Genomic DNA, 55,122 nt, shown 5'->3' on the forward strand with positions numbered 1-55,122 from the left:
AAGAAAAGGAACAAACACTCGATCTGACATGGATACATATACTAAACTACCATCTAAAACATTCTTAATTTTGTATACAATTGAAAGCGCTAGGGCATACTGAAGCTATAAGTGGAGGTGTCACAATGAGCAAAAAAGAGCGAGAAGCGATTTGTTTGATTTGTGAAGAGAAAAAAACAAAGGGAATTTATTTATATCATCAGTTTTTGTGCCGAGAATGTGAGCGAAAGTTAATTTCTACATCGACCTCGGATCCCAGCTATGCCGATTATGTTAGAAAGCTTAAAAATCTTCATACGCCGCCTTTGTATTCATAGACCATTAGATGGTCTTTTTTTATGAGCCATGAAGGATTGGGCCTGTTTTTTGGAACTTAGTTTGGACATCATCCGTAATTAATAATAAGATAAACAGAGAGCCTGATTATTCATAGGAGTCGATGAACATGAAATCAATTTTTTATACATTTATATGGGCCATCCTCTCTACTTTTTTTTCGCTTGTGATTTTAACCGTCAGTATTGGGGTTTTCCATCATCATGTTGGATTATCGATACTGTATGCGATGATAGGGTGGGGCGTGATGTTTGCAGGGAGCAGATGGGTTGCTTTCCAGTTGTTTTTAAAGAAACACGGACTGTCTCGTAGTGATTATGTATATATCAAACAGCATTTAAAAGAAGCAGGACAAAAGCTTGTACGTTTAAAGAAAGCTTTATTTGCTGTGAAAAACGTACAAACGATCAAACATAATTATGAAATTCTCAGACTTGCACGACGAATCTATACGATTACAAAAAAAGAGCCGAACCGGTTTTATGATGCACAGCGTTTTTATTTCGAAAGCTTGGATTCTGTTGTTGAACTAACTGAAAAATATGCACTATTGTATAATCAGCCTGATCGCAGTCATGAGCTGGAAATGACACTTAGCCAAACTCGAGTGACGCTGACAGAGCTGCAAAAGCAATTGACGAATGATTTGCAGCAAGTATTAGGAAGAGACATAGAAGCTCTTCATATTGAGCTTGAAGTGGCAGATAAAATGATAAAGAAATAATGAAAGGAGTCAAACGCAATGAAACCAGAAGATCACATCCGATCATCAACTGCTTCCACTACAGATCTTCAGTTTCGGGTGTTTGATACCTTATCTGATGAGGAGAAACAAGAAGCCATACAGCGTGCCGAGCAGATCCCTGACAATCCGCAAAAGCTGCTTTTCTATGGTACACGTGTTCAGGAACGATTATTGGAACAATCACAACAAATGATGAAATATGTTGAGAAAAAAGATATCGATCAAATAGGAGACGTGCTTGAGGCCTTTTTGCACCAGCTGCATATAGTAGAACCTGAGGATTTATTGCCAAAGAAGCAGGGCTTTTTTTTGAAGTTGTTTCAGCGGGAGAAGCGTTCTACTCAGGAAATCATATCGCGTTTTCAACATGCAAAATCACAGATCGAGAGATTATCAGCAAGACTTCGTTATGCAAAAGGCGGATTAATCTCGGATCATATGTTATTAGAGCGTTTATTTGAAGAAAATCAAACTTATTTCCAAGAGATGACGATGCAGGTTGCAGCAGTTGAAGCGAAAATGACAACTTTAGAAAAGCAGATCATATCAGAAACGCAGCATATTGGTAATCGGACTATAGAGGAGCAATTGATGAGTCAGGAATTCAATGCAGAAGAGTATATGGAGAGGTTGAAGGAACGGAAATATGATTTGCTGTTAAGCCGGCAAATTGCGTTGCAATGTAATGCCCAAATTCGAATGATCCAGCATACGAATCATACATTGGCCAATCACATTCAATCAACTGTTTCTGCATCCATTCCTCTATGGATCAACCAAATGTCGATTGCGTTAACGCATATTCAGCAGCGTGCCAATTCAGCTCTTCAGAATCGTATCCAAAAAACATACGAAAAGGTATCAAAGCAACAGGGAGAACTTCTTGAAGAAGCAGCTTTTGCACCTATAGATACGTTGAAAAAGGTTCAACGCCAATTAGCAGAAACCTTACAGGAAACGTTACAGGTGAAAGAGCATGGAAGCCAAGAGCGTGCTCAATTGAAAAACAGCATGTTTGAGGCAGAACAGCAGCTGACAAATCACCAGCCAATAAAGGAATGAGAATCCATCTTTCGGTTCCCTTGTATGAACGTTATAATAGACATAAGATATCGAAAGTGAAAAGGATCGATTTGTTTGAAAACACCTTTATATACAGCATTAGTACAACATGCGGAAAAGAAACCTTATTCTTTCCACGTTCCAGGACATCACAATGGAGATGTCTTTTTTGATGAGGCACGGACTTATTATGACTCAATTCTTCAGCTGGATGTAACAGAGCTTGAAGGATTAGATGATCTTCATCATCCAACTGGTGTGATTCAAGAGGCTGAACATTTATTGGCAAAGCTATATGGATCAGATCAAAGCTTTTTCCTTGTGAATGGGACAACTGTCGGAAATTTAGCGATGGTGATGACAGCCTGTCGTGCGGGAGATGAGATTTTTGTCCAGCGAAATTGTCATAAGTCTGTTTACCATGCGATTGAGCTTGCAGGAGCAATGCCTATTATGGTAGAAGCTGAGATAGATCAACATCTACATGTTCCAACACATGTGACAGATGAAACAGTCAAAAAAGCCATAGCCAAACATCCTAATTGCCGGGCGATCGTTTTGACTTATCCGAACTACTATGGTCATGCAGCTGATTTATCAAAACTGATTCACATGTGCCACGAAGCAGGCATGATCGTTTTGGTTGATGAGGCACATGGTGCACATTTTGTATTAGGCGGCGCTTTTCCTCCATCTGCTCTTTCCTATGGAGCTGACGTGGTGGTACAATCAGCACATAAAACCCTTCCAGCCATGACGATGGGTTCCTACCTTCATCTTCAGGGGGGACGAATGGATGCAAAACGTTTGAAAACATTCCTCACGATGCTTCAAAGCAGTTCTCCATCCTATCCAATTATGGCCTCATTAGATGTGGCAAGGGCCTATGTCGAGGAGATCAAGAAAAAAGAGATCCTGGATGGAATGATGAAAGGGCTGGCAGAGCTGAAAAATGAGTTCAACCGTATACCTCAGCTTGAAGTAGTCCAGTCTGAATTGCTTTTTAACGATCCATTAAAATGTGTGATTCGATCAACAAAAGGGCTGACGGGTTATGAACTAAAACGAGTGCTTGAATCAGTGGAGGTTCACCCAGAGCTTGCGGACGAACATCAGGTTTTACTTGTCTTTGGTTTAGAACAGAAGAAGGATATTCCTTTTAACCGAATAGAGCAGGCCCTTAATCAAAGCAATGCATTTCTCAAAGGAAAAGATCATATCCAAAGAGAGGCACTGGCTATTGAAAACAATGAGCATAGAGAGGATATAGAAGCCGTCCCATTTGAACATGCAGCAGGCCGGATTAGTGCAGAATCGGTTATTCCTTATCCACCGGGTATTCCTTTGATCGTTAAGGGAGAATGTATTGAAAGCGATCAAATCGCGGCTTTAAGCCGTTTGCTTGGACATCAGGTTCATGTTCAAGCGAGTCAGGTGATTCATCAGAGAAAATTATATGTTTATATAGAAGAGGAGACACTATGAGCGGTATGTTTATTACGTTTGAAGGGCCAGAGGGTGCCGGAAAAACGACAGTGATTCGAAAAGTGTATGAAGAAATGGAACGCCAAGGATATGAAGTGATGGCGACACGTGAGCCTGGCGGCATTGACATTGCAGAACAGATTCGTGAAGTCATTTTAAATGAAAAAAACACAAAAATGGACGCGAAAACAGAAGCTTTGCTATATGCAGCCGCAAGAAGGCAGCATTTGGCTGAGAAGGTAGAACCGGCATTAAAGCGCGGGCAGACAGTTTTATGTGATCGTTTTGTTGATAGCTCCCTTGCTTATCAAGGCTATGCGAGAGGGCTTGGGATTGAAGCAGTAAAATCAATTAACGATTTTGCTATTAATGGCACGATGCCGCAAATGACCATTTATTTTTCTATTACACCTGAGGAAGGGCTAAAGCGAATTGATGCCAACCAGGGAAGAGAAAAGAATAGATTAGACATGGAGACGCTGAATTTCCACCAGCTGGTCAGAGAAGGCTATGAACTGCTTATTGCACAATCACCAGAACGATTCCGTGTAGTGGATGCGTCTCAGCCGATGCAGGCTGTCTATGAAGAAGTCCTCCAATTAATTCAGGACACATTAAAGCAAAATCAAATATGACCTAATTCCCAATCGTTGTTATAATATAGAGGAAGACATCGGCATGTCATCTGTGCCTAAAATAAAGGAGGCCAATCAAATGAAATTAATTGTTGCCGTTGTACAGGACCAAGATAGCAGCAAGTTGTTGAAAATATTGACTGAACATCATTTCGGCGTGACAAAATTAGCTTCAACTGGTGGGTTTTTAAAGTCTGGGAATACGACTTTTATTATTGGTTGTGATGATGTCCGAGTGGATAAAGCATTACAGCTTATAAAAGAAAATTGCCGTAAACGTGATCAAATGATCGCGCCTGTATCCCCAATGGGTGGAAATGCAGATTCATACGTACCATACCCTGTTGAGGTTGAAGTTGGCGGAGCTACTGTTTTTATTCTGCCAGTTGAACAATTTCATCAATTTTAAGGATGGGTTGCTGTGAAAATTAATCAAGATATGCGACTGCGTCTAGAAAAGCGTGAACTTCAAGCATTGAAAGGAAACCAAACATCTGCTTCCTTTAAAGCTTCGATGGAGACGCAAAGCGGCAAACTGCGCTTAGAACAGCTGACGGTCATGCTCAGTGATATCGAAGTGTTCGGTAAAAAGCTAGCGAAGTCACGAAACCTAAAGGATTTGGCTAGGTTTAAAGGACTGGTGAAGCGTTTTGTGAAAGAGACAGTCGATAATGGATTAAATATAGAAACATCAAGGAGCTTTGACATTTATGGCAACACACGTACACTTGCTTTAGTCAAAGCCTTAGATGAGAAGCTGATTGAATTAACCGAGGAAATGATGGACCAAGAGAAACCATCTATTGATTTGCTTGAACGTATTGGAGAAATAAAAGGTTTATTGATTAACCTTTACACATAGAGAGTGATAACATGGCAATTAGCTGGGATGACATGAATGATTTGCAGCCGCGCGTCATGCGGCTGATTTTTAATAGTATTGAAAAAGACCGACTTGCGCATGCCTACTTATTTGAAGGGAAAAAAGGAACCGGTAAGCTGGATGCAGCGATGCTGTTGGCTAAGAGCTTTTTTTGTTTGGAATCAGGAGTGAAACCATGTGAATCCTGTCAAAACTGCAAAAGGATTGCATCAGGAAACCATCCCGATTTACATCTTGTGCAGCCCGATGGCCAATCAATTAAGAAGGCGCAAGTGCAGGCACTGCAGGAGGAATTTACAAAAGCGGGTGTAGAATCTCACCGGAAAATGTATATTATTCTTCATGCGGACAAAATGACGGTCAATGCCGCGAACAGTTTATTGAAGTTCCTAGAGGAGCCCAATCGGGAAACGATGGCGGTTTTAATCACTGAGCAATCGCATAAAATGCTGGATACGATTATTTCTAGATGTCAGATGCTCAGCTTTCAGCCGCTGCAGCCACAATCCTTGGAGCAGCAGCTTTTACAAGAAGGCGTATCTCAGCATCTCGCAAGGCTTTTGTCGAATTTAACCAATAATTTAGCAGAAGCACTCGAATTAAGTCGAAATGATCAGTTTGCAGAGTCTAGAGCGAAAGTGATAAAATTGTATGAAGTCTTACACCAGCGAAAAGAACATGCATTTTTTTATATACAGGATCAATGGATGCCTTTTTTCAAAGAGAAAGACCTTCAAGAAACAGGTCTGGATATGCTTTTATTTATATATCGTGATGTATTGTCGATTCAAATAGGAAATGAAGATAAAGTCATTTATCAAGACTTATTCCAGACAATGAAGCAGCATGCGCTGCATTCCACACAGCAGATGGTGACCAGCCAGATCCTTGCTGTATTAGAAGCGAAAAAGAGACTTCAATCCAACGTGAATGCCCAAGGGCTGATGGAGCAATTGGTGTTGATGTTGCAGGAGGGATAAGCTTGTACAACGTAATTGGTGTTCGCTTTAAAAAAGCGGGCAAAATCTATTATTTCGATCCTAATGGATTTCATATAGAAAATGATAGTTGTGTCATTGTAGAAACAGTCAGAGGGGTTGAGTACGGACAAGTGGTCATCGCCAACAAAAAAGTAGATGAACACGATGTGGTTCTCCCTCTGCGTAAAGTCATTCGTGTAGCAGACGAACGAGACCGGCTCATCGTTGAGGAAAACAAAGAAGCAGCGATGACAGCCTTTGATACATGTCTTCAGAAGGTAAGTGAACATGGGCTGGAAATGAAACTGGTCGATGTTGAGTTTACATTTGACCGCAACAAGGTCATCTTCTACTTCACAGCAGATGGCAGAGTTGATTTCCGTGAGCTAGTGAAGGATCTTGCATCAATCTTCAAAACGAGAATTGAACTTCGCCAGATTGGTGTAAGAGACGAGGCAAAAATGCTTGGAGGCATTGGTCCTTGCGGGCGAATGCTCTGCTGTTCGACATTCTTAGGAGATTTTGAACCAGTGTCGATTAAGATGGCAAAGGATCAAAATCTATCGTTAAATCCTACAAAAATTTCAGGACTATGCGGCCGTTTGATGTGCTGCTTGAAATATGAGAATGATGAGTATGAAACAGCGAAGGAACAATTACCGGATATCGGCGAAACGATTCAGACGTCTAATGGCTCTGCAAAGGTAGTAGGGCTCAATATTTTAGAACGAATTTTGCAAGTTGAATTAACCGGGCAAGAAAAAGTGATAGAATATACATGGGAAGAATTATTACAAGAAGGCGTTGTATCTGCACAAACAACTGAGTAACGAGGTGTGCCACCTTGGATAAAAAGGAACTATTTGATACGGTAATTAATTTAGAAGAACAAATCGGTTCTCTTTATCGCCAGTTAGGTGATTTGAAAAATCATATCGGTGAAGTGATTGAAGAAAATCATCAGCTGCAGATGGAGAATCAGCACTTGCGTGAACGTCTGGATCAGTCAGATCAAGATAAATCGTCTGAGGCAGAGAATGATTCTGCCCAGAAGGCAAGTCATTCTGATATAGGAGAAGGTCATGATAACCTGGCCCGATTATATCAGGAGGGCTTCCATATTTGTAATGTACATTATGGGAGCATTCGTAAAGAGGGAGACTGTTTGTTCTGTCTGTCATTTTTAAATAAAAAATGAGAAAAGGCTTCCGCTGAATCGGAAGCCTTTTTCACAGGAAAAGAAAGGATACATCATGGTTTCGTTAAGAGAAGATGAACGTTTAGATTACCTGCTCGCCGAAGATATGAAGATTATTCAAAGTAAAACTGTGTTTGCCTTTTCATTGGACGCAGTGTTATTAGCTAAATTTGCTTATGTGCCAATCCAAAAAGGGGAAATCATTGACCTTTGTACCGGAAATGGCATTGTGCCATTGCTGCTTTCGACTCGATCTAAGGCCTCGATTACGGGTGTTGAAATTCAAGAACGGTTGTTTGATATGGCCAAAAGAAGTGTGGAGTATAATCAACTTGCGCACCAGATCGAATTGATTCATGGTGACTTGAATGATATGCCGGAACGCTACGGCAACCATAAAGTTGATGTGATTACATGTAACCCGCCATATTTTAAAACACCTTCTAAGGATGAAATCAATGAAAATGAATACTTGGCGATTGCCCGGCATGAAATTCATTGTACATTAGAAGATGTCATTCGTGTTTCTTCCACGCTGCTAAAGCAAGGGGGGAAACTGGCGATGGTTCATCGACCAGGACGGCTGCTTGAGATTGTGGAATTAATGAAGAAATACCGAATTGAGCCGAAACGAATTCAATTTGTTTATCCCAAACAAGGGAAAGAAGCCAATACCATCTTGGTAGAGGGCATAAAAGATGGAAAACCAGATCTGAAAATTCTCCCGCCTCTTTTTGTTTATGGGGAAGATCAGGAGTATACAGATGAAATCAGGACGATACTGTATGGAGAAGCATAATCATTACTTCTATGTATTAAAATGTGTAGATGGCAGCCTGTATGCAGGTTATACAAATGATTTACAAAAAAGATTGATGACCCACAATAGTGGAAAAGGAGCAAAGTATACAAGAGCGAGACGGCCGGTTGAGCTTTTTTATCATGAATGTTTTGCAACCAAAAGAGAAGCCATGCAGCAAGAATATCGTTTCAAAACGTGGACACGGAAAAAGAAAGACATGTATATAGAAGAAATGCGAATGGAAAAGGAGGCGGCACATGAAAAAGACACAGAAAAGCTTTGATGGTCAATCTGACATGGGCATTCTTTATCTCGTCCCAACCCCGATTGGAAATCTAGAAGATATGACGTTCCGAGCGATACAAACGTTAAAAGATGTAGACTATATTGCCGCAGAAGATACAAGGCAAACGAAAAAGCTTTGTCATGTATACGAAATTGATACACCCTTAACGAGTTATCATGAGCATAACAAAGACAGCAGCGGCCACAAGTTAATCGAATGGCTAAAAGAAGGGAAAAGTATCGCGCTCGTGAGTGATGCTGGATTACCGACGATTTCAGATCCAGGGGCTGAAGTGGTACGAGATTTTACTAGCATCGGAGGCTATGTCATTCCGTTACCTGGCGCAAATGCTGCACTAACGGCACTCATTGCATCAGGAATCGCGCCTCAGCCATTTTTCTTTTATGGTTTTCTCGACCGTCAAAAAAAAGAAAAGAAAAAGCAGCTTGAAGCCTTGAAGAAACGCCAAGAAACGATCATTTTCTATGAAGCGCCCCATCGGTTAAAAGAAACGCTGACTTTGATGAAGGAAGTGTGGGGAAATCGGAACATCGCCATTACGAGAGAACTAACGAAAAAATTCGAAGAGTTTATTCGTGGGGATTTAGAATCCGTGCTGACATGGGCAGCGGAGAATCAAATTCGAGGTGAGTTCTGTCTTGTAGTGCAAGGAAATGATCAAGCTGAAGAAGAGCTGAATGAAGAAGCATGGTGGACGTCCTTATCTGAAAAAGAACATGTGATTCATTACATAGAGGAAGGATTAACGTCGAAGGAAGCCATTAAACGTACAGCTGTCGAACGTGGTGTGCCAAAGCGCACGATATACGATGCCTATCATATTGAACAATAAAGAAAGGTTCTTGCAAACGGTGCAAGAACCTTTTTTATATGAAACTTATTTTTGTGATTGAAGTTGGTTTTGGATTTCGTTAATGATTTGCTCTGCACCTTCACGGCTAAGAACTAATTTACCATTAGCAAGTTTAAGGTTATCGTCTGATACTTCACCTGTTACTTGGCAAGTCATGTTTGGTTTATATTTTTTTAGGATAATTTTTTCATCATCAACATAAATTTCCAAAGCGTCTTTTTCAGCGATTCCTAGCGTACGGCGAAGTTCGATTGGAATCACCACGCGTCCTAATTCGTCAACTTTACGTACAATACCTGTAGATTTCATCTTCATTCTCCTCCCAAAAAGTTCTTATTACTAAAATAATATTATCTTCGTCATTATTCGACAAATTCCTTACATTCCTAGCATAACAAGGTTTCCATAAATCGTCAATCATTTTGTTTACTATTGTTTGTAAAATATGACTCTTAAAGTCAAAAGACCTTGAAACTACTGATGTATAAGGATTTTGTAGGCTTTTTCTATGAAAATATAAGAAATGACGAGTTCAGATTAACAAGACTTTTGCCCTAATTTAGCCAATTGTAAATCTGGAAATAGATTTCATACGACAATATTCGACAAAATGTCGACGGGTTTGTCGTTTTTTTCGAAAAACTCATCTTTTTCGATCATTTCATCTCGTTCTATGTATATATGCTTGATCTTAAAGGCTAAGATGGTATCATAGAGAAAGCACAAGTGCAAAATTAAATGAATTGATCTGACACATTTTCATGTAATGATGATAACCGCTCTCGTCCATTGGGCGGGAGTTTTTGACATTTACACACACGCAGGAGGTTCCGACATGCCAGAAAAGAAAAAAACGTTTTATCTGACAACACCTATTTACTATCCGAGCGGAAAATTACATATTGGACATGCTTATACGACAGTAGCAGGAGATGCTATGGCTCGTTATAAACGTCTTCAAGGCTATGATGTGATGTATTTAACGGGTACAGATGAGCACGGACAAAAAATTCAGCAAAAAGCTGAAGAACAAAATATCACACCAATCGAGTATTTAGATCCAGTCGTTGAAGACATTAAATCATTATGGAAGAAACTCGACATTTCGAATGATGACTTCATCCGTACAACAGAAAAAAGACATACGAAAATCATCGAGCAGGTATTCCAAAAACTTCTTGATCAAGGCGATATTTATTTAGATCAATATGAGGGCTGGTACAGTATTCCTGATGAGACATTCTATACGGAAACACAGCTTGTTGATGTTGAGCGTAATGAGAAAGGGGAAGTCATTGGCGGGAAAAGTCCTGACAGCGGACACCCTGTTGAATTAATTAAAGAGGAATCATATTTCTTCCGTATGAGTAAGTATGCGGATCGTTTGCTCGATTATTACGAAAAGAATCCATCGTTTATTCAGCCTGAATCAAGAAAGAATGAAATGATTAATAACTTCATTAAACCAGGTTTAGAGGATTTAGCCGTATCAAGAACAACCTTTGATTGGGGAATTAAAGTTCCTAACAATCCAAAACACGTCATTTATGTATGGATTGATGCGTTATTCAACTATTTAACTGCGATTGGCTATGGAACAGATCAAGATGAGAAATATAAAAAATATTGGCCTGCCAACGTACATCTCGTAGGAAAAGAAATTGTACGCTTCCATACGATTTATTGGCCGATTATGTTGATGGCATTAGATCTGCCTCTACCGAAGCAAATTTTCGCACACGGCTGGCTGCTCATGAAAGATGGCAAAATGTCTAAATCAAAAGGGAATGTGGTAGATCCGGTCACATTAATTGATCGCTATGGCCTCGATGCCCTCCGTTATTATCTGCTTCGCGAAGTACCATTTGGTGCGGATGGTGTGTTTACACCAGAAGGATTCGTGGAACGTGTAAACTATGACCTTGCCAATGATTTAGGTAACTTGCTTAATCGTACAGTTGCGATGGTCCAAAAATATTTTGACGGCACTTTAAGCAGCTATAAGGGCCCTGTTAATGAGTTTGATGAAGAGCTGAAAGCAGTCGCTGAGCAAACCGTCAAAGCCTATGAAGAGGCGATGGAAAACCTTGAATTCTCTGTGGCTCTTTCAAATGTTTGGACATTAATCAGCAGAACCAATAAATATATTGATCAAACAGCTCCATGGGTGCTGGCAAAGGATGAAACAAAACGAAAAGAATTGCATTCTGTTATGTATCATTTAGCAGAATCACTTCGAATCACAGCAGTCCTCTTAACGCCGTTCCTAACGAAAACACCTGAGAAAATCTTCTTCCAGCTTGGAATTGAAGAAGAGAAGCTCAAAAGCTGGGATAGTATCCTATCATTTGGTGCAATTCAACATGCGACGGTACAAAAAGGCGAGCCTTTGTTCCCGCGTTTAGAGGTTGAAGAAGAAGTAGCCTACATTAAAGAAAAAATGCAGGGAAGTACACCTAAGGTAGAAGAAGAGAAAGTGGAAATCGAAGAAACGGAATTACCTGAGCTGGAAGCTGAAATTGCATTTGATGATTTCTCGAAAGTCGATCTTCGAGTCGCACAGGTTTTGGAAGCAGCCCCAGTGAAAAAAGCGGATCGTCTTTTAAAGCTTCAGCTTGATTTTGGATTTGAAAAAAGACAAATCGTCTCAGGGATTGCCAAACACTATCAACCAGAAGAATTAGTAGGGAAAAAGCTCGTTTGCGTAGCGAATCTTACACCAGTTAAACTCAGAGGGGAAATTTCCCAGGGAATGATTTTAACTGGGGAAACAGGCGGGAAATTGCAGGTTCTTGAAGTAGATCAATCTCTAGCAAATGGAACAAAAATTTTATAAATCAACAAAGGTGTTCCACGTGTAACATTTCGTCGAACACCTTTTGTTTTTTAGGAGAATTGTCGAAAGGAGCAATCAACAATGTTATTTGATACACATGCCCACTTGAATGCAGAACAATATAAGGAAGACTTAGAGCAGGTGATCGAAAGAGCGAAAAGCGAAAAAGTTGAGAAAATCGTGGTGGTGGGGTTTGACCGTCCGACAATTACGAGAGCGATGGAATTAATTGAAGAGTATGATTTCATATATGCAGCTATTGGCTGGCATCCAGTCGATGCTATTGATATGACAGATGAGGATTTGGCTTGGATTAAAGATTTATCTCAACACGAAAAAGTGGTTGCGATTGGAGAAATGGGTCTGGATTACTATTGGGACAAGTCACCAAAAGATGTACAAAAGGAAGTCTTTAGACGCCAAATTGCTCTTGCGAAGGAAGTGAATCTTCCAATCGTTATTCATAACCGTGACGCAACGGAAGATGTCGTGACGATTTTAAAGGAAGAGGGAGCAGCTGAGGTCGGAGGTATTATGCACTGCTTTACGGGCAGCTTAGAAACTGCAAAAGCGTGTATGGATATGAATTTTTACATCTCATTCGGTGGACCCGTGACATTTAAAAATGCCAAAAAGCCAAAGGAAGTTGTAAAAGAGATACCAAGTGACCGGCTTTTGATTGAAACAGACTGCCCATACTTAACGCCAGTGCCATTTAGGGGGAAACGTAACGAGCCAAGTTATGTCAAATATATCGCAGAACAGATTGCGGAGCTGAGAGAAATCAGCTTTGAAGAGCTTGCCGAATTGACAACAAAAAATGCAAAAAAAGTTTTCCGTATAAACTGACAGTATATGATGTCAATCCTTGTTTAAGCTTGTCCAATTGTGAAACATAACGAAAAAGTTCTACACGTTTGCGCCTCCTCATAGGATAAGTTGTCGATAAGTCTTTCTTCCCTTCTTTCCATAAATCTCCCATAATAGGTTTACAATCGAGCATTTTTGTACAGTGGGTGGAAGGGTTGACAGGTTTTGAGATACTCTATATAATCTCTCCGAGGAGAAGGAGGCGTTTTTCATCGTACAAAAAATGAAAAATCTGTTTTCTGTTAAGCTAGGAAAAGGCAAGGTTTTATTACTAGTTGTTTGCTTGCTTTTAGCTGGAACTGGGACGGCTTACGGTGCGCATGAGCTCACTAAGCAGTCTATTACCATTTCAATCAATGGTAAAGAGAAGACAATTCGTACACATGAAGAGACAGTAGCACAGCTGCTTTCAGACCTTGGCATAAGGACCAAGGCGGAGGATCATATCTCTCCAAGTCTAAATACAAAGATTCAAGACAATATGAACATTGTGTATGATGCGGCTATACCGGTTCATCTGACCCTAGATGGGAAAGAGAAAACGATATGGACAACAGATCAGACGGTTGGAGCATTATTGAAGAATGAGAAGATAGATATCGGGAAGCACGATCAAGTCACTCCAGGAAAGAATGACAAGTTAACAAAGGATATGAAGCTTGTGGTTCAGCAGGCCTTCCAGGTCAGCTTAAATGATGGAGGAAAAGATAAAAAAGTGTGGACCACTTCGACTACGGTCGCTGACTTTTTAAAGCAACAAGAGCTGAAGCTCAAGAAGCACGATAAGATCAAGCCTGCGTTACATAGTAACCTTTCTAAAAAGAGCGCAGATATAAAGATCACTCGGGTGGAAAAAGTCACCGATGTAGTGGAAGAGAAAATTGCTTTTGATACCAAACATAAAAAGGACCATTCTCTTGAAAAAGGGAAAGAGAAGGTACTTAAAAAAGGTGAAGAAGGTAAATTGAAGAAGCACTATGCCATTGTGAAAGAAAACGGCAAAGTGGTGTCTAAAGAATTGATTAAAGAAGTGACCGAAAAAGATAGTAAGGACCGTTTAGTGGCTATTGGTACACAAGTGACCAAAAAGGAGCCTACAGCGTCCCCTGTGGTTTCACGAAGCAATGAGTCTTCAGGAAAAGAATTTTATGTGGCGTCAACAGCCTATACAGCGAGCTGTGCTGGATGTACGGGTAGAACGTCTACAGGTTTTGATTTAAAAGCGAATCCGGGTGCAAAGGTCATAGCAGTTGATCCGAGTGTCATTCCGCTGGGCTCAAAAGTGTATGTGGAAGGCTATGGTTATGCCGTTGCATCAGACACTGGATCTGCTATAAAAGGGAATAAAATTGATGTGTTCGTCCCAAGTAAGTCGGCAGCTTATCAATGGGGAAATAAACGAGTGAAAATTAGAGTGCTCAAATAAACACATCAAATCATTTATATGAACAGAGGGCTTTGCGCACCCTCTGTTTTTTTGGTTATAATAGAAGCACTGTTTTCTAATTAATTAGACGCAAAAACAGCATGAAAGGTTTCGTTTTTTTAACCAAAAAATGTAGATTGTTTTTGCAAGCGGAGGAATACATGAAAATCAAAGAAATCATTGTGGTGGAGGGTCGTGATGACACTGCCAGAGTGAAGATGGCGGTTGATGCAGATACAATCGAAACAAACGGATCTGCCATTGGCGATACAGTCATACAACAAGTGCGTCTTGCTCAGGAGACGAGAGGGGTCATTATTTTAACAGATCCTGATTTTCCTGGTGAGAAGATCCGTAAAACCATCGCAGAGGCGGTTCCTGGCTGTAAGCACGCTTTTTTGCCAAAGCATCTTGCGAAGGCGAAGCGGGATAAAGGAATTGGTGTCGAGCATGCTTCCCTGGACAGTATTCGGGAATGTCTTGCCCATGTCCATGAAGAAATGGAAGAATCGGAAAGTGACATTACATTAGACGACTTATTTGACGCAGGCCTTATCGGAGGCGAAGCATCGAAACGCCGCCGCGAACGACTAGGAGTGCTTTTAAATATAGGATATACCAATGCGAAGCAGCTGCAAAAGCGCCTTCACATGTTCCAAATAACCAAACATGATTTTATTGCGGCCTTAAAGACCGTCATGCAGGAGGAAGCCGATGAATAAAGATATTGCGACACCCGTCAGAACGAAGGAAATACTGAAGAAGTACGGTTTCTCTTTTAAAAAGAGCTTAGGGCAGAACTTCTTAATTGATACAAATATTTTAGATCGCATTGTCGATCACGCAGAGGTTACAGATGAGACCGGCGTCATTGAAATTGGGCCTGGTATCGGCGCATTGACAGAGCAGCTCGCTAAACGTGCAAAGAAAGTCACCGCTTTTGAAATCGATCAGCGTTTATTGCCTATTTTAAACGATACGCTTTCTCCATATGATAATGTCACGATTATTCATCAAGATGTATTAAAGGCGGATGTGAGAAAGGTCATCGAAGAAAATTTTGCTGACTGTAAAGAAGTGATGGTCGTAGCCAACCTTCCGTATTACGTGACAACACCGATTATTATGAAATTGCTTGAAGAAAACCTTCCATTGAAAGGGATCGTGGTCATGCTGCAAAAAGAAGTAGCAGATCGTATGGCAGCTGTCCCTTCATCAAAGGAATACAATTCGTTGTCTATCGCAGTTCAATTTTATACGGAAGCAAAAACGGTGATGGTTGTGCCTAAAACGGTTTTTGTTCCACAGCCAAATGTTGATTCGGCTGTGATTAAGCTGACTGTTCGTGAAACGCCTGCTGTCTCAGTAGAAAATGATGCGTTTTTCTTTCAATTGATCCGAGCGAGCTTTGGCCAGCGCCGGAAAACATTGATGAATAATTTGATGAACAATTTTCCTGATGGAAAAAAACATAAAGCGATCATCGAGGAAGCTCTTCAAACAGCAGATATTGATGGAAAGCGCCGCGGAGAATCATTATCCATTGAGGAATTTGCCAGATTGTCGAATGTTTTACAAAAAGCCCTATCGTAAGGGCTTTTTTCTTTTGTTCTTCACCACTTCAACTGTTCAGGCATAGGCTAGAAAGAACAGCACATATGAAAGATGAATATGTTTAGGGCAAGACGATACCAACAGGATATGAGCCTGATTGTGGAGTGAAAAGCATGCAATTTCAAATAGGAGATATGGTGACGAGGGCATCCTATCAAATGGATATTATGTTTCGAATCATTCGAATTGATGAGACAGATCAGCACGAAGCCACTGCCATATTGCATGGGAATGAAGTGAGGCTGATTGCTGATGCTAAGATGTCGGATCTCGTCTTGATTCAAAAAGAGGAGCAGCTGACAAGGGAGAAGGACGACGAACGGAAGATTAATGAATCGCTCGACTTACTAAGACAGGATTATCAGCTGCTGCGTGAAAAACAAGAGTATTATACTTCTGGACAATATCAGCATCAGGAGCAGTATTTTCACATGCCTGGAAAGGTCCTTCATTTAGATGGAGATGCTTCATACTTAAAGAAATGCTTAGATGTATATGAACGAATTGGTGTGCCTGTATACGGAGTGCATTGTCATGAGAAGAAAATGCCAAGCGTGATCGACTCGTTACTTGATCAATATCGGCCTGATATTTTGGTCATTACAGGGCATGATGCGTATTCCAAGCAAAAGGGTGGCGTAAATGATATTGGTGCTTATCGCCATTCTCGTCATTTCGTTGAAACGGTTCAAAAAGCAAGAAAGAAAACTCCTCATTTAGATCAGCTTGTGATCTTTGCGGGCGCCTGTCAATCTCATTTCGAATCATTGATCCAAGCAGGTGCCAATTTTGCAAGCTCACCTTCACGAGTGAACATCCATGCGCTCGACCCCGTCTATATCGTTGCGAAGATCAGCTTCACTCCATTTGTAGATCGAATCAATGTGTGGGATGTGCTTCGTAATACATTAACAAGAGAAAAAGGTCTCGGAGGCATCGAGACGAAGGGTGTTTTAAGGGTAGGTATGCCATATAAAAAAGACCATGAATCGACATAACCCGACTGATTTCAGTCTGGTTTTTTTTATGTGTAAAAAGAAATTTCAAATGGATACATAATTCACCGGAATTTGAGAAAAATAGGGAGGAGAAAAGGTAGAAGTTTGTCAAAATTATTTTGTTGACAATGGCTCGTGTTGGTTGATATAATTTAATTTTTATTTGACAAAAATGGGCCGTTGTTGTATAATTATCTCAGTGAGGTGGATGCAATGGCGAAGACTTTGTCCGACATCAAAAGATCGCTTGATGGTAACTTAGGTAAACGTTTGACGTTAAAGGCTAACGGAGGCCGCCGTAAAACAATTGAGCGTTCGGGCATTTTAGCTGAAACGTACCCTTCTGTATTTGTGATTCAATTAGATCAAGATGAGAATTCGTTTGAAAGAGTTTCTTACAGTTATGCAGATATACTGACTGAGACGGTCGAATTAACGTTCGATGATGCCGCTAGCTCAGTCGCCTATTAATGGGCAGTGAACTTTTTGTTTACTGCTTTTTGTTTTGCCTTTTTTTCTGAATGGGAGTCTGTCCATTTTTTGAAAGGGGTAAAAGAAAGGATTCGATACAAAATAAGAAAGCCACAAAAGCAGTGGCACTGATTCGAATTCTCGACTAAAGGGGCTGTTTCGTTTGGGTAGACGCCGAGGCATTATGTCAGATGAGTTTAAATACGAGCTGGCGAAGGATCTTGGATTTTATGATACCGTCAAAAATGGAGGCTGGGGAGAAATTCGTGCACGTGACGCAGGTAATATGGTTAAACGTGCCATCGAATTAGCTCAGCAGCACATGGCTCAGGATGAGAATCAACGATAGAAAAATGGTCAGGGATACCTCGGGTGTCTCTGGCTTTTTTTGTTGAAAAAGTCAGTGTGCTGGGCGTAAAAGCCAATATTCATCAGATCCATCAAATGTGATACAATATTGATACTTATGTTTAGATGGAGAAGTAGGTGAAATGTTTGCGTATTTTAGAAAAAGCACCGGCAAAAATTAATCTCTCACTTGATGTTCATGGAAAAAGACCGGATGGATATCACGAAGTGGAGATGGTGATGACAACAATAGACCTTGCAGATCGACTTGAGCTGACGGAGCTGGACAAAGATGAAATCCGTGTATCATCTCATAATCGATTTGTGCCAGATGATCAACGTAACTTGGCTTATCAGGCGGCTAAATTACTCAAAACAAGGTTCGGTATTCAAAAAGGAGTATCGATTGTCATCACAAAAGCAATTCCTGTGGCAGCAGGTTTAGCTGGAGGCAGCAGTGATGCTGCAGCAGCGCTTCGCGGTTTAAACCGTTTGTGGAAGTTGAATCTCACGTTAGATGAACTAGCTGAGCTTGGAGCGGAGATCGGCTCAGATGTGTCTTTTTGTGTACACGGAGGCACAGCACTAGCGACAGGACGTGGAGAAAAACTGAAGCATATCGCGACACCGCCGCATTGCTGGGTGATTTTAGCGAAGCCGGTGATTGGGGTATCTACAGCTGAAGTTTATAGACAATATGACGCAAGCAAAGTAGAACACCCAAATGTACAGCGTATGATTGAAGCCATTGAAGCGAAAGATTATAAAGAGATGTGCGGCTCACTCGGTAACGTTCTGGAGTCTGTGACATTAAAGATGTATCCGGAAGTAGATATGATCAAAAGACAGATGAAGCGTTTCGGTGCTGATGCTGTATTAATGAGTGGAAGCGGCCCAACTGTATTTGGCCTGATTCAATATGAATCGAAGGTACAAAGAATATATAACGGACTGAGAGGATTTTGTGATCAAGTATACGCTGTCCGCATGATCGGCGAACAAAATGCCCTTGATTAAATCCGTATATTAAGTTATATTATTCATAAATTATTCGGGTTCTGGGGGTAAGTTCATGAAGTTTCGTCGAAGCGGCAGATTGGTGGACTTAACAAATTATTTGTTAGCCCACCCGCACGTACTAGTACCTTTAACTTTTTTTGCAGAACGTTATCAATCTGCAAAGTCCTCCATTAGTGAAGACTTAACGATTATCAAACAGACCTTCGAACAGCAGGGAATCGGCACATTGCTTACTGTACCTGGCGCTGCTGGCGGAGTGAAATATATTCCAAAAATTCACCTAAAAGAAGCAGATGACGTAGTAAACGATATCGGAGAGGCATTATCAACTCCTGAACGTGTACTTCCTGGCGGTTATTTATATTTAACCGATGTTTTAGGCAATCCATCGATTCTTGCGAAAATCGGTAAGCTGTTTGCGACCATCTTTGCGGACCGTGCGATTGATGTCGTCATGACCGTTGCGACAAAGGGTATTCCAATTGCCTATTCTGTTGCGGGTTATTTAAATGTGCCTGTTGTGATCGTTAGAAAAGATAATAAGGTAACCGAAGGATCAACTGTCAGTATTAATTATGCGTCAGGTTCTTCTAACCGAATTCAAACCATGTCCCTTGCAAAGCGCAGCTTAGATAAAGGCTCCAATGTGTTGATCATTGATGATTTTATGAAAGCGGGCGGAACCATTAACGGCATGATGAATTTGCTTGAGGAATTTAATGCAAATGTTGCAGGGATCGGTGTTCTTTTAGAAGATGAAGGCGTAGATGAACGTCTTGTCGATGAATATGTCTCGTTGTTAAAGCTTTCAACTATTGATATGAAACAAAAAATCATTGAGATCAATGAAGGCAATTTCCACGAGTTTTTTCATTCGAAAGCGTAAGCTTTGATCAAACATGTATTTGAATGGGAGAGATTGATATGACAAAAGTTGTTCAAACCAAACATGCACCAGCAGCCATTGGACCTTACTCTCAAGGAATTATTGTCAATAACATGTTTTATAGCTCAGGGCAGATTCCATTAACCCCAGCTGGAGATTTTGTTAATGGAGATATTAAAGAACAAACACATCAAGTATTCCGTAATCTTGAGGCTGTTCTTGAAGCAGCAGGTGCTTCCTTTGAAACAGTCGTGAAAGCTACTGTTTTCATCAAAGATATGGAACAATTCGCTGAAGTGAATGAAGTGTACGGTGAGTATTTCCATACACATAAGCCAGCTCGTTCATGCGTGGAAGTGGCAAGACTTCCAAAAGATGCGCTTGTAGAAATAGAAGTAGTTGCACTAGTAAAATAAACAGGCACTCTCGATGAAAGCCGTTTGGTTTCATCATATGCAGGGAAAGACATCATCATGATGTCTTTTTTCATGCTAAGGATGTAAGCGCCGTCACGAATATGACAAATAATGTATAAATATCCCGATATTTCAAAAAAAGTTTAAAAAAAGAGCAGGAGAATCACCACGATCGTTGAATACCTAAGTAATGCTTTTATATTGGGAAAAGGTGGTGAACTACTGTGGAAGTTACTGACGTAAGATTACGCCGCGTGAATACCGATGGTCGCATGAGGGCGATTGCATCCATCACGCTGGACCACGAATTTGTTGTTCATGATATTCGTGTGATTGATGGAAACAATGGGTTGTTTGTTGCAATGCCTAGCAAACGCACGCCTGATGGAGAGTTTCGCGATATTGCACATCCAATTAATTCAAGCACTCGGGGTAAAATCCAAGATGCTGTATTAAATGAATATCATCGCTTAGGCGAAGAGGAAGAGACAATTGAATATGAAGAAGCTGGAGCTTCTTAATCATACTTAAACCTAAAAAGACGGCTTTAAGAGAAAATGAATGTTTTCTTTTAAATGCTGTCTTTTTTGCGTTCTTTCTCTTGTTTCTTAAGTCTTTCATCTGTTAGAAAATTATTGTACTTCCTTTTGTATCCTTGAAATCAGTCTTTATTTAGGATATATTTTTCTATGGATAATAGGGATATTGGAGGCCAATCAATGGATAAGCGGTTCGCAGTGATTTTAGCAGCGGGAAAAGGAACGAGAATGAAGTCGAAGCTATATAAAGTACTTCATCCAGTTTGCGGAAAGCCAATGGTCGAGCATGTGGCAGATGAAGCGTTAAAGCTTTCTTTAGCCAAGCTAGTGACGATTGTCGGTCATGGAGCAGAGGACGTCAAAGAGCAGCTTGGAAACAGAAGTGAGTATGCACTTCAAGAAGAACAGCTGGGAACAGCCCATGCCGTCAAACAAGCAAAGTCGTTCCTCGCGCAGGAAAAGGGAACAACCATTGTCATTTGTGGTGATACGCCATTATTGACAGCGGAAACAATGGAAGCCATGTTAAGCGAGCATCAAAAACATCAAGCGAAAGTCACTATTTTAACAGCACATGCGGATGATCCGACAGGCTATGGCCGAATTATTCGTGACGAAACAGGTGCTGTCGTAAAAATTGTGGAGCATAAAGATGCGAACGATGCAGAACGTCAAGTGAATGAAATTAATACAGGGACTTATTGCTTTTCAAATGAAGATCTCTTCCGTGTGATTGAGCAAGTGTCGAATGAAAATGCACAGGGTGAATACTACTTGCCAGACGTCATTGAAATTTTAAAAAATGAAGGGCAAACAGTTGCAGCTTATCAAACACCGCATTTTGAAGAAACACTTGGAGTTAATGACCGTATCGCTCTATCACAAGCAGAGCAATTCATGAAGCGACGTATTAATCATCAGCATATGAAGAATGGTGTGACCTTGATTGATCCTGAGAACACGTATATTTCGCCAGATGCTGTCATCGGTGAAGATACAGTTATTTATCCTGGGACGGTCATCAAAGGGAATGTAAAAATCGGTGCAGACGCCACTATCGGGCCAAACACTGAAATTGTTGACAGCATCATCGGAGATCGAACAGTCATTAAGCAATCTGTCGTCTGCGATAGTGAAGTTGGAGTTGATGTGACAATTGGACCGTTTGCTCATATTCGCCCGTTGTCGAAAATTGGCGATGAAGTGAAAATCGGGAATTTTGTCGAAATCAAGAAAACAGTTTTCGGAGACCGCAGCAAAGCATCTCATTTAAGCTACATTGGAGACGCAGAGGTCGGAACTGATGTAAATCTTGGCTGTGGTTCCATTACAGTCAACTATGATGGGAAAAACAAATTCTTAACGAAGATTGAAGACGGCGCCTTTATTGGCTGTAATTCAAATCTCGTTGCACCAGTCACTGTCGGAAAAGGGGCATATGTTGCAGCCGGTTCAACGGTTACAGAAGATGTACCGCAGGATGCATTGTCTATTGCTAGAGCAAGACAAGTCAATAAAGAAGATTATGTGAAAAATATTCATAAAAAATAATCCAAATACCCGGAGGTTTACCATGTCTAATCGTTATGCTGATGCGAATTTAAAGATTTTCTCTTTGAATTCAAACCCTGAACTTGCCAAAGAAATTGCCGATCGTATCGGAGTTGATGTAGGAAAGAGCTCTGTTAAACGCTTTAGTGACGGTGAAGTCCAAATCAATATTGAAGAAAGTATCCGCGGCTGTGATTGTTATGTTATTCAATCAACAAGTGCGCCAGTCAATGAGCATATTATGGAACTGCTCATTATGGTGGATGCGCTAAAACGCGCTTCTGCGAAAACTGTCAATATTGTGATCCCTTATTATGGATATGCACGTCAAGACCGTAAGGCAAAACCTCGTGAGCCTATCACTGCGAAGCTTTTTGCAAACTTGCTTGAAACAGCAGGTGCTACACGTGTGATTGCACTTGATCTTCATGCGCCGCAAATCCAAGGTTTCTTTGATATTCCAATCGATAACTTAATGGCTGTGCCAATCTTAACAAACTATTTCGAACAGAAGAACTTGAATGATATCGTTGTTGTGTCTCCTGACCACGGTGGTGTGACACGCGCGCGTAAAATGGCAGACCGTCTGAAAGCGCCAATCGCAATTATCGACAAACGCCGTCCGAAGCCAAACGTTGCTGAAGTCATGAACATTATTGGTAACATTGAAGGCAAAACGGCTATTCTGATCGATGATATCATTGATACAGCTGGTACCATTACACTTGCAGCAAATGCACTTGTGGAAAATGGAGCGGCTGAAGTCTATGCTTGCTGTACGCACCCAGTATTGTCTGGACCAGCAGTAGAACGCATCACAAACTCTAAAATTAAAGAATTAGTTGTGACAAACAGTATTCAATTAACTGATGACAAGAAAGTTGGAAAATTCATTCCGCTTTCAGTTGGGCCTTTGCTTGCAGAAGCCATCATCCGTGTACATGAAGAAGAATCTGTGAGCTACCTTTTCAGCTAATTTTATTATGGAAAAAGGCCCTAGGCATCAGCTTAGGGTCTTTTTGCTTTCATCAATCACGGGCAAACATGTTTAAAATGATTCGGTTATGGGTAATTATGAGAGTAGTGACAAAAAAGAAATAGGATGGTGCTGAATATGGCAACTTTAAAAGCAAATAAAAGAACTGATTTCAAACGTTCCACACTGCAAAAAATCCGTCATTCAGGACACGTTCCTGGTGTCATATACGGAAAAAATACAGACAGCCTGGCTGTTTCATTAGACAGCATCGATTTATTAAAAACCTTACGTGATGAAGGGAAGAATACAATCATTACCTTAGACGTGGGTGGTGAAACGAAATCTGTGATGGTGACAGAGTTACAAACAGACCCGCTGAAAAACGAACTTGTCCATGCTGATTTCCAAGTCGTTGACTTACAGCGTGAAATTGACGCGGATGTACCAGTGCAGCTGATTGGCGAGTCTAAAGGGGTAAAAGATGGCGGTGTGCTTCAGCAGCCACTATTTGAACTATCTGTTACAGCGAAACCAAAAGATATCCCGCAGAATATTGAAGCTGATATTACAAACTTAGAAGTCAATGATGTCTTAACAGTTGCTGATCTGCCTGTTCAGTCATCTTATCAAATCAATAACGATCCAGAAGAAGTCGTTGCATCCATTCTGCCGCCTCAGCAATCAGAGGTTCCTGAGCCAGATAGCGAAGAGGAGCCGCAAGAGCCTGAGGCTATTAAAGAAAAGGATGACGATGGAGAATAACTGGTCATTTAGAGACGTAACCCTCCCGCGGTTGCGTCTTTTGTGCTAGAATGAAAAGAATTCATACGTTTTACATGAGGCAATCTGATTGGCTCATTTTTTAGGCGTGTGCTGTGTGACAAAGGAGGTTATTGGTTTCATGATTGCATTCGTTGGATTAGGTAATCCAGGAAAAGAATATGAAAAAACAAGACATAATGTCGGGTTTATGACAATAGATGAACTATCGAAAAAATGGGACATTCCTTTAAATCAATCAAAATTCCATGGACAATTTGGAACTGGGTTTGTTTCGGGGCATAAGGTTCTACTTGTAAAGCCGCTTACATATATGAACTTATCAGGAGAATGTGTGCGTCCGCTGATGGACTATTACGATATTCCCCTTGAACATTTGAAAGTGATCTATGATGATCTTGATTTGCCAACTGGCCGAATTCGCTTACGTACAAAAGGAAGTGCAGGCGGGCATAATGGAATCAAATCATTAATTCAGCATTTAGGTTCACCTGAATTTGACCGATTCCGTATCGGCATTGGACGTCCTCAAAACGGCATGAAGGTCGTTGACTACGTACTAGGACGTTTCTCAGAAGAGGAACAGCCTGACATCGCATCAGCCATTCAATCATCTGTCGAGGCCTGTGAAGCAGCTTTAAAAAAGCCATTTTTAGAAGTGATGAATGATTTTAACAAGAAGGTATAAGAATGATAAGCAAAGCACATACTGATCATAAAATCTCAGCATGGGAGGATCACGTATGGCTTTGCATTATTACTGCCGCCACTGTGGTGTTAAGGTTGGCAGTCTAGATGAATCCGCTGTCCAAAGTGAAGCACTTGGATTTCATCACTTAACAAATGAGGAAAGAAACGATATGATTTCTTATAGGGAAAATGGTGATTTACATGTACAAACCATTTGTGAGGATTGCCAAGAGGCGCTCGAAAGAAATCCTGATTACCATCAGTATCATACTTTTATTCAATAAAAAAGCTTTGGTGTAGATATTAGACCAAAGCGTTTTTCTGTTTTAAACAAACAGGGAGGAGGAGCCAAATGAAAAACATACAATCATTTATCAAACAAAGTGATGATTTTCAGTCCATTTTTAATGGACTAAAGGAAGGGTTAAAAGAACAGCTGCTTGCCGGACTATCAGGCTCCGTCAGATCTTTATTTACAGCCGCGATATCAGACGAACTGAAGCGGCCAATGTTTATTGTGACTCACAATTTATATCAGGCACAGAAGGTAACAGATGATCTAGCAAGTGTGATGCCGGATCGCTCGGTTCTTCTTTATCCTGTCAATGAACTTATCGCTTCAGAAATTGCAGTGGCAAGCCCTGAGCTGAGAGCACAGCGTTTAGATGTCCTGAACCGGCTTGCGAATGGAGAAAACCCAATTATCGTTACTCCCGCTGCTGCGGTGCGCAGGATGCTTCCGCCAGTTGAGCTCTGGAAGGAGAGTCAGATCCATTTAAAGATCGGTGAAGAAATTGATTTGGAGGCGTTTTCAAAACAGCTCGTACAAATTGGTTATGACCGGACGTCAATGGTTGCAGCGCCCGGAGATTTTAGTGTGCGCGGAGGAATCATCGACATCTATGCGTTAACGGAAGATCATCCAATCCGTATTGAACTGTTTGATACAGAAATAGACTCGATTCGAACGTTTCATTCAGATACACAGCGTTCATTAGAAACCCTTCAAAAAATCAAAATAGGTCCTGCAAAAGAGCTGATTGTGAGAGGTCCTGAACGAGTGAGAGCCATTGAACAGCTTGATCAAGGGCTGGCGAAGAGCTTAAAGAAATTCAACTCAGATCAGCAAAAAGAGCTGCTTCATCAAAATATTTCTGCTGACCGCGAGAAGCTGCTAGAAGGCATCGTGACACAGGAAATGACGAAGTACCTAGCCTATTTCTATGAAAAGCCTGCTAGTTTGCTAGATTATACATCGCAGGATACGATTATTATTTTAGATGAAATCAGCAGAATTCAGGAGATGGAAGAACAGCTTGAACAGGAAGAAGCCGATTGGACAATTAGTCTGCTTGAAGAAGGGAATATTCTTCATGATTTATCTCTTTCTTTCCCGTTCCAAGAACTGATCAATCAGCAATCAAGGTCCATTCTGTACTACTCCTTGTTCCTGAGACATGTCCAGCAGACAAATCCGCAAAATATCGTCAATGTATCTAGTAAGCAAATGCAGAATTTCCACGGGCAGATGAATGTGCTGGCGAGTGAAATTGAACGCTATAAAAAACAGCAATACACGGTTGTCTTCTTAGGTGCGGATGAAGAGCGGACAGAAAAGCTATCGTCTGTTCTGCATGATTATGACATTGAAGCTGCTCTTGCTAAACCGGACGCTGAACTTGTGAGCGGACAGGTGTATATTTTACAAGGTGAGCTGCAAACAGGCTTTGAACTTCCGTTATCAAAAATTGCTGTGATCACAGAAGGTGAACTCTTCAAGAAACGTGTGAAAAAGCAGGCACGTAAGCAAAAGCTGACCAATGCAGAGCGAATCAAGAGCTATTCAGAGCTTCAAGTCGGCGATTATGTGGTGCACATTAACCACGGGATCGGTAAATATTTAGGAATTGAAACGCTTGAAATCGGCGGCATTCATAAAGATTATTTAAATATTCATTATCAAGGAAGCGACAAGCTTTATGTACCGGTTGAACAAATTGATCAGGTGCAGAAATATGTAGGATCAGAAGGTAAAGAACCAAAGCTGTACAAACTTGGCGGCAGCGATTGGAAACGTGTAAAGAAAAAAGTTGAAACATCCGTACAGGACATCGCAGATGATCTGATTAAGCTGTACGCAGAACGCGAGGCTAGCAAAGGATATGCCTTCTCGCCTGACCATGAGATGCAGCGCCAGTTTGAATCTGCATTCCCTTACCAGGAAACAGATGATCAAATCCGTTCGATTCACGAAATTAAGCAGGATATGGAGCGGGAACGCCCAATGGACCGTCTGCTTTGTGGAGATGTGGGCTACGGAAAAACAGAGGTGGCTATTCGTGCGGCCTTCAAAGCGATTGCTGACGGGAAGCAGGTAGCCCTGCTAGTTCCGACAACTATCTTAGCGCAGCAGCATTTTGATACAATCATGGACCGATTCCAAGACTACCCTGTCAAAATCGCGCAGCTGAGCCGTTTCCGTACAAGAAAAGAAACAACTGAAACGTTAAAAGGGCTGAAAAACGGGACGATTGATATGGTTATCGGCACACACCGTCTTCTTTCAAAAGACATCGTCTACAAGGATTTAGGGCTGTTGATCATTGATGAGGAACAGCGTTTTGGTGTGACGCATAAAGAGAAAATTAAGCAGATGAAAGCCAATATCGATGTACTGACATTAACGGCTACGCCAATTCCGCGTACGCTTCATATGTCCATGCTTGGCGTGCGGGATTTATCTGTTATTGAAACACCGCCTGAAAACCGATTCCCTGTTCAAACCTATGTGGTTGAGTACAACGGCGCTTTAGTCAGAGAAGCAATTGAGCGAGAATTAGCACGCGGCGGTCAAGTGTACTTCCTTTACAACCGTGTTGAGGATATTGAACGAAAAGCAGACGAAATCTCCATGTTAGTCCCAGACGCAAAAGTTAGTTATGCGCACGGGAAAATGAGTGAGAACGAGCTGGAATCAGTGATGATCAATTTCCTTGAAGGTGAATCAGATGTATTGGTCAGTACCACCATCATTGAAACGGGAGTCGATATTCCAAATGTGAACACGCTCATCGTCCACGATGCAGATAAAATGGGGCTTTCTCAGCTGTACCAGCTAAGAGGACGAGTAGGACGCTCGAATCGTGTCGCATATGCTTATTTCACATATCGAAAAGATAAAGTTCTTTCTGAAGTTGCAGAGAAAAGACTTCAAGCCATTAAAGAATTCACAGAGCTTGGATCTGGGTTTAAAATTGCGATGCGTGATTTAACGATTCGAGGAGCAGGGAACTTACTTGGGGCTCAGCAGCATGGCTTCATTGATTCGGTTGGATTCGACCTCTATTCTCAAATGCTGAAAGAAGCCATTGAGGAAAGAAGAGGCGATACAACGGCTCAAGATAAATTCGAGCCAGAAATTGATCTGCAAATTGATGCGTACATCCCAGACACTTATATTTCGGATGGCAAGCAGAAGATTGAGATGTATAAACAGTTCAGAGCAATTGGATCGATTGAAGAGCGAAAAGAGCTTCAGGATGAAATGATCGACCGATTTGGTGAATATCCGCAAGAAGTGGCAGACTTGTTTACGATTGCGACAATGAAGGTGTACGCTGTCCAGGAACGTGTCGAGCTGATCAAGATGGAGAAAGGCATTGTCAGAATGACCCTTGATGAGCAAGCAAGCAGTGAAATCGACGGTCAAAAATTATTTGAGCTCGGCAGTAAATATGGACGTGAAATTGGGTTGGGAATGGAAGGCAGCAAGCTGATTATTTCTGTCCAAACGAAAGGCAAGAAAACGGAGGAATGGCTTGAGGTTGTTCTTAATATGCTTCGAGGCCTTCAAGATGTGAAAAAAGAAACCATTCCATCTTCATAAAATTTTGTTTGTCTCTCGTGTATATTACGTTTGATGTGACGGATACTAAACTCAGGGTCAAGTGGTGAATGTTGCATAAAGTGGACGCTTTTGTTCCATTCACCCAACACATCATCAAACGAAAGAGAGGCAGCAGTGAATGAAAGCAACTGGAATTGTACGCCGTATCGATGATCTAGGTAGAGTGGTTATTCCGAAGGAGATTCGCAGAACATTGCGCATCCGGGAAGGAGATCCGCTTGAGATTTTCGTCGACCGCGATGGAGAAGTGATTTTGAAGAAGTATTCGCCGATTAGTGAGCTAGGAGACTTTGCGAAGGAATATGCTGATGCATTATTCGACAGTTTGGGTCATTCCATCCTGATCTGTGATCGAGATACGTATATTGCTGTATCCGGCAGTTCGAAAAAAGAGTACTTAAACAAATCCATCAGTGATTTACTTGAACGAACAATGGATCAGCGTAATTCTGTGTTAGAAGAAAGCAAAAAAGAAATTCAACTTGTCGATGGTATTGATGATGACGTATCTGCTTATACCATTGCACCTATTGTTGCAAACGGAGATCCGATTGGCGCCGTCGTCTTATTTTCTAAAGAGCGTTCAATGGGAGAAGTGGAGCATAAAGCGGCAGAAACGGCAGCTGGCTTCTTAGCCCGTCAAATGGAACATTAGGTCTAATAACTCTATATCATTTTGATAAAACGAAAAAATGCCGATGAAATCATTTGATTTTGTCGGTTTTTTATATGGGATGAAACAAATTGGGACATGTGCCGTCTACTCCTTAGAAAGAAACGGCTTTTCATTCACGTATGATATAATGAGTTCGTTTAACTGTAGATCTATTTTAAAGGAGTCATCCATGAAAAATGCTGTGAATCAGCCGCATTGGCTTTTCCAGGGTGCGGTGATTTTGACCATCGCAGGCCTGTTATCAAAGGTACTAAGTGCCGTTTACCGTGTCCCGTTTCAAAACATCGTAGGGGACACAGGGTTTTATATTTATCAGCAGGTATATCCTTTCCTTGGTATTGCCATCATGCTTGGTACAACAGGTTTTCCTGTCATGGTGTCCAAGCTTCTGAGTGAGCATGGGGAAGAGAATCGACAGATCATTACAAGGGTATCCTTGGTATATATCACTTTACTGAGCTTGGTCTTATTTCTTTGTCTTTACATAGGAGCAGGCACAATGGCGAGCCTTATGGCAGATAGTCAATTAATTCTGCTCATCCAGATGAGTGCTTTTGTGTTTCTATTTCTGCCGCTCACTGTGATGCTGAGGGGAGTTTTTCAGAGTGACGGTCTGATGCTTCCGACGGCTGTTTCTCAATTGGTTGAGCAGTTCATCAGGGTAGGCGTCCTGCTTGTTTTATCCTTTTATTTCGTGAGACACGGCTATTCGCTTTATGAAACAGGGGCGGGTGCGGTGTTCTCTTCTATCGCGGGAAGTGCGGCGTCGCTCATTTTGCTTCTTTTCCTTTGGTTGACCTATCGAAAACCGTCTGCTGCAAGTATGTCAGGCAAACAGGCGACACTTCGAAAAAAAGATATTTTGAAGAGTTTGGTGCTGTATACATTGACGATTTGTGTCAGCGGTTTGCTTATTTTATGGATGCAAATGATTGATGCTTTTCATCTGTATGCGTTGCTGCGCAGTGAGGGTCTCAGTGAAGCGGCGGCAAAGGCGGCAAAAGGTGTGTATGACCGAGGTCAGCCGTTCTTGCAGCTAGGGACGGTGTTTGCCATCAGCATCGGAACCTCTCTTGTGCCATTTTTATCGGCAGCCATGAGGAATGGGGAGCATGAAACGATACGGCAAAAAGTGCGGTCATCCGTTAAAACCACGTCGGTATTAGGAATTGGGTCAGCTGTTGGGCTGATTTGTATTTTATCACCAGTAAATACAATGCTTTTTCGTAATGATTTAGGCACAGATGCCCTGCAAATATTCTGTATATCGATTGCGTTTACGTCGATTGCCATTACGCAGGCGGCTTTACTGCAAGGGCTCGGACATACTGTGTATCCCGCTGTTGTAGTGATCATCAGCGTGCTGGTGAAATGGATTCTAACGATTGCGCTTGTTCCGTTATTTGGCATCCACGGTGCCGCATGGTCAACTGTATGTGGTTTTCTCACAGCAGCCGTGCTCAATGCCTTTTATTTGAAGCATAAAGGATGGATTTCATTGAGAGAGCTATTCCCAGTGAAAATTCTTTTATCAGCCGCCTTCATGGCTGTGGTCTTAATGGGATATCAGGCTTTGTTTTCCTGGGTAATCCCTTTTGAAAAACGTCCATTTTCCGTTTTAGAGAGCCTGACATCAGTTTTTATTGGTGGTTTCGCCTTTTTATATAGTATTCTTAAGCTAGAAGTATTCACGGAAGAGGAATGGAGACTCATTCCATTAGGAAAAAAGATTTTATATTTTAAACAGATGAGAGGGAATCAAAATGGCAGGTAAGATTACCGTCGTCGGTCTCGGGGCAGGCGACATGGATCAGCTGACACTCGGTGTATATAAGCAGCTGAAGCAGGCGAAAGAAGTATATATGAGAACGCAGGATCATCCGCTTACCGCAGAGTTAATGCAGGAGGTCCCATCTCTCACCTTTTTTGATGAAATTTATGAAAAGCACGATCAGTTTGATCAGGTGTATCAGGAAATTACCGAAATATTATTTGCAGAGGCAGCGGAAAAAGACATTGTGTACGCAGTACCTGGTCATCCATTTGTGGCAGAAAAGACCGTACAGCTGCTTGTCGCCGGGCAGAAAGAGCGCGGGATCGAAGTGTCTGTCGCTGGTGGACAAAGCTTTTTAGATGCGACATTCAACTCCTTGCAGATTGACCCCATCGAAGGATTACAATTCGTTGATGCAGGGGATATGAGAGCTGATGATCTGAAATTAACCCAGCATGTCCTGATTTGTCAGGTATATGATCAGATGACAGCATCGAATGTGAAGCTCACGCTGATGGAAAAGCTTCCTGACGATTATGAAGTTTATATTGTGACTGCAGCTGGAAGCAGTCAGGAACAGATTACTGCCGTTCCTTTATTTGAACTTGATCGAGATGTGTCGATAAATAACTTAACGAGTGTTTATGTTCCTCCAATTAAAGATGAACAGCTGCTTTATCAACAATTTGACACTTTCCGTGACGTCATACGTACATTAAGAGGTCCAGGCGGCTGTCCATGGGATCAAAAACAAACCAATGAGTCACTCAAACCATATTTAATTGAAGAATGCTATGAGCTGCTTGAAGCGATAGATGAAGATGACCCAGATCATATGGTGGAAGAGCTCGGCGATGTGCTGCTGCAGGTGTTACTTCACGCTCAAATTGGCGAAGATGACGGTTATTTCTCAATCGATGACGTCATTCAGCATGTCACAGAAAAAATGATTCGGCGACATCCCCATGTGTTTGGTGACACGAATGTTTCTGGGGCAGCAGATGTGGTGGCCAACTGGGAAAAAATCAAGCAGCAGGAGAAGCCAGAGCGGACCGGTTCTATTTTGCAATCGATTCCGGCGACACTTCCAGCATTAACAAAGGCATATAAACTCCAAAAGAAAGCCGCCAAGGTAGGCTTTGATTGGACAGATGTTCAAGATATTTGGAACAAATACGAAGAAGAAAAGCAGGAATTTCTCGTTGAAGTGGCAGAGAAGACGGACGAAGGTGCAACGAAGCAAATGAAAGATGAATTTGGAGATCTTTTGTTTGTTCTCGTCAATATTGGACGGTTCTATCACCTAGAGCCTGAAACGGCGCTCGCTTCTGCCAACACAAAATTCATGCGGCGTTTTCAGCATATCGAACAAAAAGCAAAGGACATGGGACGTTCATTAGATGACTTAACGCTAGAGGAAATGGACGATCTCTGGAACGATGCGAAACGTATAGAAAGAGGTGAACATACATGAGACTAGATAAGTTTTTAAAAGTGTCCCGTTTAATTAAAAGAAGAACATTGGCAAAGGAAGTAGCTGATCAAGGCAGAATTTCTATTAACGGAACACAGGCGAAAGCAAGCTCTGACGTGAAAGAAGGAGATGAGCTGCAAATCCGCTTTGGTCAAAAGCTAGTGACTGTTCAAGTCAACGAGTTAAAGGACACGACGAAAAAAGAAGAAGCGGCTGGCATGTATACTGTGCTAAAAGAAGAAAAAACAGCAGAATAGGGCTTGTTCTAAATGACCCTCTTATCACATACAATGCAGTAACATGCAAGTATGAGATATGGGGGATGTATAAATGAATCAATATTATAATCAACCTCAAGGCACGAAGCTGTCATCAGACGCGGAGCACAATGTCACAATGCGAAACAGAAAGCATTTAGATATCACTGGTGTCAAACAAGTGGAAAGCTTTGATAGTGAGGAATTTCTGCTAGAGACGGTCATGGGGATTCTCGCCATCCGCGGAGAAAATCTGCAAATGAAGAACCTAGACGTCGAAAAGGGCGTTGTGTCGATCAAAGGGCGTGTCTTTGATTTAATCTATGTTGATGAGCAGCACGGGGAGAAAGCTAAAGGATTTTTTAGCAAGCTGTTTAAATGACGCTGACAGTCCAGTTTTATACGATGCTTTCCATGGCGGCGATGGGCATCTGGCTGGGCGCATCGCTTGATACGTACAAGCTGTTTGTGAACCGGGATAAAACAGCAAAATGGCTTTTGGCTATACACGATCTCCTTTTTTGGATGGTGCAGGGTCTCTTATTCTTTTACGTCCTGCTGCTGACAAATGAGGGAGAATTCAGGCTTTATATTTTTCTAGCCGTTGCTCTAGGTTTCTCGATGTATCAGTCATTGATGAAACAGCTGTATCTCAAGATTCTCAAGTTTATCATGATGTGTGTATATCAGACCGTTCTCTTCCTGAAAAGGCTAGTCATGTCGATTGTCTTCCAGCCGATCCGCTGGATGATCACATTGGTCATAAGTGCTATTCTGTTCTTGCTCCACTCGCTCTTACGTCTAGTTCGTTTTACGTTTCGGCTCGTGTGGAAGGTGCTGTCGATTGTTTGTTATCCGCTCATCTGGTTACTCAATGTGACCATTATTCATCGGATTCCCGAAAAATGGCGAACATCAATGAGATTGTTTTTCTCAAAAGGAGCAGGAATTTTACAAGGGGCCAAGAAATTATCTGGTACCATCAAAACGAAATGGAAACAATTCTGGACAAAGTAAGAGAGGAGGCCTTCAACCTTGAACAAGAGAAAAAGAAATATCGCACAAATTCAAAATGATTATCAAAAACAAATGGAACAGCAAGCACAGCGCTTAAAACGCAAACGTCGCGGACTCCTTAGAAGGCTTACCGTGTTTGGTGTGATCGTGCTCATGTTTGCTGTCTTGGTGACAAGTGCCCTCTGGTCGCAATCGTCTTCACTAAAGGAAAAAGAAGAGAAGAAGGTTGCGCTCGAAAAAGAGTTGAAGCAATTACAAACAAAGCAGGAAGATATTTCTGATGAAATTAAGAAGCTGAAAAGCAAGGAATACGTACTCGAACTGGCACGACGGGACTATTATATGTCCAAAAAAGGCGAAAAAATCTTTGATGTGGGCAATAAGAGCGATTAGCCTTGTTGACACTTAAAATTCAGTTTATGTATAATTGAACAAATGAGATTTTTTTATAAGTCTAAGGAGGAGCACTTTTTTTATGTCGATTGAAGTTGGCAGCAAGTTACAAGGGAAAGTTACGGGCATTACAAATTTTGGAGCTTTTGTGGAGTTGCCAGGCGGTTCAACTGGTCTCGTTCATATCAGTGAGGTAGCCGATAACTATGTAAAAGATATTAATGAGCATTTAAAAGTCGGTGAACAAGTTGAAGTGAAAGTGATTAACGTTGAAAAAGACGGTAAAATCGGCTTGTCCATTAAAAAAGCAAAAGATCGTCCTCAACAACAATCAAGACCAAGCAGAAATGATTTCCGTCCGAAGGAATCGTTTGAACAAAAAATGAACAAATTCTTAAAAGATAGCGAAGATCGCTTAACATCTTTAAAACGTAACACGGAATCAAAACGTGGGGGGCGCGGAGCAAGAAGAGGTTAACTTGTTGCTGCTTTCTATATATTTTCACAACAAAGCATCTGCTGTTCAGCAGGTGCTTATTTTCATGACCTATCCTACATTTTTTGAGATTTCGTCATTTAATTTAAAACTTTCTATTGACGGACAAGCGAATCCTTTGTATTATAGTTCTTGTGCTTCTTAGCGCATTATTATTATGGCGGTGTAGCTCAGCTGGCTAGAGCGTACGGTTCATACCCGTGAGGTCGGGGGTTCGATCCCCTCCGCCGCTATCCTTTTAACTAGAACATAAAGCAAGGCCCGTTGGTCAAGCGGTTAAGACACCGCCCTTTCACGGCGGTAACACGGGTTCGAATCCCGTACGGGTCATCTTCGAAACAGCTTTCTATAGGAAAGCTGTTTTTTTGTGCTTTCGTAAAATTCTGATGAAAGACATCGACTTTCAAGAAAGTATGCCTCTTTGACGAATAAAGCGTCGAACGTTTTATGGAAACGACAACTTCTTTTGACAAAATTTCTTTTTCACCTTCGCTATAATGACAAGCAACGAATATCAGGTGGGGGATGAGAAGATGGAAAAACTAGAAAGAAGAACTGATTTAACAGGAGCGGGGTTTGAAAGAATCAGTGCGGGGTTAAAAAAGATGAAAAACCTGTTTCTTCATCACACGCATTCTCTTTTTTTCTATAAAGGGTTTATTTATGTTGTTCTAGGCTTTTTATTAGGACGAGCCTTTATATTATCTGAAATTATGCCGTTTGCTCTGCCTTTCTTTGGTTCCATGCTGTTTATTAAAAGAGATAAGGCAATGCTTGCTTGTCTCGCTTTACTCGCTGGGGCGATGACGATATCACCTCAAAATGCATTGTTTGTGTTTGCATCGCTGCTTATGTTTCTCCTTGTGTCAAAGGTGGTTTCTTTCATCATCAAAGACCCAGTGAAAACATTACCGGTTGTCATTGTTCTTTCGATGCTGATTACCCGAGGAGCGTTTGTTTACCTAGAGCAAGGTGCTGTGCAAAGCTATGATTACGTCATGGCGGGTGTCGAAGCAGGACTTGCCTTCATTTTGACACTGATTTTTCTTCAAAGCCTGCCGATTTTTACAGTTAGGAAAATTAAACACTCTTTAAAGGTCGAAGAAATTATTTGTTTTATGATTTTAATTGCCTCAGTTTTAACTGGACTTGCTGGGATCTCATTTCAAGGGATGCAGGCAGAGCATATTTTGTCACGTTATGTAGTGCTGACCTTTGCTTTTATTGGCGGAGCCAGTATTGGTTGTACGGTCGGTGTTGTGACAGGATTAATTCTCGGTCTCGCCAACATTGGAAACCTTTATCAGATGAGTCTTCTTGCCTTTTCAGGTTTATTAGGCGGATTGCTGAAAGAAGGGAAGAAAGCAGGGGCGGCCATCGGCTTAATTGTGGGTTCCTTACTCATTTCACTGTATGGGGAAGGGTCAACAGGTCTCATGACCACATTGTATGAATCACTTATAGCGGTTGCACTCTTTTTGCTCACGCCGCAATCAGTCACCTCCAAGGTAGCGAAATACATTCCTGGTACGGTAGAGCATGTACAAGAGCAGCAGCAATATGCTCGGAAAGTACGAGACGTGACAGCAAAAAAGGTAGACCAATTCTCTAATGTATTTCATGCGCTGTCTGAGAGTTTTGCGACATTTTACGAATCTATTCCTGAAGAGAAGAAGCAGGAAGAGGATGTAGATCTTTTTTTAAGTACGATCACAGAACGATCCTGTCAAACGTGCTATAAGAAAAATAAATGCTGGGTGCAGAACTTTGATACAACCTATGAACTAATGAAACAAGTTATGCATGAATCTGATGAAAAAACGTATGAGCATAACCGAAAATTGAAAAAGAAATTTAGTCAGCACTGCTCGAAATCAAAACATGTCGAGGAATTGATTGAAGAGGAGATCGCTTACTATAAAGCCAACCAGACACTGAAGAAAAAAGTCCAAGACAGCAGACGTCTTGTGGCTGAACAGCTGATGGGGGTCTCGCAAGTGATGGAGGATTTTTCCCGGGAAATAAAACGAGAAAGAGAACAGCATTTTATTCAAGAAGAGCAGATGATAGAAGCGCTTCAGCACTTTGGTATTGAAATTCAGCAAGTAGAAATCTATAGCTTGGAACAGGGAAATGTCGATATTGAAATGAGAATCCCATATTGCCAAGGGCATGGGGAATGTGAAAAAATCATTGCTCCAATGCTTTCAGATATTTTAGAAGAACAGATTTTAGTCAAAGCAGAGCAGTGTGCAGAGCATCCAACAGGCTATTGTCATGTTGTGTTTGGTTCTGCTAAATCATATCGAGTGGCTACAGGCGTGGCACATGCAGCAAAAGGCGGAGGACTGGTATCTGGAGACAGCTACAGCATGATGGAGCTTGGTGCAGGCAAGTATGCCGCAGCTATTAGTGATGGAATGGGCAACGGAGCACGTGCTCATTTTGAAAGCAATGAGACGATTAAGCTGTTAGAAAAAATATTGGCGTCAGGTATCAATGAAAAAGTGGCGATTAAAACCATTAATAGTATTTTATCTTTACGAACGACGGACGAGATCTATTCAACATTGGATTTATCCATTATTGATTTACAGGATGCAAGCTGTAAGTTCCTCAAGATTGGTTCAACACCCAGCTTTATTAAACGGGGTGATCAGGTGATGAAGGTACAAGCAAGCAACTTGCCTATTGGCATTATTGATGAATTCGAAGTCGAGGTTGTGAGCGAACAGATGAAAGCAGGAGATCTATTAATTATGATGAGTGACGGCATTTTTGAAGGGCCAAAGCATATTGAAAATCATGATCTGTGGGTGAAACGGAAAATGAAAAGCTTTAAAACAGAAGATCCACAAGAAATTGCTGATTTATTAATGGAAGAGGTCATTCGAACAAGAGCAGGCCAAATTGATGACGATATGACGGTTGTTGTCATCAGGCTCGACCACAACACACCAAAATGGGCTTCCATTCCGACAGGTACATTCTATCTTGAGAAACAAGAGATTTCTTAAAATATCGTATAATATGAATTTCTTCTGGCGATGATGGGGATATAAGCATTCAGTTACAATCCCAGGAGGAATGAAGATGCGAAAAGGTCACGTCAACCAAATCTTATTGATTACAGATGGCTGCTCAAATCACGGGGAAGATCCGCTTGCGATTGCCTCATTGGCAAAGGAACAAGGGATTACAGTCAATGTCATTGGCATTATGGAAGAAAACAGACACGATCATGAAGCGATGAAAGAAGTAGAGGGGATTGCTCTCGCAGGCGGAGGCATCCATCAAGTTGTCTACGTCCAGCAATTATCTCAAACAGTACAAATGGTCACGAAAAAAGCGATGACACAAACCTTACAAGGTGTTGTGAATAAAGAATTGCAGCAAATACTCGGCAAAGACACTGAAATTGAAGAGCTTCCACCTGATAAGCGCGGGGAAGTAATGGAGGTTGTTGATGAGTTAGGAGAGACGGTTCACCTTCAAGTACTCGTGCTTGTTGATACAAGTGCAAGTATGAAACCGAAGCTGCCGACTGTCAAAGAAGCACTTATCGACCTTTCCATCAGTTTAAATTCAAGAATTGGAGAAAATCAGTTTGGGATGTGTGTATTTCCCGGGAAAAACTCAGATGCAGAAATTGTGTTGAATTGGACGCCTCGATTCGATTCATTATCATCTATTTTCCCAAAACTGACCACTGGAGGAATCACCCCAACGGGACCAGCACTTCGGGAAGCACTTCAGCATTTCAAATCAGTTCGCTCACGTAAAGGGCTGCTTGAAGCAAAGGAAGAGCATGATGATGAATTCGGTTTCTAACATCCCGTTAGGCACGGTGATTCAAGGGAAATGGCACCACCATCATTACCGTATTGTAAAAGAGCTTGGAAAAGGGGCGAACGGTGTTGTCTATCTCGCCGAATCACCACATGGGCAAGCGGCCCTTAAAGTGAGTGATGACAGTATGCTCATTGCATCTGAAGTCAATGTATTAAAATCCTTTTCAAAGGCTCCTGTGAAAACCATGGGGCCTTCTTTTTATGATATGGATGATGCAATTTATCCCGGTATGCCTCAAAAACGCTCCTTTTACGTGATGGAATATGTCAGAGGCCCATTACTGCTTGAATTTGTGAAACAAAAGGGTGATGAGTGGATCGTTGTTTTGATGATTCAGCTTTTATCTAGCCTGGCTCATTTACATCAGGAAGGATGGATTTTTGGTGACTTAAAGCCTGATAATCTCATTGTTTCTGGTCCCCCTGCCACGATCCGGTGCATTGATGTGGGAGGAACGACAAAAGTGGGCAGGGCAATTAAGGAGTATACCGAGTTTTTTGATCGAGGATATTGGGGATTCGGCACACGAAAAGCTGAACCAACTTATGATTTATTTGCCCTGACCATGGTGATGGTTAACTGTGCGTATAAGAAAGAATTCAAAAAAGGAGCAGAACCAGAAAAGCAGCTTTATCGAGCCATTGAAGGACATCCTTTATTGAAGCGATATGAAAGGGTGTTAAAGGCTGCTTTACAAGGTAAATATCAATCAGCAGCAGACATGAAAAGTGCGATGCTGAAAGAAGGACAGCTGATTGAATCAAGAAAATCACGCCAAAAGAAGCAACAGCAAAAAAACGCGCCAAAACCCGCTGTTAATCAAAATCAACAAGTGACTTCACGATCGCGGGCTGCAGCAGCAAAAAGAACGTCAGTACGTAAAAAATCAGGCGGACTTTTTGAAACCATTCTTATCGTGTGCAGTGTACTCGCCCTTTACTGTGCATATGTGGTTTTGTTCCTGTTGTAGAGCTGTAAAAAAGCAGGCTTCTTCTTTGCTTGGAGCTACTGAAAGTGATAGGATATGTATATCTTTAAATTACCTGCTCTTTGTGAGGAGGAAGTTGTGAATAGAATTGAATCTTTTTTGAAAAAACATGATGTTTACCTTGAAAATACGACAGTCATTGTCGGGGTTTCCGGCGGACCGGATTCCATGCTCTTACTGCATGAACTTAACAAGCGTCGCAAAGGTTCCTATCAGCTGATTGCAGCCCATGTAGATCACATGTTCAGAGGAGAAGAGTCCTTTGCTGATTTGGCATTTGTTGAGGCTTACTGTAAGGAGCACGAGATCCCTTTTGAATCGTCCCGCATACAGGTCACCCAATATGCAAAAGAAAACCGCTTAAACAAACAGGCAGCTGCAAGGGAGTGCAGATATGCTTTCTTTCGTCAATTGATGGAGCAATACAAGGCTCAATTTATAGCGCTTGCACATCATGGAGACGACCAAGTAGAAACAATGTTGATGAGACTTGCGAGAGGAACTGTTGGTATAGGACTCGCGGGTATCCAAGCAAAACGTCCTTTTCAAAATGGATGGCTGATTCGTCCGCTCATTGGATACTCTAAGGACGACGTGCTAAAAGCTTGTGAAAAAGAACATGTTCCCTATGTCATTGATCAAAGCAATCATACAGATGACTACTTGAGAAACCGGGTAAGAAGACACATTCTTCCTGTGTTAAAAGAAGAAGCACCTCATGTACATGAAAGCTTTCAGTTTGTAAGTGACATGCTGACTGAGGATGAGCAATACTTGCAGGCTTTAACAAAGGAACAAATGAACCAAGTGATAACGAGTCAATCGCCTAAGCAAATTGAGATCAAAACGAAGCCTTTGCTTGACCTGCCTTTGCCTTTACAAAGAAGAGGCATTCAACTAATATTAAACTATCTTTATGAAAACACTCAATCAGCGTTTTCAAACCAGCATATTCTAGGGACTTTAGACTGGTTATCTCATACTGATCAACCGTCTGGATCATTAGATTTGCCAAAAGGTTTACAAGCTGTCAAGTCTTATGATCACTGTATGTTTACCTTTGAACGATCGCATGTAGTAGACCAGTCTTATGCTCTTCACTTAAAGGTTGAGCTCGGAGAAGAGCTTTTTCTCCCAAATGGACAGTCTATCGTCGTATCAAATCATGTTCCGAAGGATGCACGGAACGGAAACCATTTTTTCTTGCTTCAAAAAGATCATGTTCGTCTCCCTTTGATCATTCGCTCACGAAAAAATGGTGATCGAATCAAACTTAAAGGGATGAATGGATCAAAAAAGGTGAAGGATATATTTATTGATAAAAAAGTGCCTCTTGCAGAAAGAGACAGCTGGCCGATCGTCACTGACTCGGATCATCAAATCATCTGGATCCCAGGTCTGAAAAAATCTGTTTTTGAAGAAATTGATATGACAAACAGCGATCTCATTGTATTACAATATAGACAGCACGAAAATTTGTAGGGGGCAAGCAAAAGCATGAAACAAGATATTGAAAAGATTTTGATCTCAGAAGAAGAGATCCAGCAAAAAGTGAAGGAACTGGGTGCAACATTAACCAGCGATTATGATGGTAAATTTCCCCTGGCTATTGGTGTTTTGAAAGGGGCTCTTCCATTCATGGCAGACCTGATCAAACACATTGATACATATTTAGAGCTTGATTTTATGGATGTATCTAGCTACGGAAAGTCTACCGTATCTTCTGGAGAAGTAAAGATCATTAAGGATCTAGATACTTCTGTTGAAGGAAGAGATATTTTGATTATGGAAGATATCATCGACAGTGGGTTAACTTTGAGCTATCTGGTAGAGCTTTTCCGATACCGTAAAGCAAATTCCATTAAAATTGTGACATTGCTTGATAAACCAAGCGGCCGCAAAGCAGACATCAAAGCAGATTATGTTGGATTTGAAGTGCCAGATGCATTTGTTGTCGGCTATGGATTGGATTTCGCTGAACGTTACCGAAACCTCCCGTATATTGGAGTGTTAAAACCATCTGTTTACGAAGGCTGATCAGCATACGTATACATGAGGTTATTGGTTGTGTTGGAATGATTTTCTATGATACTATTGAACATAGTTGTGCTTACTGTGGGAGGAGGTAAGGAATGAATCGGGTTTTTCGTAATACGATTTTTTATATACTTATTTTATTACTTGTGATAGGGGTCGTTAGTTGGTTAGGATCCCCAAATCAAAAGCCTGAGAACATGTCTTACAGCAAATTTTCGCAAAATCTAAGTGCGGGAAAAGTGGAGAGTATCTCCATTCAGCCTGTAAGAGGGGTTTATGAAATTCGTGGTCAACTAGATGGCGCGAAGAAAGATCAATACTTCATTACCCATGTTCCAGATGGTCAAGGTGTTGACCAAATTTACAGTGCACTGAAGAATACAGATGTAAAAGTAGAACCAGCACCTGAAACAAATGGATGGCTGCAAGTTCTGACAACCATCATTCCGTTTATCATCATCTTTATCCTGTTCTTCTTCTTATTGAACCAAGCTCAAGGCGGCGGAAGCCGAGTCATGAACTTTGGTAAGAGTAAGGCGAAGCTTTACACGGAAGAGAAGAAACGTGTGAAATTTAAAGATGTTGCTGGTGCAGATGAAGAAAAGCAAGAGCTTGTAGAAGTGGTGGAATTCCTGAAGGATCCACGTAAATTTGCGGAGCTTGGCGCAAGAATCCCTAAAGGGGTTTTACTAGTAGGACCTCCAGGTACAGGTAAAACATTGCTTGCGAGAGCATCTGCAGGAGAAGCAGGCGTTCCTTTCTTCAGCATCAGTGGTTCTGACTTCGTCGAGATGTTCGTCGGTGTCGGTGCATCACGTGTACGTGATTTATTCGAAAATGCGAAAAAGAATGCACCTTGCTTAATCTTTATTGATGAGATTGATGCAGTGGGTCGTCAGCGTGGAGCCGGTCTTGGCGGTGGTCATGACGAGCGTGAACAAACGCTTAACCAGCTTCTTGTCGAAATGGATGGTTTTAGTGCCAACGAAGGTATTATTATCATCGCTGCGACGAACCGTGCAGATATTCTAGACCCTGCATTGCTGCGTCCGGGACGTTTTGACCGTCAAATTACGGTTGACCGCCCAGATGTTATTGGCCGTGAAGAAGTACTGAAAGTTCATGCGAAAAACAAACCGCTTGACGAGTCAGTCAACTTAAAAGCCATTGCAAGCAGAACACCAGGGTTCTCTGGAGCAGATCTTGAGAACTTACTAAACGAAGCAGCACTTGTTGCTGCCCGTCAAAACAAAAAGAAAATCGATATGCGTGATATCGACGAAGCGACTGACCGTGTCATCGCTGGGCCGGCGAAGAAAAGCCGCGTCATTTCGAAGAAAGAACGTAATATCGTGGCTTACCATGAAGCAGGTCATACCGTCATTGGTCTTATCTTAGACGAAGCGGACATGGTGCATAAAGTAACGATCGTTCCTCGTGGTCAGGCAGGTGGATATGCGGTCATGCTTCCAAGAGAAGACCGTTATTTCCAAACGAAGCCAGAGCTTCTTGATAAGATTGTCGGCTTGCTCGGCGGTCGTGTTGCAGAGGAAATTACGTTTGGTGAAGTAAGTACAGGCGCTCACAACGACTTCCAGCGTGCAACAGGCATTGCAAGAAGAATGGTCACAGAGTTCGGTATGTCTGATAAACTTGGTCCGCTTCAATTCGGTCAATCACAAGGAGGTCAAGTATTCCTTGGCCGTGATTTCAACAATGAGCCGAATTATAGTGAAGCGATCGCTTACGAAATTGACCAAGAAGTTCAGCGTTTCATTAAGGAGAGCTACGAACGCGCGAAACAAATTCTCACTGAGAATAAAGATAAGCTAGAAATCATCGCACAAGCCCTTCTAGAAGTTGAAACATTAGATGCTGAACAAATTAAATCTCTTTACGAAACTGGAAAGCTTCCAGAGCGTGTATACGCAGATGACGAAGAGAAAAACGATGATGTGAAAGTAAACATCAAGAAAAAAGAAGATGAGGAGATCTAATCTCCTTCTGTGAAAGCTGCCGGGATCACCGGCAGCTTTTTTATTTCGATTCATGAATGGATCGGTTTCGAATTGTTTACAAATGGAACTCAATTCGTGTATGGTATGATAGAAAGTCGAAAAATGCTCTTTTTGAGAAACTATTCAAAGTGGTGATGAAGTTGTTACTCGTGATAGATGTAGGAAACACAAATACCGTTTTAGGTGTTTATCATAATGGCGATCTAAACTACCATTGGCGAATTGAAACAAGCCGTCATAAAACAGAAGACGAATTTGGTATGTCCATTAGGGCCTTATTCGATTATGTGGGGCTGATGTTTGATCAAATAGAAGGGATTATCATCTCGTCTGTGGTCCCGCCAATGATGTTCGCACTTGAAAGAATGTGCGAAAAGTATTTTCACCTAACACCCCAAATTGTAGGGCCTGGAATGAAGACTGGATTAAACATTATGTGTGACAATCCAAAGGAAGTCGGGGCAGATCGAATTGTCAATGCAGTAGCAGCAATTCACCTATATGGGGCGCCTCTTATTGTGGTAGACTTTGGAACAGCAACAACCTACTGTTATATCAATGAACAAAAACAATACATGGGTGGAGCGATTGCACCTGGTATTACCATCTCAACTGAGGCTTTATATACAAGAGCGGCGAAGCTGCCGAGAATTGAAATTGTCCGTCCTGATCACATTGTTGGAAAAAATACCATCAGTGCGATGCAATCCGGCATCCTTTATGGATATGTTGGTCAAGTCGAGGGAATAGTGAAACGGATGAAGCAGCAAGCCAAACAAACACCGAAAGTCATTGCAACAGGCGGTTTGTCTACATTGATTGGAAATGAATCAGACTGCATTGATATTGTCGATCCGTTCCTCACATTAAAAGGACTGCAGCTCATTTATGAACGTAATCGTGTCGGTGTATTATAGGAGGTTTAAATCAAATGGATTACTTAGTTAAAGCATTAGCATATGACGGAAAAGTCCGCGCATATGCTGCAAACACAACAGATACAATCAACGAAGCACAAAGAAGACATCATACGTGGCCGACTGCATCAGCTGCCATCGGCAGAACGATGACAGCAACCGTCATGATGGGTGCTATGCTGAAAGGTGAGAATAAGCTAACTGTCAAAATAGAAGGCGGTGGACCAATCGGCGCCATTATTGCTGATGGAAATGCAAAAGGTCAGGTGCGAGGATATGTCTCAAACCCACAAGTTCACTTTGATTTAAATGAACATGGCAAGCTGGATGTTAGACGTGCAGTCGGAACATCTGGAACCTTAAGTGTTGTCAAAGATATCGGGCTGAAGGACCACTTTACAGGACAAACGGAAATTGTTTCAGGTGAAATTGGAGATGACTTCACATATTATCTTGTTTCTTCTGAGCAAGTGCCTTCCTCTGTAGGCGTAGGCGTCCTTGTCAATCCAGATAATTCGATCCTCGCAGCAGGCGGTTTCATCATTCAATTGCTGCCTGGTACAGAAGATGCTGTTATTGAAAGACTAGAAAAGCGCCTGTCAATGATTGAACCAATCTCTAAACTCATTGAAAAAGGGATGACACCAGAAGAAATATTAGAAGAAGTACTCGGTGAAAAACCTCAAATTTTAGAAACTGTACCTGTCGAATTTTCTTGTAACTGCTCAAAAGAACGGTTTGCAAATGGCATTATCAGCCTAGGGAAAGCCGAAATTGATGATATGATTGAACAAGACGGACAAGCAGAAGCTCAATGCCATTTTTGTAACGAAACGTATGTATTTACAAAAGAAGAGCTAGAAGAGCTACGTGAAGAATTAACCCGCTAAGCTCTAAGCAGCGGGTTTTCTTTTTAGAATGGAAAGGAGACGAAAGATGAGATTAAAAGCAAGAGTGGTATGGACATTTATCCTCGTGTTGCTCATGATTAATGCCGTTGTCATTGCATATGTATTAACAAAGTCACAAATGTCACAGGCTTCTTCTAACGGGAAGAGCGGTGAAGAAATTGCATCGATTGGAAAAGAGAAGGTAACGCGTCAAGAATGGTTAAAGAAGATGGAAGACCGCTACGGAAAGGCAACACTTGAACAAATGATCAATCAGAAGGTGGTCAATCAGCTTGCCAAGCAAAACAAGCTGGACGTGTCTTCGAAAGAGATCAATCGTGAATTGCTTATGCTCAAAGCAGTATCTAATAATTTCTACGAAGATGGACATACAAGTGAGAAGGAATGGAAAGAACAGATTCGTTATCAAATTTTATTAGAGCAGCTTTTAACAAGAGATGCCGTCGTTTCTGAAAAAGAAGCGAAATCGTTTTATGAAAAAAACAAGGACTTATATCAATATGATGATTCATACCGCATTCGCCATATCGTCGTGAAGACAAAGGACGAGGCTGAAAATGTATTGAAAGATTTAAAAGGTGGATCCAGCTTCGAAGCCGTGGCAGCTGAACGTTCAATCGACCGTTACACCTCACCATACGGCGGAGATCTTGGATTTGTGACAGAAGAGCAGGAAAGCATCCCAGCCCTATACATACAAGAAGCTCAAAAGCTTCAGCCAGATGAATGGACGAAAGAGCCAATTCAGACCAAAAACGGGTATGCCATTATTCAGTTAAAAGAAAAATTAAATGGCCGCTCTTTCTCCTATGACGAAGTCAAAGATCAGATTAAAAGGCAGATCGCGATGGAAGATCTAGGTGAAAAGGCGAATGTCAAAACCCTGTGGAAGGAAGCAAAAGTCACATGGTTTTACGATGGCGAGCAGGACTAAAAGCATTGACAAAATTTTTTGAAATTGATAATTTAATATTAATACAATAAAATTACTCGGAGATAGAGGTGTTAGTGATGGCTCGTATTGCAAATTCAGTTTTTGAACTAATAGGAAATACACCAGTCGTTAAATTAAACCGTTTAGTAGATGAAGACAGTGCGGATGTCTACTTGAAACTTGAATATATGAACCCAGGCAGCAGTGTCAAAGATCGTATTGCTTTAGCGATGATCGAAGATGCTGAAGCGAAAGGTACACTAAAAGCCGGCGATACCCTTATTGAACCAACAAGTGGAAACACAGGAATCGGCCTTGCGATGGTAGCGGCTGCTAAAGGAATCAACGCGATTTTGGTTATGCCAGACACAATGAGTCAGGAGCGCCGCAACCTTTTACGCGCTTATGGTGCGGAGCTTGTCTTAACACCAGGTGCAGAAGGAATGAAAGGTGCCATCAAAAAAGCAGAAGAATTGGCAGAGGAGCATGGTTACTTCATGCCTCAGCAATTTAGCAACGAAGCCAATGCGGAGATTCACCGTCGTACAACTGGGAAAGAAATTCTTGAACAGTTTGACGGCGAGCTTGATGCATTTATTGCAGGTGTTGGTACGGGCGGTACGATTACAGGTGCTGGTGAAGTCCTAAAAGAAGCCATCCCATCCATCCAGCTTTATGCGGTAGAACCGACAGATTCCCCTGTATTGTCAGGCGGAAAGCCGGGTCCACATAAAATTCAAGGAATTGGAGCAGGTTTTGTTCCTTCAATCCTGAACACAGAAATATATGACGGCATCATCCAAGTGAAAAACGAAGATGCATTTGAGCTTGCAAGAAAAGCAGCGAAAGAAGAAGGAATCCTTGGTGGTATTTCTTCCGGAGCAGCTATTTACGCAGCACTTCAAACAGCGAAGAAGCTTGGTAAAGGGAAAAAGGTTCTCGCAATCATCCCAAGTAACGGTGAGCGTTACCTCAGTACACCTCTTTATCAATTCGATTAAACCAATCACCCCAGCGTTTGCTGGGGTTTTTTCATGAATTCTGAAGATGGAAAGCAAATACTATTTTCTAAATAAATTGGATTGCATTACAATAAGATTAATGAAAATAAAAAAGGATGATAACATGACACAACGCAGGCCGATGGGCATCAAAATTCCTTTTACGAAAGATGCATTCTTGAAAAGATACGAACAATTAACTGCTCGTGAAACACATCATGTGCTTCTAGAAAGTGCACGCGGCGGTTCATATAGCATTGCTGGTATTCACCCGATCGCTAAAGCGAAGGGGAAAGATGGGATGACGACCATCCATTATCAAGGTGAGGTATTGTTCAAAGAAGGTGATCCATTCAGAGCGTTTACGGATTGGTTTCAAACCCTTCAAACCGAAACAAACAACGAATACCCCGACTTCCAAGGTGGAGCGATTGGGTTTTTAAGCTACGATTATGCTAGATACATCGAGCATTTTAAGATGCTGGCAATTGATGATCTTAAAACACCAGACCTTTATTTCCTCGTGTTTAACGATGTTGCAGTTTTTGATCATGAAGAGAACGCACTGTGGCTGATTACTCACACAGAGGAAGCAGAACCAATGAGTGAAGCGAATCAAAGGCTGGAAGAATGGAAGCGAAAGTGGACAAGCTCTTTTGAAGAATCAGCACAATCACCTGTCAATGAATCTTCCACAGAATTTGTACCAGCAGCACCTTTTACTGAAGAAACCTTTGGAGAAGCAGTAGAGAAAATTAAGCAATATATCGCAAACGGTGACGTGTTCCAAGTGAACTTATCTATCAGACAAGATGAACAGCTTCACACTCATCCGTATGATTTATACAAAACGTTACGTCAAGTGAATCCATCTCCTTATATGTCTTACCTGCATACGCCTGACTTCCAGATTGTTTGTGGATCTCCAGAGCTGCTTATTAAGAAAAAAGGAACTCAGCTAGAAACAAGACCAATTGCCGGAACAAGATCACGAGGCAAAGACGACGCTGAGGATCAAGCACTGGCAAAAGAACTCATTGAAAATGAAAAAGAACGCGCAGAGCATGTCATGCTCGTTGATCTTGAGCGGAATGACCTTGGACGAGTATCTACTTATGGATCCGTAAAAGTGAACGAATTTATGGCGATTGAGAAATATTCACACGTGATGCATATTGTATCCAATGTACAAGGAGAGCTGCGTGATGAATGTGACGCGGTAGATGTCATGAGAGCTGTATTCCCAGGAGGAACGATTACAGGTGCTCCAAAAGTGAGAACAATGGAAATTATAGAAGAACTTGAGCCAACAAGACGTGGGCTTTATACTGGATCTATAGGCTGGTTTGGATTCAATCAAGATATGCACTTTAATATCGTTATTCGTACTGCGTATTGTACAGAAGGAAAAGCCTTTATGCAGTCAGGTGCGGGAATCGTCATAGATTCTGTCCCAAAGCACGAATACAAAGAATCCATTAAAAAAGCCTATGCAGTGAAAAAAGCAATACAGTTGAGCAAAGAAGAGACTATTTTGAGTTAGAGGTGAGCAGAGTATGATTTTAATGATTGATAATTATGATTCATTTACGTACAACCTGGTCCAGTATTTAGGTGAGCTTGGAGAAGAATTGATCGTGAAACGGAATGATCAAGTGACCATTCAGGAAATTGAAGAGCTCAAGCCGGATTTTCTCATGATTTCTCCAGGGCCATGCAGTCCTGATGAAGCGGGAATTAGTATGGAGGCGATCAAGCACTTTGCAGGAAGTATTCCGATCTTCGGTGTGTGTTTAGGCCACCAATCCATCGCACAAGTCTTTGGCGGGGATGTTGTTCGAGCAGAGCGCTTAATGCACGGTAAAACGTCAGAGATTAAACATGACGGAAAAGGTGTCTTCACAGGACTTCAAAATCCGCTCGTTGCAACGAGATATCATTCATTAATTGTCAAAAACGAGACGCTGCCAGAGTGCTTTGACGCAACAGCCAGCACAAAGGAAGGCGAGCTCATGGCGATTCGCCATAAAGAATTGCCGATTGAAAGTGTGCAATTCCATCCTGAATCAATTATGACGTCCTTCGGAAAAGAAATGCTGAAAAATTTCATTGAAACCTATCGTAAAAAGGGGCATGAAGTAAACGCATGATCATTTATCTGAACGGTCAGTATATAGAGGAGAAAGACGCGACTCTTTCTCCTTTTGATCATGGTTTTCTATATGGCATCGGTGTATTCGAAACATTTACCAGCCTGGCAGGACAAGTCTTCCTGTTGGATTGGCATCTTGAAAGGCTCAATCAATCATTACGTGACCTTTGCATCGAATCCACAATAGAGAAACCATTTGTACTCGACATCATTCATACCTTACTGAATAAAAACCAAATAGCTGGCGGCCATGCGAGAATTCGCTTGAATGTTTCTGCGGGCAGAGGAAACGGATTTTCTGCAGATCCTTATGAAGAGCCTGTCGTTTTTGTCATGATTTCTCCTTTCCGTCCAGAATCTATTTTGGATGAGAAAAAGGGAGTCATTCTTCAAACGAGAAGAAATACACCGGAAGGCCCAAGACGCCTCAAGTCTCATCATTATATGAACAACTTGCTCGCTAAAAGGGAAGTGGGGAATGACCCGTCGTTAGAAGGCATCTTTTTAACAAAAGAAGATGATGTGGCAGAAGGCATTACCTCGAATATATTTTGGCGAAAAGATGATGTGATCTATACACCGTCACTTGATACAGGCATTTTAAATGGGGTCACTCGTCGATACTGTATGGAAACGCTCCGCGCTATGGGGGCTTCGCTAAAGGAAGGGCGATACCTAGTCTCACATTTGCTTTCTGCTGATGAGGCATGGATGACCAATTCTGTTCAGGGAGTTGTACCGTTCAGAGGAATAGGAGAAATCCACTTTCCCAAAAACAGCCGGACAATTTCAACAAAGTTAAGAATGCAATACACTAAAGAACGTCAAGACCATAAAGAGTAGGTGGACACAATGACACAACAATTGATAAAACAGCCTAAAATCATACAGGCCAAGCACCATACCCTTAGTTATGAAGAAAAGACATTAGTCATGGGCATTTTAAATGTCACACCTGACTCTTTTTCAGATGGAGGAAAGTTTAATCAAGTAGATAAAGCGCTGGCTCATGCAGCGCAGCTGATAGAAGACGGGGCTCATATTATTGATATTGGCGGAGAATCGACTCGTCCGGGAGCGGCACTTGTCTCGGAAGAAGAGGAGCTTTCAAGAGTCATCCCGGTCATTGAGAAGATCACAAAAGAATTAGATGTACCTATCTCTATTGATACGTATAAAGCCCGTGTTGCAGATGAAGCGGTGAAAGCTGGAGCCTCCATCATTAATGATGTATGGGGAGCAAAGGCAGATCCCCAAATGGCACATGTGGCAGCGAAGCACAATGTTCCAATCATTTTAATGCACAATCGGCCAGAACGAAACTACACACATCTGATTTCAGATATGATCGCCGATTTGAAAGAAAGTGTCCAAATTGCCCAGCAAGCGGGTGTCCGCGATGACATGATCATATTAGATCCAGGTGTAGGATTTGCGAAAAATAAAGAGGACAACCTGAAGGTCATGAATGAGCTCGAACATTTTTGTCACCTTGGGTATCCACTGCTGCTGGCTACATCTCGAAAACGATTCATTGGTGCTGTCTTAGACCTGCCGCCTGAAGAACGTACTGAAGGAACAGGTGCGACGGTCTGTCTTGGGATTCAAAAGGGCAGTGCAATGGTCCGTGTACATGATGTAAAAGAAATTGCAAGAATGGCAAAAATGATGGATGCCATGCTGAATAAGGGAGGCGCTTATCATCGATAAAGTATATGTAAACGGAATGGAATTTTACGGGTACCACGGCGTATTTGCAGAAGAAAACAAACTAGGGCAGCGATTCCGCGTGGACTTAACAGCTTCACTTGATTTAAGTAAAGCCGGACAAACTGATGACCTCAATGAGACGATCAACTATGCAGAGCTCTACCAAATCTGCAAAAGCATCGTAGAAGGTGAGCCGGTCAATCTCGTTGAAACACTGACAGAAAGAATTGCAAACCAAGTGTTAAAGGACTTTCCGACAGTCCAGGAATGTACAGTGAAGGTGATCAAGCCAGATCCGCCAATTCCAGGTCATTATCAGTCCGTTGCAATTGAAATGACGAGATCACGCACATGAATAACACGGCATACATCGCACTAGGCTCAAACATAGGTAAAAAAGAAACCTATTTAAAAGAAGCCGTCAAAAAACTGCATGAACATCCAGAGATACAAGTGGAATTAATCTCATCAATATATGAAACAACACCTGTAGGCTATGAAAACCAAGATGATTTTTTAAATATGGCCGTGAAAATTACCACTTCACTTCGTCCAGAGGAACTACTGTCTCTTACTCAGACAATCGAGCAAGAGTTAGGCAGAACAAGAGAAGTGAGGTGGGGTCCGCGAACGGCTGACCTTGACATTTTACTTTATAATCGTGAAAATATTGAAACAGAACAACTTGTAGTGCCGCATCCTAGAATGTACGAACGTTTATTCGTTCTTGTTCCGATGAGTGAGATTTGCCCAGAAATCGGCGAAGTACAAATAAATGCCGTAACAGACCAAGAAGGTGTAAGCATATGGAAAAAGACATGTGGGGTAGAAGAATTCGTGCATACCGAAAGCTAAAAGGGTATACTCAGGAAGGGTTCGCGAAAAGACTGGGCATCTCTGTCTCTGTCTTAGGAGAAATTGAGCGAGGCAATCGATTACCAACAAACCAATTGGTTGGTCAAATAGCAGATGCTTTAAATATAACGGTGGAAGAACTTTCGCCAATTCTTGAAGAAGAAAGGAGGGGGAAAAATGTTTAAAATCGGAGATATCGAGATTAAAAACAAAGTAGTGCTCGCACCAATGGCTGGTGTGTGCAACTCTGCCTTCAGACTGACGGTGAAAGAGTTTGGAGCGGGCTTAGTCTGCGCTGAAATGGTCAGTGACAAAGCGATCCTGATCAACAATGCAAGAACAATGGGTATGCTATACATTGATGAACGGGAAAAGCCTTTGAGCCTTCAGATATTTGGAGGGGAAAAAGACACACTCGTCGAAGCGGCAAAGTTTGTAGACAAGAATACCACAGCGGATATTATTGATATCAACATGGGCTGTCCTGTGCCGAAGATTACGAAATGTGATGCAGGAGCGAAATGGCTGCTTGATCCAAACAAAATTTATGAAATGGTCTCTGCTGTTGTAGATGCTGTAGACAAACCAGTTACAGTGAAAATGAGAATGGGCTGGGACGAAGACCATATCTTTGCTATTGATAATGCCCGTGCTGTTGAACGAGCAGGTGGACAAGCGGTTGCGCTTCACGGACGGACACGCGTGCAAATGTACGAAGGAACAGCGAATTGGGATATCATGAAAGAGGTTAAACAATCTGTATCCATTCCTGTCATCGGCAATGGCGATGTCAAAACCCCTCAAGATGCAAAACGTATGCTTGATGAAACGGGTGTGGACGCTGTCATGATCGGAAGAGCCGCACTAGGAAACCCGTGGATGATCTATCGAACGGTTCATTATTTAGAAACGGGTGAACTGAAAGAAGAGCCAAACGTGCGTGAGAAAATGTCAGTGTGCAAACTTCACTTAGACAGACTCATTGACCTGAAAGGCGAGCATGTGGCTGTCAGAGAAATGAGAAAGCACGCAGCATGGTACTTAAAAGGTGTCCGAGGCAATGCGGACGTAAGAAATCAAATCAATCAAAGTGAAACGAGAGCGGAGCTTGTACAAGTTCTTGATGACTTTACGATCGAAGCCGAGGCAAAAGAGCTTCAAAGTATAAAAGTAGGATAAGACTATCTTTCTTTTTGTAGCTCACTGCTAGTGCATGTACTGGCAGTTTTTCTGCTTTTCTCTGCAAAATACATTATTGGAGTGATATAAATGAGTAATGAAGGGCTTAATAACGAAGAATTAAATGACCAATTCCAGGTCAGACGTGACAAAATGAATAAAATGAGAGAAGAAGGTATCGATCCATTCGGTGAACGATATGACCGTTCTCATCAATCTGCGCAAATTATCGCTGAATATGACGAGTTTTCTAAAGAAGACTTAGAAGGAAAAGCGGCTCAAGTAACAATCGCTGGACGTATGATGACAAAGCGCGGAAAAGGAAAAGCTGGCTTTGCACATATTCAAGACCTTGAAGGACAAATCCAAATCTATGTTCGTAAAGATAGTGTAGGGGAAGAAGCTTACGAATTATTCAAAAGCTCAGACCTAGGCGATATCATCGGTGTAACAGGGACTGTTTTTAAAACAAACGTAGGAGAACTTTCTATTAAAGCGACCAGCTTTGAGGTTCTTACGAAAGCACTTCGCCCGCTTCCTGATAAGTATCATGGATTAAAAGATGTTGAACAACGCTATCGTCAGCGCTACCTTGACCTCATTGTAAATCCAGAAAGTAAGCAGACGTTCATCATGCGAAGCAAAATCATTCAATCCATGAGAAGATACTTAGATTCTAAAGGATACTTAGAAGTTGAAACACCAACAATGCACAGCATCCCTGGTGGTGCATCAGCGCGTCCTTTCATTACTCATCACAATGCACTTGATATGCCGCTTTATATGCGTATTGCGATCGAGCTGCACTTAAAACGCCTAATTGTCGGTGGTCTAGAGAAAGTATACGAGATTGGCCGCGTATTCCGTAACGAAGGTGTATCGACTCGTCACAACCCAGAATTCACTATGATCGAGCTGTATGAAGCATACGCAGACTACAAAGACATCATGAATCTGACTGAAAACCTGATTGCTCATATTGCCCAAGAGGTGCTAGGAACAACAACCATTCAATATGGAGAAGATGAAATTGATCTCAAACCTGAATGGAAGAGACTTCATATGGTTGAAGCGGTCAAAGAAGCAACAGGTGTAGACTTCTGGCAGGAGATGTCTGTAGAAGAAGCAAAACAGCATGCTGCTGATCATGGTGTTGAAATCACGAAAAATATGACAGTAGGTCATATTATCAATGAGTTCTTCGAGCAAAAAGTAGAAGAAACATTGGTTCAGCCTACATTCATTTACGGACATCCAGTGGAGATTTCTCCATTAGCTAAGAAAAATCCTGAAGACCCTCGCTTTACTGATCGCTTTGAGCTGTTTATCGTACGCCGCGAGCATGCAAATGCATTCACAGAGCTAAACGATCCAATCGATCAAAGAGAACGCTTTGAAGCTCAATTAAAAGAACGTGAAGAAGGAAACGACGAAGCACATCTAATGGATGACGATTTTGTTGAAGCATTAGAATACGGTATGCCTCCAACAGGTGGTCTAGGAATCGGAATCGACCGATTAATCATGCTTTTAACAAATTCTCCATCAATCAGAGATGTACTGCTTTTCCCACAAATGAGAAACCGCTAATACATCAACCAAAGCGCCATTTTATCTATGGCGCTTTTTATTTTTCATAAAATGAAACTTTTTTTAAAAAAACTATTGCAAGGAAAGAATCCAGATGGTATATTATTATTCGTTGCCGCAAAACAGCAACGAGGTTAAAAAAAGAAATTGAAAAAAGTTCTTGACTTTAACCGATGCAAAATGGTAAGATATTAAAGTCGCTTACGAGCGATAACGAAAATGATCTTTGAAAACTAAACAAGACAAAACGTACCTGTTAATTCGAGTTTTTATA

Annotated in this window: 58 protein-coding genes, 2 tRNA genes and 1 pseudogene; 60 read left to right on the forward strand and 1 reads right to left on the reverse strand. The window is 41.6% G+C overall.

Annotated features, from left to right (window positions below):
- Positions 1–125 precede the first annotated feature (125 nt).
- From OIT90_RS18810 to rsmI, 13 genes are all read left to right on the forward strand, one after another.
- A complete protein-coding gene (locus OIT90_RS18810; protein WP_024425620.1) occupies positions 126–317 on the forward strand; it encodes a sigma factor G inhibitor Gin in 192 nt (63 codons plus the stop codon).
- A gap of 128 nt (positions 318–445) precedes the next feature.
- Positions 446–1,060, forward strand: a complete 615-nt coding sequence (locus tag OIT90_RS18815) for a 5-bromo-4-chloroindolyl phosphate hydrolysis family protein (protein ID WP_039175866.1) — start codon at positions 446–448, stop codon at positions 1,058–1,060.
- Between the two features lie 18 nt (positions 1,061–1,078).
- Positions 1,079–2,143 carry a toxic anion resistance protein gene (locus tag OIT90_RS18820; protein ID WP_151283928.1) on the forward strand — a complete coding sequence of 355 codons (1,065 nt, stop codon included), beginning with the start codon at positions 1,079–1,081 and terminating at the stop codon, positions 2,141–2,143.
- Between the two features lie 75 nt (positions 2,144–2,218).
- On the forward strand, positions 2,219–3,628 hold the full coding sequence (locus OIT90_RS18825) for an aminotransferase class I/II-fold pyridoxal phosphate-dependent enzyme (protein ID WP_126681988.1): 1,410 nt from the start codon (positions 2,219–2,221) through the stop codon (positions 3,626–3,628).
- Positions 3,625–4,263 carry a dTMP kinase gene (gene tmk, locus OIT90_RS18830; protein WP_064498585.1) on the forward strand — a complete coding sequence of 213 codons (639 nt, stop codon included), beginning with the start codon at positions 3,625–3,627 and terminating at the stop codon, positions 4,261–4,263. The genes OIT90_RS18825 and tmk overlap by 4 nt, the downstream gene beginning before the upstream one ends.
- Before the next feature lie 79 nt (positions 4,264–4,342).
- Positions 4,343–4,672 carry a cyclic-di-AMP receptor gene (locus OIT90_RS18835; protein WP_024425625.1) on the forward strand — a complete coding sequence of 110 codons (330 nt, stop codon included), beginning with the start codon at positions 4,343–4,345 and terminating at the stop codon, positions 4,670–4,672.
- Positions 4,673–4,684: 12 nt separating this feature from the next.
- On the forward strand, positions 4,685–5,125 hold the full coding sequence (locus OIT90_RS18840; protein ID WP_039175878.1) for a YaaR family protein: 441 nt from the start codon (positions 4,685–4,687) through the stop codon (positions 5,123–5,125).
- Between the two features lie 11 nt (positions 5,126–5,136).
- Positions 5,137–6,126, forward strand: a complete 990-nt coding sequence (gene holB / locus OIT90_RS18845; protein ID WP_024427206.1) for a DNA polymerase III subunit delta' — start codon at positions 5,137–5,139, stop codon at positions 6,124–6,126.
- A gap of 2 nt (positions 6,127–6,128) precedes the next feature.
- The gene (ricT, locus tag OIT90_RS18850) at positions 6,129–6,956 is read left to right on the forward strand and encodes a competence/sporulation regulator complex protein RicT (RefSeq protein ID WP_024425628.1); all 828 of its coding nucleotides are present in this window, start codon (positions 6,129–6,131) and stop codon (positions 6,954–6,956) included.
- A gap of 14 nt (positions 6,957–6,970) precedes the next feature.
- Entirely contained in the window at positions 6,971–7,324 is a 354-nt protein-coding gene (yabA, locus tag OIT90_RS18855; protein ID WP_474892831.1) for a DNA replication initiation control protein YabA, read from the forward strand.
- 55 nt (positions 7,325–7,379) lie between these two features.
- A complete protein-coding gene (locus OIT90_RS18860; protein ID WP_024427205.1) occupies positions 7,380–8,123 on the forward strand; it encodes a tRNA1(Val) (adenine(37)-N6)-methyltransferase in 744 nt (247 codons plus the stop codon).
- Positions 8,110–8,409 carry a GIY-YIG nuclease family protein gene (locus OIT90_RS18865; RefSeq protein ID WP_059376749.1) on the forward strand — a complete coding sequence of 100 codons (300 nt, stop codon included), beginning with the start codon at positions 8,110–8,112 and terminating at the stop codon, positions 8,407–8,409. The genes OIT90_RS18860 and OIT90_RS18865 overlap by 14 nt, the downstream gene beginning before the upstream one ends.
- The gene (rsmI, locus tag OIT90_RS18870; RefSeq protein ID WP_058838216.1) at positions 8,384–9,265 is read left to right on the forward strand and encodes a 16S rRNA (cytidine(1402)-2'-O)-methyltransferase; all 882 of its coding nucleotides are present in this window, start codon (positions 8,384–8,386) and stop codon (positions 9,263–9,265) included. Before OIT90_RS18865 ends, rsmI begins: the two co-directional genes overlap by 26 nt.
- A gap of 45 nt (positions 9,266–9,310) precedes the next feature.
- Here rsmI and OIT90_RS18875 read toward each other — a convergent pair whose 3' ends face one another.
- On the reverse strand, positions 9,311–9,601 hold the full coding sequence (locus OIT90_RS18875) for an AbrB/MazE/SpoVT family DNA-binding domain-containing protein (protein WP_087975202.1): 291 nt from the start codon (positions 9,599–9,601) through the stop codon (positions 9,311–9,313).
- Between the two features lie 520 nt (positions 9,602–10,121).
- On the opposite strand from OIT90_RS18875, the gene metG reads away from it, so the two are divergent.
- The 47 genes and pseudogenes from metG (at position 10,122) to lysS (ending at position 54,848) form a co-directional block, all read left to right on the forward strand.
- On the forward strand, positions 10,122–12,122 hold the full coding sequence (metG, locus tag OIT90_RS18880) for a methionine--tRNA ligase (RefSeq protein WP_058838217.1): 2,001 nt from the start codon (positions 10,122–10,124) through the stop codon (positions 12,120–12,122).
- An 81-nt stretch (positions 12,123–12,203) separates the two neighbouring features.
- A complete protein-coding gene (locus tag OIT90_RS18885) occupies positions 12,204–12,971 on the forward strand; it encodes a TatD family hydrolase (RefSeq protein WP_058838218.1) in 768 nt (255 codons plus the stop codon).
- A gap of 244 nt (positions 12,972–13,215) precedes the next feature.
- The gene (locus OIT90_RS18890; protein WP_039175900.1) at positions 13,216–14,418 is read left to right on the forward strand and encodes a G5 and 3D domain-containing protein; all 1,203 of its coding nucleotides are present in this window, start codon (positions 13,216–13,218) and stop codon (positions 14,416–14,418) included.
- Between the two features lie 161 nt (positions 14,419–14,579).
- Entirely contained in the window at positions 14,580–15,140 is a 561-nt protein-coding gene (gene rnmV / locus OIT90_RS18895; protein WP_017359323.1) for a ribonuclease M5, read from the forward strand.
- Positions 15,133–16,011, forward strand: a complete 879-nt coding sequence (gene rsmA / locus OIT90_RS18900) for a 16S rRNA (adenine(1518)-N(6)/adenine(1519)-N(6))-dimethyltransferase RsmA (protein ID WP_039175905.1) — start codon at positions 15,133–15,135, stop codon at positions 16,009–16,011. The genes rnmV and rsmA overlap by 8 nt, the downstream gene beginning before the upstream one ends.
- Positions 16,012–16,145: 134 nt before the next feature.
- Positions 16,146–17,030 (forward strand): sporulation peptidase YabG, encoded by an 885-nt coding sequence (gene yabG, locus OIT90_RS18905; protein WP_338593782.1) that lies wholly within the window; start codon positions 16,146–16,148, stop codon positions 17,028–17,030.
- 213 nt (positions 17,031–17,243) lie between these two features.
- A complete protein-coding gene (gene veg, locus OIT90_RS18910; protein ID WP_024425637.1) occupies positions 17,244–17,501 on the forward strand; it encodes a biofilm formation stimulator Veg in 258 nt (85 codons plus the stop codon).
- 163 nt (positions 17,502–17,664) lie between these two features.
- Positions 17,665–17,850, forward strand: coding sequence for a small, acid-soluble spore protein, alpha/beta type (locus tag OIT90_RS18915; RefSeq protein ID WP_012008653.1), 186 nt, complete (start codon positions 17,665–17,667; stop codon positions 17,848–17,850).
- Positions 17,851–17,996: 146 nt separating this feature from the next.
- Positions 17,997–18,866, forward strand: coding sequence for a 4-(cytidine 5'-diphospho)-2-C-methyl-D-erythritol kinase (ispE, locus tag OIT90_RS18920; RefSeq protein ID WP_019743558.1), 870 nt, complete (start codon positions 17,997–17,999; stop codon positions 18,864–18,866).
- A gap of 55 nt (positions 18,867–18,921) precedes the next feature.
- Positions 18,922–19,755: a pur operon repressor gene (purR, locus tag OIT90_RS18925; RefSeq protein WP_024425638.1), complete on the forward strand. Its 834-nt coding sequence runs from the start codon at positions 18,922–18,924 to the stop codon at positions 19,753–19,755.
- A gap of 38 nt (positions 19,756–19,793) precedes the next feature.
- Complete coding sequence (gene ridA / locus OIT90_RS18930) at positions 19,794–20,171, forward strand: 2-iminobutanoate/2-iminopropanoate deaminase (RefSeq protein ID WP_024425639.1); 378 nt, start codon at positions 19,794–19,796, stop codon at positions 20,169–20,171.
- Positions 20,172–20,395: 224 nt separating this feature from the next.
- The gene (gene spoVG / locus OIT90_RS18935) at positions 20,396–20,692 is read left to right on the forward strand and encodes a septation regulator SpoVG (RefSeq protein ID WP_008357439.1); all 297 of its coding nucleotides are present in this window, start codon (positions 20,396–20,398) and stop codon (positions 20,690–20,692) included.
- A gap of 198 nt (positions 20,693–20,890) precedes the next feature.
- Positions 20,891–22,261, forward strand: coding sequence for a bifunctional UDP-N-acetylglucosamine diphosphorylase/glucosamine-1-phosphate N-acetyltransferase GlmU (glmU, locus tag OIT90_RS18940; RefSeq protein ID WP_059376744.1), 1,371 nt, complete (start codon positions 20,891–20,893; stop codon positions 22,259–22,261).
- A 22-nt stretch (positions 22,262–22,283) separates the two neighbouring features.
- On the forward strand, positions 22,284–23,237 hold the full coding sequence (locus tag OIT90_RS18945; protein ID WP_024425641.1) for a ribose-phosphate diphosphokinase: 954 nt from the start codon (positions 22,284–22,286) through the stop codon (positions 23,235–23,237).
- Between the two features lie 138 nt (positions 23,238–23,375).
- Positions 23,376–24,002, forward strand: coding sequence for a 50S ribosomal protein L25/general stress protein Ctc (locus tag OIT90_RS18950; protein WP_039175914.1), 627 nt, complete (start codon positions 23,376–23,378; stop codon positions 24,000–24,002).
- A 139-nt stretch (positions 24,003–24,141) separates the two neighbouring features.
- The gene (gene pth / locus OIT90_RS18955) at positions 24,142–24,708 is read left to right on the forward strand and encodes an aminoacyl-tRNA hydrolase (protein ID WP_058838220.1); all 567 of its coding nucleotides are present in this window, start codon (positions 24,142–24,144) and stop codon (positions 24,706–24,708) included.
- A 55-nt stretch (positions 24,709–24,763) separates the two neighbouring features.
- Entirely contained in the window at positions 24,764–24,994 is a 231-nt protein-coding gene (locus OIT90_RS18960) for an anti-sigma-F factor Fin family protein (RefSeq protein ID WP_003217967.1), read from the forward strand.
- A 68-nt stretch (positions 24,995–25,062) separates the two neighbouring features.
- The gene (gene mfd / locus OIT90_RS18965; RefSeq protein ID WP_474892832.1) at positions 25,063–28,596 is read left to right on the forward strand and encodes a transcription-repair coupling factor; all 3,534 of its coding nucleotides are present in this window, start codon (positions 25,063–25,065) and stop codon (positions 28,594–28,596) included.
- A 139-nt stretch (positions 28,597–28,735) separates the two neighbouring features.
- The gene (gene spoVT, locus OIT90_RS18970; RefSeq protein WP_003217990.1) at positions 28,736–29,272 is read left to right on the forward strand and encodes a stage V sporulation protein T; all 537 of its coding nucleotides are present in this window, start codon (positions 28,736–28,738) and stop codon (positions 29,270–29,272) included.
- 190 nt (positions 29,273–29,462) lie between these two features.
- On the forward strand, positions 29,463–31,067 hold the full coding sequence (locus OIT90_RS18975; protein ID WP_144491847.1) for a putative polysaccharide biosynthesis protein: 1,605 nt from the start codon (positions 29,463–29,465) through the stop codon (positions 31,065–31,067).
- Positions 31,057–32,541 carry a bifunctional methyltransferase/pyrophosphohydrolase YabN gene (gene yabN, locus OIT90_RS18980; RefSeq protein ID WP_474892833.1) on the forward strand — a complete coding sequence of 495 codons (1,485 nt, stop codon included), beginning with the start codon at positions 31,057–31,059 and terminating at the stop codon, positions 32,539–32,541. Before OIT90_RS18975 ends, yabN begins: the two co-directional genes overlap by 11 nt.
- Positions 32,538–32,798, forward strand: a complete 261-nt coding sequence (locus tag OIT90_RS18985; RefSeq protein WP_008341839.1) for an RNA-binding S4 domain-containing protein — start codon at positions 32,538–32,540, stop codon at positions 32,796–32,798. The genes yabN and OIT90_RS18985 overlap by 4 nt, the downstream gene beginning before the upstream one ends.
- A gap of 73 nt (positions 32,799–32,871) precedes the next feature.
- On the forward strand, positions 32,872–33,180 hold the full coding sequence (gene yabP / locus OIT90_RS18990) for a sporulation protein YabP (protein WP_024425646.1): 309 nt from the start codon (positions 32,872–32,874) through the stop codon (positions 33,178–33,180).
- Positions 33,177–33,815 (forward strand): spore cortex biosynthesis protein YabQ, encoded by a 639-nt coding sequence (yabQ, locus tag OIT90_RS18995; RefSeq protein ID WP_474892834.1) that lies wholly within the window; start codon positions 33,177–33,179, stop codon positions 33,813–33,815. The genes yabP and yabQ overlap by 4 nt, the downstream gene beginning before the upstream one ends.
- Positions 33,816–33,833: 18 nt before the next feature.
- Complete coding sequence (locus tag OIT90_RS19000; RefSeq protein ID WP_003217952.1) at positions 33,834–34,208, forward strand: FtsB family cell division protein; 375 nt, start codon at positions 33,834–33,836, stop codon at positions 34,206–34,208.
- Positions 34,209–34,290: 82 nt separating this feature from the next.
- Positions 34,291–34,686 carry a S1 domain-containing RNA-binding protein gene (locus tag OIT90_RS19005; RefSeq protein WP_008357409.1) on the forward strand — a complete coding sequence of 132 codons (396 nt, stop codon included), beginning with the start codon at positions 34,291–34,293 and terminating at the stop codon, positions 34,684–34,686.
- A gap of 177 nt (positions 34,687–34,863) precedes the next feature.
- A tRNA-Met gene (locus OIT90_RS19010) sits at positions 34,864–34,937 on the forward strand.
- 25 nt (positions 34,938–34,962) lie between these two features.
- Positions 34,963–35,034 (forward strand) — tRNA-Glu (locus tag OIT90_RS19015).
- 203 nt (positions 35,035–35,237) lie between these two features.
- Complete coding sequence (gene spoIIE / locus OIT90_RS19020; RefSeq protein WP_144468211.1) at positions 35,238–37,721, forward strand: stage II sporulation protein E; 2,484 nt, start codon at positions 35,238–35,240, stop codon at positions 37,719–37,721.
- A 76-nt stretch (positions 37,722–37,797) separates the two neighbouring features.
- Positions 37,798–38,535: a vWA domain-containing protein gene (locus OIT90_RS19025; RefSeq protein ID WP_034325063.1), complete on the forward strand. Its 738-nt coding sequence runs from the start codon at positions 37,798–37,800 to the stop codon at positions 38,533–38,535.
- Positions 38,519–39,526: a protein kinase domain-containing protein gene (locus tag OIT90_RS19030; RefSeq protein ID WP_082700850.1), complete on the forward strand. Its 1,008-nt coding sequence runs from the start codon at positions 38,519–38,521 to the stop codon at positions 39,524–39,526. The genes OIT90_RS19025 and OIT90_RS19030 overlap by 17 nt, the downstream gene beginning before the upstream one ends.
- A 96-nt stretch (positions 39,527–39,622) precedes the next feature.
- Positions 39,623–41,045, forward strand: a pseudogene (tilS, locus tag OIT90_RS19035) (tRNA lysidine(34) synthetase TilS).
- Positions 41,042–41,581, forward strand: coding sequence for a hypoxanthine phosphoribosyltransferase (gene hpt, locus OIT90_RS19040; RefSeq protein WP_008357399.1), 540 nt, complete (start codon positions 41,042–41,044; stop codon positions 41,579–41,581). The pseudogene tilS and the gene hpt overlap by 4 nt, the downstream one beginning before the upstream one ends.
- Before the next feature lie 95 nt (positions 41,582–41,676).
- On the forward strand, positions 41,677–43,578 hold the full coding sequence (ftsH, locus tag OIT90_RS19045) for an ATP-dependent zinc metalloprotease FtsH (protein WP_034284252.1): 1,902 nt from the start codon (positions 41,677–41,679) through the stop codon (positions 43,576–43,578).
- A 161-nt stretch (positions 43,579–43,739) separates the two neighbouring features.
- Entirely contained in the window at positions 43,740–44,516 is a 777-nt protein-coding gene (locus OIT90_RS19050; protein WP_039175940.1) for a type III pantothenate kinase, read from the forward strand.
- Between the two features lie 14 nt (positions 44,517–44,530).
- Positions 44,531–45,406 (forward strand): Hsp33 family molecular chaperone HslO, encoded by an 876-nt coding sequence (gene hslO, locus OIT90_RS19055; RefSeq protein ID WP_059376325.1) that lies wholly within the window; start codon positions 44,531–44,533, stop codon positions 45,404–45,406.
- A 46-nt stretch (positions 45,407–45,452) separates the two neighbouring features.
- Positions 45,453–46,361 carry a peptidyl-prolyl cis-trans isomerase gene (locus OIT90_RS19060; RefSeq protein ID WP_047202025.1) on the forward strand — a complete coding sequence of 303 codons (909 nt, stop codon included), beginning with the start codon at positions 45,453–45,455 and terminating at the stop codon, positions 46,359–46,361.
- 77 nt (positions 46,362–46,438) lie between these two features.
- A complete protein-coding gene (gene cysK / locus OIT90_RS19065; RefSeq protein ID WP_024425655.1) occupies positions 46,439–47,362 on the forward strand; it encodes a cysteine synthase A in 924 nt (307 codons plus the stop codon).
- Between the two features lie 124 nt (positions 47,363–47,486).
- Entirely contained in the window at positions 47,487–48,905 is a 1,419-nt protein-coding gene (locus OIT90_RS19070) for an anthranilate synthase component I family protein (protein ID WP_106025935.1), read from the forward strand.
- A gap of 13 nt (positions 48,906–48,918) precedes the next feature.
- Entirely contained in the window at positions 48,919–49,512 is a 594-nt protein-coding gene (gene pabA, locus OIT90_RS19075) for an aminodeoxychorismate/anthranilate synthase component II (RefSeq protein WP_024425656.1), read from the forward strand.
- Complete coding sequence (gene pabC, locus OIT90_RS19080) at positions 49,509–50,357, forward strand: aminodeoxychorismate lyase (RefSeq protein WP_106025936.1); 849 nt, start codon at positions 49,509–49,511, stop codon at positions 50,355–50,357. Before pabA ends, pabC begins: the two co-directional genes overlap by 4 nt.
- 9 nt (positions 50,358–50,366) lie before the next feature.
- A complete protein-coding gene (gene folP, locus OIT90_RS19085; RefSeq protein WP_024425658.1) occupies positions 50,367–51,224 on the forward strand; it encodes a dihydropteroate synthase in 858 nt (285 codons plus the stop codon).
- Positions 51,217–51,579 carry a dihydroneopterin aldolase gene (folB, locus tag OIT90_RS19090; RefSeq protein WP_024425659.1) on the forward strand — a complete coding sequence of 121 codons (363 nt, stop codon included), beginning with the start codon at positions 51,217–51,219 and terminating at the stop codon, positions 51,577–51,579. Before folP ends, folB begins: the two co-directional genes overlap by 8 nt.
- The gene (gene folK / locus OIT90_RS19095) at positions 51,576–52,079 is read left to right on the forward strand and encodes a 2-amino-4-hydroxy-6-hydroxymethyldihydropteridine diphosphokinase (RefSeq protein WP_106025937.1); all 504 of its coding nucleotides are present in this window, start codon (positions 51,576–51,578) and stop codon (positions 52,077–52,079) included. The genes folB and folK overlap by 4 nt, the downstream gene beginning before the upstream one ends.
- The gene (locus OIT90_RS19100) at positions 52,031–52,264 is read left to right on the forward strand and encodes a helix-turn-helix domain-containing protein (protein WP_024425661.1); all 234 of its coding nucleotides are present in this window, start codon (positions 52,031–52,033) and stop codon (positions 52,262–52,264) included. The genes folK and OIT90_RS19100 overlap by 49 nt, the downstream gene beginning before the upstream one ends.
- The gene (gene dusB / locus OIT90_RS19105; RefSeq protein WP_039175955.1) at positions 52,257–53,258 is read left to right on the forward strand and encodes a tRNA dihydrouridine synthase DusB; all 1,002 of its coding nucleotides are present in this window, start codon (positions 52,257–52,259) and stop codon (positions 53,256–53,258) included. The genes OIT90_RS19100 and dusB overlap by 8 nt, the downstream gene beginning before the upstream one ends.
- 90 nt (positions 53,259–53,348) lie before the next feature.
- Positions 53,349–54,848 carry a lysine--tRNA ligase gene (lysS, locus tag OIT90_RS19110; RefSeq protein ID WP_034284259.1) on the forward strand — a complete coding sequence of 500 codons (1,500 nt, stop codon included), beginning with the start codon at positions 53,349–53,351 and terminating at the stop codon, positions 54,846–54,848.
- Positions 54,849–55,122: the final 274 nt, after the last annotated feature.

This window comes from Bacillus sp. ABR (assembly GCF_056172715.1).

Coding starts and splice junctions, on each gene's coding strand:
- OIT90_RS18810 (WP_024425620.1), top strand. CDS start 126: ATGAGCAAAAAAGAGCGAGAAGCGATTTGTTTGATTTGTGAAGAGAAA.
- OIT90_RS18815 (WP_039175866.1), top strand. CDS start 446: ATGAAATCAATTTTTTATACATTTATATGGGCCATCCTCTCTACTTTT.
- OIT90_RS18820 (WP_151283928.1), top strand. CDS start 1,079: ATGAAACCAGAAGATCACATCCGATCATCAACTGCTTCCACTACAGAT.
- tmk (WP_064498585.1), top strand. CDS start 3,625: ATGAGCGGTATGTTTATTACGTTTGAAGGGCCAGAGGGTGCCGGAAAA.
- OIT90_RS18835 (WP_024425625.1), top strand. CDS start 4,343: ATGAAATTAATTGTTGCCGTTGTACAGGACCAAGATAGCAGCAAGTTG.
- holB (WP_024427206.1), top strand. CDS start 5,137: ATGGCAATTAGCTGGGATGACATGAATGATTTGCAGCCGCGCGTCATG.
- OIT90_RS18860 (WP_024427205.1), top strand. CDS start 7,380: ATGGTTTCGTTAAGAGAAGATGAACGTTTAGATTACCTGCTCGCCGAA.
- OIT90_RS18865 (WP_059376749.1), top strand. CDS start 8,110: ATGGAGAAGCATAATCATTACTTCTATGTATTAAAATGTGTAGATGGC.
- rsmI (WP_058838216.1), top strand. CDS start 8,384: ATGAAAAAGACACAGAAAAGCTTTGATGGTCAATCTGACATGGGCATT.
- OIT90_RS18875 (WP_087975202.1), bottom strand. CDS start 9,601: ATGAAGATGAAATCTACAGGTATTGTACGTAAAGTTGACGAATTAGGA.
- metG (WP_058838217.1), top strand. CDS start 10,122: ATGCCAGAAAAGAAAAAAACGTTTTATCTGACAACACCTATTTACTAT.
- OIT90_RS18885 (WP_058838218.1), top strand. CDS start 12,204: ATGTTATTTGATACACATGCCCACTTGAATGCAGAACAATATAAGGAA.
- OIT90_RS18890 (WP_039175900.1), top strand. CDS start 13,216: ATGAAAAATCTGTTTTCTGTTAAGCTAGGAAAAGGCAAGGTTTTATTA.
- rnmV (WP_017359323.1), top strand. CDS start 14,580: ATGAAAATCAAAGAAATCATTGTGGTGGAGGGTCGTGATGACACTGCC.
- rsmA (WP_039175905.1), top strand. CDS start 15,133: ATGAATAAAGATATTGCGACACCCGTCAGAACGAAGGAAATACTGAAG.
- yabG (WP_338593782.1), top strand. CDS start 16,146: ATGCAATTTCAAATAGGAGATATGGTGACGAGGGCATCCTATCAAATG.
- veg (WP_024425637.1), top strand. CDS start 17,244: ATGGCGAAGACTTTGTCCGACATCAAAAGATCGCTTGATGGTAACTTA.
- purR (WP_024425638.1), top strand. CDS start 18,922: ATGAAGTTTCGTCGAAGCGGCAGATTGGTGGACTTAACAAATTATTTG.
- ridA (WP_024425639.1), top strand. CDS start 19,794: ATGACAAAAGTTGTTCAAACCAAACATGCACCAGCAGCCATTGGACCT.
- glmU (WP_059376744.1), top strand. CDS start 20,891: ATGGATAAGCGGTTCGCAGTGATTTTAGCAGCGGGAAAAGGAACGAGA.
- OIT90_RS18945 (WP_024425641.1), top strand. CDS start 22,284: ATGTCTAATCGTTATGCTGATGCGAATTTAAAGATTTTCTCTTTGAAT.
- OIT90_RS18950 (WP_039175914.1), top strand. CDS start 23,376: ATGGCAACTTTAAAAGCAAATAAAAGAACTGATTTCAAACGTTCCACA.
- pth (WP_058838220.1), top strand. CDS start 24,142: ATGATTGCATTCGTTGGATTAGGTAATCCAGGAAAAGAATATGAAAAA.
- OIT90_RS18960 (WP_003217967.1), top strand. CDS start 24,764: ATGGCTTTGCATTATTACTGCCGCCACTGTGGTGTTAAGGTTGGCAGT.
- mfd (WP_474892832.1), top strand. CDS start 25,063: ATGAAAAACATACAATCATTTATCAAACAAAGTGATGATTTTCAGTCC.
- spoVT (WP_003217990.1), top strand. CDS start 28,736: ATGAAAGCAACTGGAATTGTACGCCGTATCGATGATCTAGGTAGAGTG.
- OIT90_RS18975 (WP_144491847.1), top strand. CDS start 29,463: ATGAAAAATGCTGTGAATCAGCCGCATTGGCTTTTCCAGGGTGCGGTG.
- yabN (WP_474892833.1), top strand. CDS start 31,057: ATGGCAGGTAAGATTACCGTCGTCGGTCTCGGGGCAGGCGACATGGAT.
- OIT90_RS18985 (WP_008341839.1), top strand. CDS start 32,538: ATGAGACTAGATAAGTTTTTAAAAGTGTCCCGTTTAATTAAAAGAAGA.
- yabP (WP_024425646.1), top strand. CDS start 32,872: ATGAATCAATATTATAATCAACCTCAAGGCACGAAGCTGTCATCAGAC.
- yabQ (WP_474892834.1), top strand. CDS start 33,177: ATGACGCTGACAGTCCAGTTTTATACGATGCTTTCCATGGCGGCGATG.
- OIT90_RS19005 (WP_008357409.1), top strand. CDS start 34,291: ATGTCGATTGAAGTTGGCAGCAAGTTACAAGGGAAAGTTACGGGCATT.
- spoIIE (WP_144468211.1), top strand. CDS start 35,238: ATGGAAAAACTAGAAAGAAGAACTGATTTAACAGGAGCGGGGTTTGAA.
- OIT90_RS19025 (WP_034325063.1), top strand. CDS start 37,798: ATGCGAAAAGGTCACGTCAACCAAATCTTATTGATTACAGATGGCTGC.
- OIT90_RS19030 (WP_082700850.1), top strand. CDS start 38,519: ATGAATTCGGTTTCTAACATCCCGTTAGGCACGGTGATTCAAGGGAAA.
- hpt (WP_008357399.1), top strand. CDS start 41,042: ATGAAACAAGATATTGAAAAGATTTTGATCTCAGAAGAAGAGATCCAG.
- ftsH (WP_034284252.1), top strand. CDS start 41,677: ATGAATCGGGTTTTTCGTAATACGATTTTTTATATACTTATTTTATTA.
- hslO (WP_059376325.1), top strand. CDS start 44,531: ATGGATTACTTAGTTAAAGCATTAGCATATGACGGAAAAGTCCGCGCA.
- OIT90_RS19060 (WP_047202025.1), top strand. CDS start 45,453: ATGAGATTAAAAGCAAGAGTGGTATGGACATTTATCCTCGTGTTGCTC.
- cysK (WP_024425655.1), top strand. CDS start 46,439: ATGGCTCGTATTGCAAATTCAGTTTTTGAACTAATAGGAAATACACCA.
- OIT90_RS19070 (WP_106025935.1), top strand. CDS start 47,487: ATGACACAACGCAGGCCGATGGGCATCAAAATTCCTTTTACGAAAGAT.
- pabA (WP_024425656.1), top strand. CDS start 48,919: ATGATTTTAATGATTGATAATTATGATTCATTTACGTACAACCTGGTC.
- pabC (WP_106025936.1), top strand. CDS start 49,509: ATGATCATTTATCTGAACGGTCAGTATATAGAGGAGAAAGACGCGACT.
- folP (WP_024425658.1), top strand. CDS start 50,367: ATGACACAACAATTGATAAAACAGCCTAAAATCATACAGGCCAAGCAC.
- folK (WP_106025937.1), top strand. CDS start 51,576: ATGAATAACACGGCATACATCGCACTAGGCTCAAACATAGGTAAAAAA.
- OIT90_RS19100 (WP_024425661.1), top strand. CDS start 52,031: ATGGAAAAAGACATGTGGGGTAGAAGAATTCGTGCATACCGAAAGCTA.
- dusB (WP_039175955.1), top strand. CDS start 52,257: ATGTTTAAAATCGGAGATATCGAGATTAAAAACAAAGTAGTGCTCGCA.
- lysS (WP_034284259.1), top strand. CDS start 53,349: ATGAGTAATGAAGGGCTTAATAACGAAGAATTAAATGACCAATTCCAG.